This window comes from Allofournierella sp. CML151 (assembly GCF_027853465.1).
Taxonomy (GTDB): domain Bacteria; phylum Bacillota; class Clostridia; order Oscillospirales; family Ruminococcaceae; genus Allofournierella.
The window spans coordinates 1-52,040 of sequence record NZ_JAPNNW010000021.1 but is presented as its reverse complement, the minus strand read 5'-3'; the positions used below and the strand labels follow the sequence as shown (position 1 = coordinate 52,040).

The 52,040-nt window shown below is 61.6% G+C and carries 47 protein-coding genes and 1 tRNA gene; 24 read left to right on the top strand and 24 right to left on the bottom strand.

The window, feature by feature from the left end; translation table 11 throughout:
* Nucleotides 1-285: 285 nt before the first annotated feature.
* A tRNA-Arg gene (locus PH256_RS12945) sits at nucleotides 286-362 on the top strand.
* 177 nt (nucleotides 363-539) lie between these two features.
* Here PH256_RS12945 and PH256_RS12940 read toward each other — a convergent pair.
* The 3 genes from PH256_RS12940 to PH256_RS12930 all read right to left on the bottom strand — a co-directional run bounded on the left by PH256_RS12940 (nucleotide 540) and on the right by PH256_RS12930 (nucleotide 2,645).
* Nucleotides 540-1,076 carry an MBL fold metallo-hydrolase gene (locus PH256_RS12940; protein WP_270914505.1) on the bottom strand — a complete coding sequence of 179 codons (537 nt, stop codon included), beginning with the start codon at nucleotides 1,074-1,076 and terminating at the stop codon, nucleotides 540-542.
* A gap of 117 nt (nucleotides 1,077-1,193) precedes the next feature.
* Nucleotides 1,194-1,988 (bottom strand): hypothetical protein, encoded by a 795-nt coding sequence (locus PH256_RS12935; protein ID WP_270914504.1) that lies wholly within the window; start codon nucleotides 1,986-1,988, stop codon nucleotides 1,194-1,196.
* A 93-nt stretch (nucleotides 1,989-2,081) separates the two neighbouring features.
* Nucleotides 2,082-2,645 (bottom strand): sugar O-acetyltransferase, encoded by a 564-nt coding sequence (locus tag PH256_RS12930; RefSeq protein ID WP_442866664.1) that lies wholly within the window; start codon nucleotides 2,643-2,645, stop codon nucleotides 2,082-2,084.
* Between the two features lie 192 nt (nucleotides 2,646-2,837).
* Here PH256_RS12930 and PH256_RS12925 point away from each other — a divergent pair, with 192 nt between their 5' ends.
* From PH256_RS12925 to PH256_RS12900, 6 genes are all read left to right on the top strand, one after another.
* On the top strand, nucleotides 2,838-3,185 hold the full coding sequence (locus tag PH256_RS12925) for a NusG domain II-containing protein (protein ID WP_270914502.1): 348 nt from the start codon (nucleotides 2,838-2,840) through the stop codon (nucleotides 3,183-3,185).
* A 185-nt stretch (nucleotides 3,186-3,370) separates the two neighbouring features.
* The gene (locus PH256_RS12920) at nucleotides 3,371-5,140 is read left to right on the top strand and encodes a Na/Pi cotransporter family protein (RefSeq protein ID WP_087184927.1); all 1,770 of its coding nucleotides are present in this window, start codon (nucleotides 3,371-3,373) and stop codon (nucleotides 5,138-5,140) included.
* A 194-nt stretch (nucleotides 5,141-5,334) separates the two neighbouring features.
* Complete coding sequence (locus PH256_RS12915) at nucleotides 5,335-5,547, top strand: FeoA family protein (RefSeq protein ID WP_242956178.1); 213 nt, start codon at nucleotides 5,335-5,337, stop codon at nucleotides 5,545-5,547.
* A 556-nt stretch (nucleotides 5,548-6,103) separates the two neighbouring features.
* Nucleotides 6,104-6,334: a FeoA family protein gene (locus PH256_RS12910; RefSeq protein ID WP_087184926.1), complete on the top strand. Its 231-nt coding sequence runs from the start codon at nucleotides 6,104-6,106 to the stop codon at nucleotides 6,332-6,334.
* Nucleotides 6,335-6,424: 90 nt separating this feature from the next.
* Nucleotides 6,425-8,611, top strand: coding sequence for a ferrous iron transport protein B (gene feoB / locus PH256_RS12905; RefSeq protein WP_270914501.1), 2,187 nt, complete (start codon nucleotides 6,425-6,427; stop codon nucleotides 8,609-8,611).
* A gap of 154 nt (nucleotides 8,612-8,765) precedes the next feature.
* Nucleotides 8,766-9,155: a heavy-metal-associated domain-containing protein gene (locus PH256_RS12900; RefSeq protein ID WP_270914500.1), complete on the top strand. Its 390-nt coding sequence runs from the start codon at nucleotides 8,766-8,768 to the stop codon at nucleotides 9,153-9,155.
* A gap of 195 nt (nucleotides 9,156-9,350) precedes the next feature.
* Here the strand turns inward: PH256_RS12900 and PH256_RS12895 are convergent, their stop codons facing one another.
* The 5 genes from PH256_RS12895 to PH256_RS12875 all read right to left on the bottom strand — a co-directional run bounded on the left by PH256_RS12895 (nucleotide 9,351) and on the right by PH256_RS12875 (nucleotide 17,470).
* On the bottom strand, nucleotides 9,351-10,268 hold the full coding sequence (locus PH256_RS12895; RefSeq protein WP_270914499.1) for a SufB/SufD family protein: 918 nt from the start codon (nucleotides 10,266-10,268) through the stop codon (nucleotides 9,351-9,353).
* On the bottom strand, nucleotides 10,265-10,993 hold the full coding sequence (locus tag PH256_RS12890) for an ABC transporter ATP-binding protein (protein WP_087184922.1): 729 nt from the start codon (nucleotides 10,991-10,993) through the stop codon (nucleotides 10,265-10,267). The genes PH256_RS12895 and PH256_RS12890 overlap by 4 nt, the downstream gene beginning before the upstream one ends.
* A gap of 58 nt (nucleotides 10,994-11,051) precedes the next feature.
* On the bottom strand, nucleotides 11,052-12,107 hold the full coding sequence (locus PH256_RS12885) for a zinc dependent phospholipase C family protein (protein WP_270914498.1): 1,056 nt from the start codon (nucleotides 12,105-12,107) through the stop codon (nucleotides 11,052-11,054).
* Nucleotides 12,108-12,447: 340 nt separating this feature from the next.
* A complete protein-coding gene (mfd, locus tag PH256_RS12880) occupies nucleotides 12,448-15,921 on the bottom strand; it encodes a transcription-repair coupling factor (RefSeq protein WP_270914497.1) in 3,474 nt (1,157 codons plus the stop codon).
* 187 nt (nucleotides 15,922-16,108) lie between these two features.
* A complete protein-coding gene (locus PH256_RS12875; protein WP_270914496.1) occupies nucleotides 16,109-17,470 on the bottom strand; it encodes an MFS transporter in 1,362 nt (453 codons plus the stop codon).
* A gap of 232 nt (nucleotides 17,471-17,702) precedes the next feature.
* Between PH256_RS12875 and PH256_RS12870 the strand changes: the two genes are divergently transcribed.
* Genes PH256_RS12870 through PH256_RS12855 form a run of 4 tightly spaced genes read left to right on the top strand, consistent with a single transcriptional unit; the run spans nucleotide 17,703 to nucleotide 20,799 of the window.
* A complete protein-coding gene (locus PH256_RS12870; RefSeq protein ID WP_270914495.1) occupies nucleotides 17,703-18,578 on the top strand; it encodes a VanW family protein in 876 nt (291 codons plus the stop codon).
* Entirely contained in the window at nucleotides 18,575-20,074 is a 1,500-nt protein-coding gene (locus PH256_RS12865) for an AMP-binding protein (RefSeq protein ID WP_270914494.1), read from the top strand. The genes PH256_RS12870 and PH256_RS12865 overlap by 4 nt, the downstream gene beginning before the upstream one ends.
* 22 nt (nucleotides 20,075-20,096) lie before the next feature.
* Nucleotides 20,097-20,330: a hypothetical protein gene (locus PH256_RS12860; RefSeq protein ID WP_270914493.1), complete on the top strand. Its 234-nt coding sequence runs from the start codon at nucleotides 20,097-20,099 to the stop codon at nucleotides 20,328-20,330.
* A 43-nt stretch (nucleotides 20,331-20,373) separates the two neighbouring features.
* Entirely contained in the window at nucleotides 20,374-20,799 is a 426-nt protein-coding gene (locus PH256_RS12855; protein WP_087184917.1) for a GtrA family protein, read from the top strand.
* 81 nt (nucleotides 20,800-20,880) lie between these two features.
* Here the strand turns inward: PH256_RS12855 and PH256_RS12850 are convergent, their stop codons facing one another.
* The 5 genes from PH256_RS12850 to PH256_RS12830 all read right to left on the bottom strand — a co-directional run bounded on the left by PH256_RS12850 (nucleotide 20,881) and on the right by PH256_RS12830 (nucleotide 24,589).
* Nucleotides 20,881-21,846 (bottom strand): hypothetical protein, encoded by a 966-nt coding sequence (locus PH256_RS12850; protein ID WP_270914492.1) that lies wholly within the window; start codon nucleotides 21,844-21,846, stop codon nucleotides 20,881-20,883.
* Nucleotides 21,847-21,860: 14 nt separating this feature from the next.
* Entirely contained in the window at nucleotides 21,861-22,430 is a 570-nt protein-coding gene (locus PH256_RS12845; protein WP_270914491.1) for a hypothetical protein, read from the bottom strand.
* A gap of 31 nt (nucleotides 22,431-22,461) precedes the next feature.
* On the bottom strand, nucleotides 22,462-23,031 hold the full coding sequence (locus tag PH256_RS12840; RefSeq protein WP_270914490.1) for a hypothetical protein: 570 nt from the start codon (nucleotides 23,029-23,031) through the stop codon (nucleotides 22,462-22,464).
* Nucleotides 23,028-23,549: an RNA polymerase sigma factor gene (locus tag PH256_RS12835; protein WP_206406378.1), complete on the bottom strand. Its 522-nt coding sequence runs from the start codon at nucleotides 23,547-23,549 to the stop codon at nucleotides 23,028-23,030. Before PH256_RS12835 ends, PH256_RS12840 begins: the two co-directional genes overlap by 4 nt.
* A gap of 152 nt (nucleotides 23,550-23,701) precedes the next feature.
* Entirely contained in the window at nucleotides 23,702-24,589 is an 888-nt protein-coding gene (locus PH256_RS12830; RefSeq protein WP_270914489.1) for a DUF368 domain-containing protein, read from the bottom strand.
* A 310-nt stretch (nucleotides 24,590-24,899) separates the two neighbouring features.
* On the opposite strand from PH256_RS12830, the gene PH256_RS12825 reads away from it, so the two are divergent.
* The 5 genes from PH256_RS12825 to PH256_RS12805 all read left to right on the top strand — a co-directional run bounded on the left by PH256_RS12825 (nucleotide 24,900) and on the right by PH256_RS12805 (nucleotide 30,111).
* The gene (locus tag PH256_RS12825) at nucleotides 24,900-25,739 is read left to right on the top strand and encodes a cell division protein FtsQ (RefSeq protein WP_087181923.1); all 840 of its coding nucleotides are present in this window, start codon (nucleotides 24,900-24,902) and stop codon (nucleotides 25,737-25,739) included.
* 2 nt (nucleotides 25,740-25,741) lie between these two features.
* On the top strand, nucleotides 25,742-27,439 hold the full coding sequence (locus tag PH256_RS12820; RefSeq protein ID WP_270914488.1) for an ABC transporter ATP-binding protein: 1,698 nt from the start codon (nucleotides 25,742-25,744) through the stop codon (nucleotides 27,437-27,439).
* A gap of 3 nt (nucleotides 27,440-27,442) precedes the next feature.
* The gene (locus PH256_RS12815) at nucleotides 27,443-28,270 is read left to right on the top strand and encodes an energy-coupling factor transporter transmembrane component T family protein (protein ID WP_270914487.1); all 828 of its coding nucleotides are present in this window, start codon (nucleotides 27,443-27,445) and stop codon (nucleotides 28,268-28,270) included.
* A gap of 50 nt (nucleotides 28,271-28,320) precedes the next feature.
* Nucleotides 28,321-29,118, top strand: coding sequence for a PHP-associated domain-containing protein (locus tag PH256_RS12810; RefSeq protein WP_270914486.1), 798 nt, complete (start codon nucleotides 28,321-28,323; stop codon nucleotides 29,116-29,118).
* A 168-nt stretch (nucleotides 29,119-29,286) separates the two neighbouring features.
* Entirely contained in the window at nucleotides 29,287-30,111 is an 825-nt protein-coding gene (locus PH256_RS12805; protein ID WP_270914485.1) for a MurR/RpiR family transcriptional regulator, read from the top strand.
* Nucleotides 30,112-30,179: 68 nt separating this feature from the next.
* Here PH256_RS12805 and PH256_RS12800 read toward each other — a convergent pair whose 3' ends face one another.
* The 7 genes from PH256_RS12800 to PH256_RS12770 form a co-directional block, all read right to left on the bottom strand.
* On the bottom strand, nucleotides 30,180-30,935 hold the full coding sequence (locus PH256_RS12800; protein ID WP_087184908.1) for an exodeoxyribonuclease III: 756 nt from the start codon (nucleotides 30,933-30,935) through the stop codon (nucleotides 30,180-30,182).
* 72 nt (nucleotides 30,936-31,007) lie between these two features.
* Nucleotides 31,008-31,919 carry a CPBP family intramembrane glutamic endopeptidase gene (locus PH256_RS12795; RefSeq protein ID WP_158096444.1) on the bottom strand — a complete coding sequence of 304 codons (912 nt, stop codon included), beginning with the start codon at nucleotides 31,917-31,919 and terminating at the stop codon, nucleotides 31,008-31,010.
* Nucleotides 31,920-32,064: 145 nt separating this feature from the next.
* Nucleotides 32,065-32,745 (bottom strand): hypothetical protein, encoded by a 681-nt coding sequence (locus tag PH256_RS12790; protein WP_270914484.1) that lies wholly within the window; start codon nucleotides 32,743-32,745, stop codon nucleotides 32,065-32,067.
* A 19-nt stretch (nucleotides 32,746-32,764) separates the two neighbouring features.
* A complete protein-coding gene (locus tag PH256_RS12785; RefSeq protein WP_270914483.1) occupies nucleotides 32,765-33,412 on the bottom strand; it encodes a hypothetical protein in 648 nt (215 codons plus the stop codon).
* Nucleotides 33,405-34,301 (bottom strand): ATP-binding cassette domain-containing protein, encoded by an 897-nt coding sequence (locus tag PH256_RS12780; RefSeq protein WP_270914482.1) that lies wholly within the window; start codon nucleotides 34,299-34,301, stop codon nucleotides 33,405-33,407. Before PH256_RS12780 ends, PH256_RS12785 begins: the two co-directional genes overlap by 8 nt.
* A gap of 21 nt (nucleotides 34,302-34,322) precedes the next feature.
* Nucleotides 34,323-34,724 (bottom strand): GntR family transcriptional regulator, encoded by a 402-nt coding sequence (locus PH256_RS12775; RefSeq protein WP_270914481.1) that lies wholly within the window; start codon nucleotides 34,722-34,724, stop codon nucleotides 34,323-34,325.
* 151 nt (nucleotides 34,725-34,875) lie between these two features.
* Entirely contained in the window at nucleotides 34,876-35,049 is a 174-nt protein-coding gene (locus tag PH256_RS12770) for a hypothetical protein (RefSeq protein ID WP_270914480.1), read from the bottom strand.
* Between PH256_RS12770 and mutY the strand changes: the two genes are divergently transcribed.
* Together mutY and PH256_RS12760 are read left to right on the top strand one after the other, a co-directional pair.
* On the top strand, nucleotides 35,042-36,094 hold the full coding sequence (gene mutY, locus PH256_RS12765) for an A/G-specific adenine glycosylase (protein ID WP_270914479.1): 1,053 nt from the start codon (nucleotides 35,042-35,044) through the stop codon (nucleotides 36,092-36,094). The genes PH256_RS12770 and mutY overlap by 8 nt on opposite strands.
* Before the next feature lie 130 nt (nucleotides 36,095-36,224).
* The gene (locus PH256_RS12760) at nucleotides 36,225-36,437 is read left to right on the top strand and encodes a hypothetical protein (protein ID WP_087184901.1); all 213 of its coding nucleotides are present in this window, start codon (nucleotides 36,225-36,227) and stop codon (nucleotides 36,435-36,437) included.
* 67 nt (nucleotides 36,438-36,504) lie between these two features.
* Here the strand turns inward: PH256_RS12760 and PH256_RS12755 are convergent, their stop codons facing one another.
* Nucleotides 36,505-37,524 (bottom strand): alpha-hydroxy-acid oxidizing protein, encoded by a 1,020-nt coding sequence (locus PH256_RS12755; RefSeq protein WP_270914478.1) that lies wholly within the window; start codon nucleotides 37,522-37,524, stop codon nucleotides 36,505-36,507.
* Between the two features lie 162 nt (nucleotides 37,525-37,686).
* Here PH256_RS12755 and PH256_RS12750 point away from each other — a divergent pair, with 162 nt between their 5' ends.
* The 3 genes from PH256_RS12750 to PH256_RS12740 are packed head-to-tail and all read left to right on the top strand — an operon-like array spanning nucleotide 37,687 to nucleotide 41,113.
* Nucleotides 37,687-38,940, top strand: coding sequence for a murein hydrolase activator EnvC family protein (locus PH256_RS12750; RefSeq protein WP_270914477.1), 1,254 nt, complete (start codon nucleotides 37,687-37,689; stop codon nucleotides 38,938-38,940).
* Between the two features lie 47 nt (nucleotides 38,941-38,987).
* A complete protein-coding gene (locus tag PH256_RS12745) occupies nucleotides 38,988-40,532 on the top strand; it encodes a M23 family metallopeptidase (protein ID WP_270914476.1) in 1,545 nt (514 codons plus the stop codon).
* Nucleotides 40,533-40,564: 32 nt separating this feature from the next.
* Entirely contained in the window at nucleotides 40,565-41,113 is a 549-nt protein-coding gene (locus PH256_RS12740) for a biotin transporter BioY (RefSeq protein ID WP_270914475.1), read from the top strand.
* Between the two features lie 64 nt (nucleotides 41,114-41,177).
* Here the strand turns inward: PH256_RS12740 and PH256_RS12735 are convergent, their stop codons facing one another.
* The 3 genes from PH256_RS12735 to PH256_RS12725 form a co-directional block, all read right to left on the bottom strand.
* Nucleotides 41,178-43,205 carry an AAA family ATPase gene (locus PH256_RS12735; protein ID WP_270914474.1) on the bottom strand — a complete coding sequence of 676 codons (2,028 nt, stop codon included), beginning with the start codon at nucleotides 43,203-43,205 and terminating at the stop codon, nucleotides 41,178-41,180.
* Between the two features lie 109 nt (nucleotides 43,206-43,314).
* Nucleotides 43,315-44,325: a 3-dehydro-L-gulonate 2-dehydrogenase gene (gene yiaK, locus PH256_RS12730; RefSeq protein ID WP_270914473.1), complete on the bottom strand. Its 1,011-nt coding sequence runs from the start codon at nucleotides 44,323-44,325 to the stop codon at nucleotides 43,315-43,317.
* 191 nt (nucleotides 44,326-44,516) lie between these two features.
* Nucleotides 44,517-46,112 (bottom strand): peptide chain release factor 3, encoded by a 1,596-nt coding sequence (locus PH256_RS12725; protein ID WP_058963499.1) that lies wholly within the window; start codon nucleotides 46,110-46,112, stop codon nucleotides 44,517-44,519.
* Nucleotides 46,113-46,389: 277 nt separating this feature from the next.
* On the opposite strand from PH256_RS12725, the gene PH256_RS12720 reads away from it, so the two are divergent.
* The 3 genes from PH256_RS12720 to PH256_RS12710 all read left to right on the top strand — a co-directional run bounded on the left by PH256_RS12720 (nucleotide 46,390) and on the right by PH256_RS12710 (nucleotide 51,823).
* Complete coding sequence (locus PH256_RS12720) at nucleotides 46,390-47,106, top strand: LytR/AlgR family response regulator transcription factor (RefSeq protein ID WP_158096470.1); 717 nt, start codon at nucleotides 46,390-46,392, stop codon at nucleotides 47,104-47,106.
* Between the two features lie 2 nt (nucleotides 47,107-47,108).
* Entirely contained in the window at nucleotides 47,109-48,473 is a 1,365-nt protein-coding gene (locus PH256_RS12715; RefSeq protein WP_270914472.1) for an ATP-binding protein, read from the top strand.
* A 248-nt stretch (nucleotides 48,474-48,721) separates the two neighbouring features.
* Entirely contained in the window at nucleotides 48,722-51,823 is a 3,102-nt protein-coding gene (locus PH256_RS12710) for a beta-glucosidase (protein ID WP_270914471.1), read from the top strand.
* The last annotated feature ends 217 nt before the right edge of the window (nucleotides 51,824-52,040 follow it).

Below are 52,040 nucleotides of genomic sequence, written 5' to 3'. Positions count from 1 at the left end.
GAAATATTTTTTATTAGCTTTTCAGCGGCTCGCTGTCTCTCGCGACAGCTTGATTATAATACCACACCATGGAACACATGTCAACAACTTTTTTCAAATTTCTTTCTCTTTTTTCGCACAGGCTCATTTTCCCCGCATATAATTGTATTATAATATATAGAGCTCTTTTTCGACTTTCTCCATTCGGCCGAATTTCCCGCACTGAAAACTTTTTCATCTTTTTTGGTAAAAAGCCTTTTCAAAGCCTCGAAAATATGATAATATAATTTCTGCACCGATTGATGTGCGCTCGTGGCGCAGCTGGATAGCGCGTTAGACTCCGACTCTAAAGGCCGTGGGTTCGAATCCCGCCGGGCGCACCAAAAACCCCGAATGCGATCGCATTCGGGGTTTTTACTTATTCACTCTTCACTATTCACTATTCACTCACTTCCACTGCCTGCGCGCGCTTTCGGGAAGGAAATCGTGAAGAAGTACTGTTTCAATGTTCCAAAGGCTGCTGCATTTCTTTTGGAAATGCAGCAGCCTTTTTCTTTTTCCTAATTCCGCTCTGCCGGCAAATAGGTCTGCCCCGGCACACGCTGGGCATATAGCTTCTCCAATCGGCTGATTACTGTCTCCCGGCTCTGCGCGAAAGGCTTGCCATGACTGACCAGAAACCATTCCGCCCGCAGCCCTTTCAGCACCTGCAGCTGCTGCGCCAGCAGACTCACATTATATACTGCCTGCCCTGCCTTGACCGCCGGGTAAAGCGCATCTCCCAGAAAAGCATATTCTCCATACTCCATTCCAATGCAGCCTTTGGCATGAACTGAGGGCAACGGGAACAGATGAACTCCTTCCGGCAAAAACAGCTCCCGGGAAACTGCGATCCCTCCGCCGGCCTTTTTGCAGGTGAATGCTCCTCCATAAAAGGCTTCGTATTCCACCTGCTCCAGATTCCCCATGTGATCCGGATGAAAATGGGACAGCACCACCGTTTTCTTCCCCGGCAGCCCATTTATCGCATCAGCCGCGGCAGGCGACGCCCCCACATCATAAATCCAGAGCATTCCATCCGTCTGCACCAGGCCCACGTCCGCCGAGAGTGGTGCTTCCGCGGCGGGAAGGCGCGCAACCTGCCCGGTCAGCCATTCCCATTCCATATAACTTCCCTCTTTCCTTTCCGTATCAGGCAGTACGGCTTCTGGCGCTCAGGGCATTTCCACCCGTTCATAGGAAACATGCTCCTGCAAAAATACCCGCAGCTGCTCCATCGAACCTTCCTGCAAATCCTTTTTCTGCAACACAACCGCCCGCTGCCCACATACCGATACCAGAAGCGCCTCGGTTTCGGCCACAAAGAAAAACTCCGGGTATTCAAAGCACTGTGCGTCCACATCGGTTCCGTCACTCAACACCATTCCCTGCTCGTTGAACTCTACCCGGGCACGTTCCAGATTTGCCACAGTTCTGCGCTGACGCACCAGCTCCCGGGCCTGCCGGTCAAATCCGGATTCCCTCTGGCGCCGCCGTTTGCCGACCAGTGCCCAAACACCCGCTGCCAGGCAGAGGGCACCCGGAGCCAGCAGCGCCTTCAGCGAATCGAAGGCAAGCAGCGCCCCCAGACACAGAAGTATGCCCATGGCCAGATTCAATCCGCCCATCAGCGTTCGCTTTGTGCTTTTCATGGCCACGCAGCTCATCAAAAACCCCAGAACACTCAGCAGCAACGGCCCCGCCAGCGCCTTGGGCTCCATCGCCGAGGGAATCAGCAAGAACATGCTCACTGCCCACAGTATAATGCCCAGCACGCCTTCTCTTTTGCGGCGCTTTTGCAGCACCTCCGGATCTGATTTTGGCACCCGGTTCAGCCAGTCGCTGAGCTGCCATAAAACCGGCAGCTGTTTCCGGGATGCCAGATGAGCACACCGCTCCAGTACCCGGCTCAACTGCGGAGTCAGCGCGTCGTCGATGCTGGTGACTGTAAATACAAATCCGGATTCCATGGCAGTTCCTCCCCTGACCAGTTCCTTTCTTTGGGGTCAGTATAGCACGGCACCCTTTGGATTTCGTGAATGCTTTTTGAACTTTCCTTTTGGTCAGAACGCCATTTGTGCCGGATCAATGCGATCCGCCTCGGTGATGGGCCGAATCACCCGGCAGGGCACACCCGCAGCCACTACGCCCGCCGGGATGTCCCGGGTGACCACACTTCCAGCGCCGATCACCGAACCCTGACCGATGGTCACGCCGCCGCACACCACTGCGTTGGCTCCGATCCACACACCATCCTCCAGTGTAATGGGTTTGGAGGTACCGACGCCCTGCGCCCGCTGCTCCGGGTCCAGCGCGTGACCGGCGCAGGCCAGGCACACTCCCGGCGCCAGGAAGACGCCCGCCCCCAGATTCACCGGCGAGGTATCCAGAATCACGCAATTGCAGTTAATCACGGCCAGGCCATGGGCGTGAATATTGAATCCGTAATCACAGCGGAAGGAGGGCTCGATGAAGGTGAGCGGGTCGCAGGTGCCCAAAAGCTGCTTCAGCAGCTCCGCACGCCTTTGCCAGTCCGGCGGGGTCTGGTTGTACTCCCAGCACAGCTTCTGGGCGTTTTCCTTCCATTCATTGGGGATGTTCGGGTTGACCCCCACATATCCCTGCATACTTTTCAGATGCTCCATGATTTCGTCCATCGTTTTTTTCCTTTCCTCTTCGCCCGGGGCGTTTTTCTCTATCATATCACCGCTAAATCCCACGCTCCAGGCTTTTCGGCGGGAATATTTTTTGTTATACTAAATGTGTCTGCCCATCCGGGGCGGGCAATTCCCAAGACTGACGAGAGGAGCCTTACTCCCATGCGTTCCAAGAAAATCTGGATCAATGTGATTTTTGCCGTCGTACTGCTGGCCATCGCCGGGGTGCTGTTCTGGATGAACAGCGGCCGCGGAGCGGGCGGTGTGGCGGAACTCACCTACGGGGATGACAACACCGTGATGGAGATTCCCCTGAATAAGGATGCCCAATATGACATCGACACCGGCTATTACACCATCCATCTGACCGTGGAGGATGGCCGCATCGCCTTTGTGGACTCCCCCTGCCCGGACCACAAGTGTGAAGGCTTCGGCTGGCTGAGCCGGGAGGATGACTGGGCCGCCTGTCTGCCCGCCCGGGCCACTTTAATCGTGCTCAGCGAAAACTGAGCTTGTTCCCTGCCATCCCTTTTGCCTGCGGCAAAGGGGATCTTTTTTGCCCAAAATGCGATTTTCCACCCTGATTGTGTAAAATCCGGGTAGAATATTTCGCGCTTTTCCGGCCCGAAGCGGCAAAAAAATGGTATAATGGGCATTGGTATACACACATCACAATATTCAGGAGTCTGTGTTCTATGACCATTTTCAATGTGATCAATCTGGCCGGCGGCATCGCGCTCTTTCTGTATGGCATGTCCATCATGGGCGCCGGTCTGGAAAAACTGGCCGGCGGCAAGCTGGAAGGCGTTCTGCAGCGGCTCACCCGCTCGGTGCCCCGGGCAGTTCTTCTGGGTGCGGTAATCACCGGCCTGATTCAGTCCTCTGCCGGCACCACTGTTATCTGTGTCGGCCTGGTAAACTCCGGCATCTTTACCCTGCCTCAGGCCATCGGCGTGATCATGGGCGCCAACATCGGCACCACCGTCACCGGCCAGCTGATCCGGCTGTCGGATATTTCCGGCGGCGGCTGGCTGCTCACCATGCTCAAGCCCAGCACCTTCAGTCCGCTGGTAGCCTTTGCGGGTGCGATTCTGTTTGTGTTCTTCAAGTCGCCCAAAAAGCGCAACATCGGCCAGATCATGATGGGCTTCGGCATTTTGTTCACCGGTATGTTCACCATGGAGGCCGCGGTGGCTCCCCTGAAGGACAGCCCCTTCTTCGTGCAGTTGTTCTCCAGCCTGCAGAACCCCATTCTGGGCGTGCTGGCCGGTGCACTGGTCACAGTGGCCATTCAGTCCTCCTCGGCCAGCGTGGGCATCCTGCAGGCCCTGTCCACCACCGGCGCCATCACCTGGGGTAGTGCCATTCCCATTATTCTGGGTCAGAACATCGGCACCTGCTCCACCCCGCTGATTGCTTCCATCGGCGCCTCCACCGGTGCCAAGCGCAGCGCCATTGTGCACCTTTATTTCAACGTGATCGGCACCACCGTTTTCCTGGTTGCCATCTACGGGCTGAAAGCCGTGGGCCTGTTCCCCTTCTGGGACCAGGTGATGAGCAAAGGCGACATCGCCAATTTCCACACCCTGTTCAACGTACTGGTTACCCTGATGTTCATGCCCTTCACCCGGGCGTTGGCCTGGCTGGCGGAAAAGACGATTCCCGAACGGGCCGAGGATGCCCAGGACCTGTCGCTGCCGGTGCTGGACGAGCGCCTGTTCACCAGCCCCGCTGTTGCTCTGCAGCAGGCCCGGGCCGCGGTGGAAAAGATGGGCAGCCGCGCCTCCACCAACTTCTGCAAGGCCTTCGGCCAGCTGGAGCACTACAACGATGAGGTAACCCTGAACATCCAGACCCGTGAGGATCTGCTGGACAAGATGGAGGTTTCCATCTCCGACTATCTGGTGAAGATCGGCGACCGGGAACTGACCGAAAACGAAAACCGTCAGATCACCGAGCTGCTCAAGCTGATTGGTGAATACGAACGAATCGGCGATTATTCCATCAATATTCTGGAATGCGCCCAGCGGGTACAGGACCGGGAGCTGCACTTCTCCTCCGCCGCCAAGCAGGAGCTGGAGCTGCTGTACCGGGCCGTGAAGGAAATCCTGCAGCTGACCGCCGGGGCCTTCTCCGGCGCGGACCTGGCCAAGGCCCAGCAGGTGGAGCCGCTGGAGGAAACCGTGGACCAGATCTGCTTTGCCATGCGGGAGCGCCACATCCTGCGGCTGAAATCCGGCCGGTGTGAGCTGGAGGCCGGCATCGTGTTCCTGGACATCATCACCAACGCGGAACGCGTGTCCGACCACTGTTCCAACATTGCCGGCCGTCTGGTGGGCAACGAGCTGGATGTGGACGCCCACGCCCGCAAGCAGGCCCTGCACGCGGGAACCAACCCGGAATACAACCGCCTGCTGGAGGAATACCGGCAGAAATACCTGGAGCTTCTGCCCCAGATGGCCTGAGCCCTTTCACCCCCTGTCATTTCGCCCCATGCCGCGTGCATGGGGCTTTTTGTTTGCCCCGGCAAAAAATTTTGCGTCAATCTCTTGACAAAGCTGTTAGTCGGTGCTAACCTTGTATTGCAGTTAGAAATATCTAACTCAGTGAGAGCTTCTGCGCCCCTATCGGGTGCAATCCATAAAGGAAAGGATGCGTTATGATGCCCATCTCTATGGCGACGGCCGGTCAGTCCTATGTGGTCCGGCGGCTCAGCGGCAATTCCGAGGTACGCGCCCATCTGCGGGCGCTGGGTTTCCACGAGGGAGTCAGCGTTACGCTGATCAATCAGCTGCAGGGGGATGTGATCGTCCATGTGAAGGACGCCCGCATCGCCATCAACCAGGAGCAGGCCCTGCACATCTATGTGTAAACAGCGGCGGGCTCTGCCCGCCGGCTGTTCACGATACGCCGGCTGCTTTAGCCGGTGTGACATAAGAAAACAATGCCGGAAAAGAGCCGCTTTTGCGGGATTGCAGCGTCAAAGCCCCTTGACAACCACCAAGGGTGCCGGGGCGGCGCAAGCCGCGAAGAACCCAGTGGGTTCTTCGACCGGCCAGGGCGATCTGCGAAGCAAAGCGGGCGCACGATTGACGCGCCTGCAGCCCACTGCGGGGCTTTTCCTTGCACTCCCATCAAAATCGGGCCTTTTCCGGTGCTATGCAGTCCGGGTCCGCGAAGAGGCCAAGACCCCGGTGGGGTCTTGGACCGGCTGGGCGGTCTGCAAAGCAGAGCGGGCGCATCATTGACGCGCCCGCAGCCCGTGCCCCAGGATTTTGGATGCAGAAAGTGCGAAAAGGGGCGGTGCAAGCCTTGGTGGCTTGCCCGCGCCTTTGAACATTTTGTGCGCCAAAATCCTACGGCAGAACCATCGTTTTCTTATGTCACCCCGGCTTTGACGGCCGAAGCTTTGAGGAGGAGAATTGAGCATGACCTTACAGGACGCAAAAGTCGGCACCCGGGTGACCGTGCGCCGCATCAACGGCGAGGGCGCCTACAAGCGCCGCATCATGGACATGGGCATCACCAAGGGCAGCGAAATCCACATCCGCAAGGTGGCGCCTCTGGGCGACCCGGTGGAGATCACCGTGCGGGGCTACGAGCTTTCGCTGCGCAAGGCGGATGCTGCCTGCGTGGACGTGGACCCGGTGACCGCATAACGCGGCACGGTCATTTTTTCGCCCAATGGTTAGTTTGAACTAATTCAGGTTTGCTTAAGCGAACCGCAACTGGAGGAGGCAATCACAGCTATGGCAATCACCATCGCACTGGCCGGCAACCCGAACTGCGGCAAAACCACCATGTTCAACGCGTTGACCGGCGCGAACCAATATGTGGGCAACTGGCCCGGCGTTACCGTGGAGAAGAAAACCGGCAAGCTGAAGACCGGCAAAAAGGGCGAGATGGTCGACGTGACCGATCTGCCCGGCGTATACTCCCTGTCCCCCTATACTCTGGAAGAGGTGGTCACCCGGGATTACATCCTGAACGACCGCCCGGACGTAATCATTGATCTGGTGGATGCCACCAACATCGAGCGCAACCTTTACCTGACCGGCCAGCTGATCGAAACCGGCATCCCGGTGGTGGTAGCGCTGAACATGAGCGACCTGGTGAAGAAAAACGGCATCCGCATCGACGTGGCCGACCTTTCGCTGCGGCTGGGCTGCCCCATCGTGGAGACCAGCGCCCTGAAGGGCACCGGCCTGAAGGAAGTGGTGGCCGAGGCCGTGAAGCTGGCCAAGAGCCGCCAGGTCAAGCGCCCCGGGGCCATTTTCGAGAAGGCCATTGAGGAAAAGATCGGCGAAGTCTGCGCCAACCTGCCCGCCGGTGTGCCGGATCAGGAGCAGCGCTGGTACGCCATCAAGCTGCTGGAGCAGGACGCCAAGGTGCTGGAGCAGCTGCATCTGGACGCGGACAACGCCTACAAGCCCCTGTCCGACGCCATTGCCAAGGAATATGACGACGACGTGGAGGCAGTGATCACCGATCAGCGCTACCGCCACATTCAGGGTCTGGTCCATGCCACCGTGAAGAAGCCCTCCGGGCAGATGAGCCTGTCCGACCGGATTGACCGGGTGGTGACCAACCGGGTACTGGGCCTGCCCATCTTCCTGGTGATCATGTGGGCGGTGTACTTTGTTTCGGTGTCCACCGTGGGCACCTGGGTCACCGACTGGACCAACGACACCTTTGTGGGCGGTATCCAGGGCATGGTGGGTGACCTGCTGACCAGCGCTGGCGTGAGCAATGTGCTCATCAGTCTGGTGGTGGACGGCATCATCGGCGGCGTAGGCGCGGTTCTGGGCTTCGCGCCCCAGATGGCGATTCTGTTCCTCTTCCTCTCCATTCTGGAGGACTGCGGCTACATGGTGCGCATCGCCTTCGTGATGGACCGGATCTTCCGCCACTTCGGCCTTTCCGGCAAGAGCTTCATTCCCCTGATGATCTCCTCCGGCTGCGGCGTGCCCGGCATCATGGCCTCCAAGACCATCGAGCAGGACAACGACCGCCGCCTGACCATCATGACCACCACCTTCGTGCCCTGCGGCGCAAAGCTGCCGGTGATCGCTCTGCTCAGCGCGGTGATGGCGGGCCAGGCCACCGGCAGCAAGCTGCTGGCGGCAAACCTGGGCCCGGTGATGTATGTAATCGGCATCGGCGCGGTTCTGGTGTCGGCCATCATGCTCAAAAAGACCAAGCCCTTCTCCGGCAAGCCCGCCCCCTTCGTGATGGAGCTGCCCGCCTACCACATGCCCAGTGCCAAAACCGTTCTGATGCATGTGTGGGAGCGTCTGCGGGGCTACCTGATCAAGGCCGGCACCATTCTCTTCCTGGCCTGTGTGGTCATGTGGTTCCTCTCCAGCTTCGGCTTTGAGAACGGAGCCTTCGGCCTGGTGGAGGATACCTCCGCTTCCCTTCTGGCCGTGATCGGCAGCGCCATTGCTGTGCTCTTCGCGCCTCTGGGCTTCGGCCAGTGGCAGCCCGTGGCCTCCTCCATCTCCGGCTTCACCGCCAAGGAGGCCATCGTCTCCACCATGGGCGTACTGGCCAACGTATCCGAGGATCTGGTGGAGGATACCGGCGCGGTTGCCGCTGCTGTGGGCACCTGGTTCCCCTGCGCAGCCGCCGGCTTCTCCTTCCTGGTCTTCAACCTGCTGAACAGCCCCTGCCTGGCGGCCATTGCCACCATGGCCAAGGAGATGCAGGACCGCAAATGGTTCTGGTTCGCCATCCTGTATCAGAACATCTTCGCCTATGCGGTGGCGCTCATCGTTTATCAGCTGGGCGGTCTGGCCGCCGGTCAGGTGGCCGTGAATCCCTGGACCTTTATCGCCCTGGCAGTACTGGCGGTTATCCTGTTCCTGCTGTTCCGTCCGGACCCCTACAAGGCAAACCGGGTCTACGCCCGGCGTTCGGTGGAGGCCGCCGCGTAAGCCATGGGTGAACCATCTGTTTCCATGTTTTATGTGCTGGCCGCGTTTCTGGCGCTTTACTTTGCGGCCATGGGCCTGTTCCGCCTGGCGGACTGGCTGAAAAAACACTTCAAAAAATAAGCCGCACGCGCCGCGGCGGAAAGAAGGTGCTTTTATGAATCCTGCCGACTGGATCGTGCTTGCGATCGTTGCGGTGCTGCTGGTGCTGGCCATTCTTGCCACCAAAAAGCATTTTGGCGGCAAGGGAGGCTGCTGCGGCTGCTCCGGCGGCTGTGCCGGATGTTCCGGAAGCTGCAGCGCGGCCCCGGCCGGGCACTCCGGCCAGCCAGCCACCTCCAAGGCAAGCAAAACCTTCCCGGTGCGGGGCATGAAGTGCGACAACTGCCGCCGGGCCGTGGAGCAGGCGCTGATTGCTGTGCCCGGTGTGACCATGGTGAATGTGGACGCCAAAACCGGCCGCGCCACGGTCACCACCAACGGCACCGTGACCGATGCCCAGCTGGCTGGTGCGGTGACAGCCGCAGGCTACACTGCCGAGCTTTAATCTGATTTTCCCCCAAAGATTCTTCCAATCTTCTTTTTCAAACAGCAAAACCGCCCGGGAAAATTTTCCCGGGCGGTTTTGCATTCTGCGCCTGGCTTTTCCACAAGGAAGGGACTCCGTTGTGGAAAACTGTGTCCGTCTTTTGCGACGGCATAAAAACGCGCCGGAGAAAACTCCGGCGCATTGGAAAACAACTTATTTCAGGAAACCCTGGATGATCTTCTCCTCGGCTTCCTCGCTGGTCAGGCCCAGGGTGCGCAGCTTGAGCAGCTGCTCACCGGCGATCTTGCCGATGGCAGCCTCGTGGATCAGCTGAGCGTCCACATGGTTTGCCTCCAGACCGGGCTGCGCCAGCACCTTGCCGTTCTCGGCCAGGATGGCGTCGCACTCGGAGTGACCGGTGCAGGGGGCGTTGCCCTTGATGGTGGAGTAAAACTCCTGGCGGGAATTGCCCCGGGCCACGCTGCGGCTCACCAGATCACAGGCGCCGCCCTCGCCCTCCATGCGCACCACAAAATCGGTGCGGGCGTACTCGTCGCCGTCGGTCATGATGCGCTCACGCACCACCAGGCGAGCGTCCTTCTGCAGCACCGCGCGGGTCTTGCGGGTGGTGCTGGTCACGCCGCCCAGCTGCACGGTGTCCATCTCCAGGCTGGCGCCCTCGGCCAGTTCGATGTCGGTCACCGGGTCGATGCGCTTTTCGCCGGTGCCATTGCCAGTGGCAATGTGCTTTTCCAGATACAGCACCTTGGCGTTCTTCTCCAGGAAGAAGCGATGGATGCCGTTGTGGCGGGCCTGCTCCTCACCCTCGCTGTGCACACCGCAGCCGGCCTGCACGGTCACATCGGCGCCCTCGCCGATGTAGAAGTCGTTGTAGACCAGGTCATCCACACCGGCGTGGGTCACACAGGCGGGGATGTACACGGTCTCACCCGTGGTGCCGGGCTTGACCCGGATCACGATACCGGGCGCACCCTCTTTGTTTTCAATGGAGATATTCTCGGTGGACTGGCGGCCAGCGCACTGGCTGTCCTCCCGGATGTTGAAAGCGCTCTTTCCGTCGATGGGGTTGGCGGAGATCAGGCGCAGCAGTTCGTCGGTGATCTGGTTCATACGATCGCACTCTCCTTTTCCAGCGGGCAGCGCACCGCGTGTTCATTGGCCAGCAGCTGGGGCAGGATCTCCTGCCGGGGGCCGTGCTGGCGTACCTTGCCGTCGGCGATCACAACGATCTCGTCGGCGATGGACAGGATGCGCTCCTGATGGCTGATTACCAGCAGGGTGCCGGTGCTCTTGGCGCGCAGCTCCTCAAAGGTCTCCACCAGGCGGGCGAAGCTCCACAGGTCGATGCCGGCTTCCGGCTCGTCGAAGATGGACAGCTTGGCCTTGCGGGCCAGTACGCTGGCGATCTCGATGCGCTTGATCTCGCCGCCGGACAGGCTGGCGTTCAGCTCGCGGTCGATGTACTCGCTGGCACACAGGCCAACCTTGCCCATCAGCGCGCACAGCTCGCCCTCGTTCAGAGACTTACCGGCGGCCAGCTCCAGCATATCCCGCACGGTGAGCCCCTTGAAGCGCACCGGCTGCTGGAAGGCGTAAGCCAGGCCCTTCTTGGCACGCTGAGTCACGTCCATATCGGTGATGTCCTCGCCGTCAAAAATGATGCGGCCGCCGCTCAGGGTCTCCACACCGGCGATCAGCTTGGCCAGACTGGTCTTGCCGCCGCCGTTGGGGCCGGTGACCACCACCAGCTTGCCCTCGCCCAGCTCCAGGTCGATGTCCTTGATGATGCTCTCGCCGCCCGGAATGCTCCAGGCCAGATGCTCCAGTTTCAGCATAGCATTCTTCCTCACTTTATTTTCAAACCACAGGCCCGCAGCGGGCCGGTTCTTTTTATTAACCTACACTATTATGGTCCAGTTCATCAAAAATGTCAATATCCCGCCATTTTGCTTCCCCGGTCTCCTCCGGTTCCTGCTGTGGCGCATCCGGCTGCGGCAGCCCGGCTTCCTGTGCCGGTTCGCTGCTCTCTTCCTCAACACGCGGAGCGCTCACTTCGTCCTCCAGGCCGGAAAGGTAATTGCGGGAACCGATGATGCCCATCACCTTTTCCAGCCGCAGCTTGCCCTGCCAGTAACCCTGAGCGGCCATCATATAAGCCGCGCCGGTGCGCTCGGCCTGCTCCAGCAGCGCAGCCAGGTCGGCCTGCTGCTCCTCGCCGGTGAATGGATGCTCCCACACCTCCGGCAGCGGAGTCTCGTTTTTCCCGGTTCCCTTGAGGTGAGCGGGGGTGATGTGGCCGGTGATGAAGCCCCTGCCGCCGAACAGCGGCTCGACCAGCCAGAACAACGCGTATTTGACCCGCAGCGGGCTCACGAAATGCCGGCGCAGCAGCCGGGTGTGGGCAAAGCTGTCCTTCAAGGCGCGGCGGCTCACGGTCAGCCCCAGCGCCGCCCGGATGCCTGCCTGCAGCAGTCCGGCTGCACCATCCAGCGCCTCCTCGCTCAGGGCTGGGGTGTTGTCGTTCACCGGCACGCCGCGTTTTCCGGTATCCTTCTGGTGAAGGAAGCTGTCCAGCGCGATCTCGAAATAGCCGTGACCGCCCGGCATCCCGTAGGCCGCGCCCGGCTTGGTGATCATCACCACATAGGGGTGCAGCGCGCAGTCCGCCGCGTAGTGGCACAAAAAGCCCAATGCGTAGCTTTGCTGGGCCGGGGTTTTGGCCGTTTCCAGCAGCGCCTGCAGAAAAGCGCCGGTGTTTTCATTGTGCAGCCGGTCGCCGATCTTGGGCAGGTCCTCGCCCCGGCGCGCACTCTTGCGCCAGACCCGGTAGCAGAACAGCATGTCCGGCCCGTTGGCACCGCAGTCGAAGGCTGCGCGGTCGGCGGGCTCGATGTTCGCCAGACACGCCGCCGCCCGGGCAGTTCGGATGTGAGTATAGCCTTCCGGCATGGAATTCAATCTTCCTTTCAGCCCCCGGAGCCTGCAACGGTCAGAGGGCAGCAAAATCACTGAAAAAAGGGTATGCGAAAAAATCACGCATACCCTTTTATATTACACGATATTGGCTGATTTCTCAAGGCAATACTGCACAATTCCAGGTGGTGGAGCACGCCAGAAAATTTTTTGTGATATGAACCAAAAAGCACAGCCAATCCTTGGTGGATTGGCGAGCATTTTTAGGAAATAGCACGGAAAATTTTGGCGTGATACGCTGCCTGAGCCGTTAGGCGTGAATTATGCGGTGTTGCCTTCATTCTTTTTGCCCGTTGTGCGGCGTTTGCATGTAATTTTATGCTTTTTCCGCAGTCGAAGCACTTTCCTGCACCGGACCCAGAGCATTCAGCACCTGTTTCAGGATGTCCAGCGGCTTTTCACCGGAGGCCACCCGCACCGCCAGATAGGGCTTGGCGCTGCTGTTCACGGTGATGCGCCCGGGCAGGGCCGCCACCGCCAGCTTGATGCGCTGGGCGTTCAGCGTATCGGAATAAAGAATCAGTGCGTCCCGCTTCTGACCGATCTCATAGATGCCCGCCCGGGCGGCACTCACACGCACCAGCGAGATATCCACCAGGCCCGCCACGCTGGCGGGTACGTCGCCATACCGGTCGATCAGCTCGTCCAGCACGTCCTGGGCGTCCTCCTCGGTCTCGATGGCGGCAATCCGCTTGTAGGCCTCGATGCGGCCCGCCGCCTCGGCAATGTACCGCTCGGGAATGTAGGCGTCCACCGTAATGTCGATCAGGCATTCGCTCTTGTCCGGCTGCAGCTCCTCGCCCTTGGCCATGGCAATGGCGTTGTTCAGAATCTTCACATACAGGTCATAGCCCACCGCCTCCATGTGGCCGTGCTGGCTCTGGCCCAGCAGGCTGCCCGCGCCCCGGATCTGCAAGTCTCGCATGGCGATGCGGAAGCCGGAACCGAAACTGGTGAACTCCCGGATGGCGGAAAGCCGTTTGGCGGCCACGTCGGTGAGCACCCGGTCCCGCTGGAAGGTGAAGTAGGCGTAGGCCTTGCGGCCGGAGCGGCCCACCCGGCCCCGGATCTGATACAGCTGGGCCAGGCCCATCTTGTCCGCGTCCTCAATAATCAGGGTGTTGCAGTTGCGCACGTCCACGCCGGTCTCGATCAGAGTGGTGCAGACCAGCACGTCGATCTCGCCGTCCAGCAGCTGCTGCCATACCTTGGACAGCTGCTCCTCGGTCATCTTGCCGTGTGCGGTGGCAATGCGCGCCCCGGGCACCATCTGGCCCACCATCCCGGCGCAGGCGTCGATGCTGTCCACCCGGTTGTGCAGGTAGTAGACCTGCCCGCCCCGGGCCAGCTCCTTCTTGATGGCCTCAGCCACGATGTTGGCGTCGTATTCCATCACATAAGTCTCGATGGGCTGGCGCTCCACCGGCGGCTCCTCGATGGTGCTCATATCCCGGATACCGCTCATGGCCATGTTCAACGTGCGGGGAATGGGCGTGGCGGACAGGGTGAGCATATCCACCCCGATGAAGGCCTCCTTCAGCTTCTCCTTGTGCTTGACGCCGAAGCGCTGCTCCTCGTCGATGATCACCAGGCCCAAGTCCTTGAATTTCACGTCGTCGCTCAGCAGCCGGTGGGTGCCCACCACCACATCCACGGTGCCCTCCTTCAGCCCCCGCAGGGTGTTCTTCTGCTGGGTGGGGGTGCGGAACCGACTGAGCAGCCCGGCCTTCACCGGGAAGGCCTCCATCCGGGCCAGCAGACCGTTGTAGTGCTGCCAGGCCAGCAGGGTGGTGGGGGCCAGAATGGCGCACTGCTTGCCGCCCATGATGCACTTGAAGGCCGCCCGCAGGGCCACCTCGGTCTTGCCCACGCCCACATCGCCGCAGAGCAGCCGGTCCATGGGCCAGGGCTTTTCCATATCCTTCTTGATCTCGGCGGCAGCGGTGAGCTGGTCGCCGGTCTCGTCGTATTCAAAGCGGGTCTCAAAGTCCCGCTGCCAGTCGCTGTCCTCCGGGAAGGCGAAGCCCTTGGCCTGGCGGCGCTTGGCGTACAGCTCGATCAGCTCCTGGGCCATCTCGGCGGCGGCGGTCTTGACCCGGCGGCGGGTCTTGGCCCATTCGGTGCCGCCCAACTTCGCCAGCTTCACCTTGTCGGAATCGCCGGGGGCGGTGTAACGGCTGAGCAGGTCCAGCTGGGTAACCGGCACATACAGGGTATCGCCCTTGTCGTAGCTGATCTTCAGATAGTCCTTCACCACGCCCTGCACCTCCAGCCGCTGGATGCCGGTGTACATGCCGATGCCGTGGTTCTGGTGCACCACATAGTCGCCGGGCTTGATGTCGGTCAGGCTGGAAAGCGCGTCCTTGTTCTTCTTTTTCGCGGGCTTTTTGCCGGTGTCGGCGCTGCCCGCCTTGCGGCTGGTGAAGAGGGCGTATTTGGCAAAGGGAAACTCTGCGCCGCCGGTCAGATGCCCCGGGCGCACCACAATCACACCCGGGCCGGGCAGTACATCCTTGGCAGCGGTGGCGGCAAAGCCCTTGGCTGCCAGGTCCTTGGCCAGAGCCGCCGCGGCGCGGGAGGTACCCGCCAGCAGCTCCACCACATAGCCCTGCCTGGTCAGCGGCTCCAGGTCCTCGGCCAGTGAGGCCACCTCGCCGCTGAAGGGCGGATGGGCGTGGGCCGGGGCGTTCACGATGTCCTTCAGCTTTACCTCCGGCATAGTTCGGGCAAAGTTTTCGCAGCAGAGGCTGGGCATGCTGTCCACCGCATGCATCAGATCCGGCAGGTCCTGATACAGCACATCCAGTCCCGGGCAGAGCAGGCCCTCCTCAAACAGGCCCTTCATCTCCTCGGTGCGGCGGAACTGGGTGGCCTTGTGGGCCTCCCGGATGGCGCTGGGCTCCTCCAGCACCAGAATGGCGTTGTCGAAATAATCCAGCAAAGTGGCGGGTTTCGGGTACCGGATGCCCAGGTACTTGTCCAGCGCCTCGGGCACGAGGCCCGCGTCCAGCTGGGCAAGATCCGCCTCCATGGCTTTTTCCATAGCGCTGGCCCGGCGGCCCTTCTGGGCGGCAAGAGCGCTGCGCAGGGCGGCGGCGGTCTCGGCCGCGTCGCCGAACAGCACCTCACGGGCGGGCGAGATGTACACCTTCTCCAGCGCATCGTCCCGTCGCTGGCTGAGGATATCGAAACTGTTCAGGGTGTCGATCTCATCGCCCCAGAACTCCGCACGGGCAGGAGCCTTGGAATCCGGCGGAAACACGTCCACAATACCGCCCCGCACACTGAACTGGCCGGGGCCTTCCACCTGGCTGCGCCGGTGGTAGCCCGCCGCCAGCAGCCGGGCGGCCAGCTCCTTCACCGGGATGGTCATGCCCGGCTTTAAGGTCAGGGTGTTGGCGCAGAATTCAGCCTTGGGCACGGTGTATTGCAGCAGGGCCTCGGCGGGCACGCACACCGCCTGCAGGCGGCCGCCCACCAGATCGCCCAGCACCGCAAGGCGGCGGTACTCATATTCCCGGCCTGCACCCTCGATGGGCCGCAGAAGAAAATCCCGGGGCGGGAAAACCGCGGCGGGCATGCCCAGCGCCTCCAGGTCCTGGGCAAAGCGGGTGGCCTCGGCCTCACCGGGGGTCACCACCAGCAGGCTGCGGCCGCTGTCGGCCGCCAGCTCGCTCAGAATGCGGGCGTGGGCCACCGGGGGCATGCCGAACAACGCCGCCGCGCCGGGGGTCTGCAGCGCCGTTTGCAGGCGCTTGTATTCCGCTGTATGTTTGAAGATCTCGAACATGGGGTGTCCTTTCTGTTTTCTGCCGTTTTCGTGGCAGCACCATTTGCCCCGGCCCGTCTGGGGGCCGGGGGGCTGCGGGCAGCGCGCCCGCTTTTTCGATTCTATCTAGATTATAAAAGAAAACCGCCGCCGGGGCCAGTCGTTTTTTTGCCTCGGGGCGGTTTTCTTTTGTGTTTTCTTTCTGGTTTTACTTTTTCTCGTTCAGGTAACGGGGCAGCACGAAGAAATACAAGCCGCCGCCCACAAAGAAGATCAGCAGCAGGCTCAGGATACCCCAGGGCGCAGCCGCGGTATCCACCTGGGCCAGCACCTCGGCGCTGGCGGTGGCACGGGTCAGGCCCATCTTGTTCAGCGCCACATCCGAAGCGATGGCGCTGCTCCAGCCCACCAGGGCCGGGCCCATGATGGCGCTGAACTTGCCGAAGATATCATAGAAGCCAAAGAACTCGCCGCTGCGCTTTTTGTCCGGAATCATCTTGCCGAACATACTGCGGCTCAGCGCCTGGATGCCGCCCTGGCTGGTGGCCACCATGATGGCCATGACCCAGAACTGCCAGACCTCACGCAGGAAGAAGCCGAAGATGGTCACGCCCACATAGATGCAGATGCCCACGCCCACCATGGTGCGGGCGCCGAACTTCTCGCTGGCCTTGATGTACAGCAGGCAGAAGGGCAGGCCCAGCACCTGCACCAGCAGCAGCGCCAGCAGCATGCTGGTGGAATCCAGACCCAGGGTATCGCCGTAGCTGGTGGACATATGGATGATGGTATTCACGCCGTCGATGTAGAAGAAATAGGCGATCAGATACACGAACATGGCCTTGTGATGGAAGATTTCCTTCACGGTATTCCCCAGACCACGCAGCGCGTGGCCCACAGCGCCCCTGGTCTTTTCATTGTAGCTCTTCTGCTCCACATTTTTCAGCAGGGGGATACTGAACACCAGCCACCACACGGCGGTCAGACCGAAGGCGAAGGACAGGCAGAACAGCATCTTATCGCTGCCCAGCACCAGGTTCAGGATCAGAAACGCCAGCAGCGGAATGGTGGAACCGCCGATGTAGCCCATACCATAGCCCATGGTGGACACCTTGTCCATCCGCTCCTCGGTGGTCACATCGTTCAAAAAGCTGTCGTAATAAAGGTTCGCGCCCGCGAAGCCGATGGTAGACAGGATGTACAGCGCCAGCACCGCCATACCCACCTTTTCTGCCATGCCCGGCTCCATGAAGTCCATCATGGGGGTGATAGCCATCAGCGCACAGGACACAACGCCCACCAGCATGAAGCCCACAAACAGCTTTTTGCGCATGCCCTTGAAGTCGCCGAACACCCCCAGCACCGGGGCCAGCAGCGCCACAATGGCCATGGCCGCACTGGTGGCATAGCCCCAGGTGCTCATGCCGGAAGCAGAGTCCGCCATGTATCCCACAACCGTATTGTAGAAGATGGGCAGAATGGTAACCACGATCACCGAATGGGCACTGTTGGCCCAGTCGTACATCATCCAGCTCTTCTCCTCTTTCGTATATCCTTTGAGCAGTTTCATTCCTTCTCACCTTTCCACCGGGCCGAACCAGGCCGCGGCAACTGTTCAAATTTTTGAAATAATCCATGTTCAGTGTAGCACGGGCCGGGCCAAAGTACAACCAAAATCCATTTTACAAATACGTTTATTTTTTAACAGACTATCCCTCCCCCGTTTGACATTGCCGCCGGGATATTGTATCGTAAGCGTATGACCTGACCCAAACGCCGAAGCGCAAGGAGGGCACCGCGCCATGGCACGTCGAAAGCTGTTTTGTGAATACGGGCCGGTGTGCTACCAGCTCTCGCTGCGCAAGGAGTGGCTTGTGCGCCATGCGAAGGACCTGGCAGGCCGCCAACGGTTTGCGGCCACCCGTCAAACCGAGCCGCTGCCCGCTCTGGTGAAGGGCCACTGCTCGGTAATCCGCCGCCGGCTGGCCGGGGTAGACCCCCGGCTGCAGGAGGGCAAGGCCCGCAACCTGGAGCTGGCCGCCGCAAAGGTGAACAGGCTGATCATCGCCCCCGGCGAGACCTTTTCCTTCTGGCGCACGGTGGGCAACGCCACCCGCCGCAAGGGCTATCAGGAGGGGCTGACCATCTCCGGCGGCAGGCTGGGCCATGGCATCGGGGGCGGACTGTGCCAGCTGGCGAACCTGATCCACTGGCTGGTGCTGAACAGCCCCCTCACCGTCACCGAGCTGCACCACCATTCCGACGCGTTGTTCCCGGATGAGCGGCGCACCGTGCCCTTCGGCACCGGCACCTCGGTGTTTTACAACAATGTGGACTACCGTTTCCGCAACGATACCGGCCAGCCGGTGCAGCTGCTGGTCTGGCTGCGGGAGGACGAGCTCTGCGGCGAACTGCGAAGCCTTCAGCCCTTCCCCTGCCGCTACCGGCTGGTGGAGGAAAACAGCCACTATGCCCGCCTGGAGGATGGCTACTACCGGCTGAGCCAGGTGTACAAGCTCACCATCGACCGGGCAACCGGCACGGTGCTGCGCCGGGAGCTGATCCTGGACAACCGTTCCCGGGTGCTGTTTGACCCGGCGCTGATCCCGCCCGAGGAGCTGCGCGAAGAGGACGGCGGCCGCTGGAGTCGCCCCATGCAAAAGGAGAATCCCCTGTGAACGAACCTGTGAATTGGAACGATCTTGTAACCCGCTGCGCCAAAAGCCCCCATCTGCCCGCCTACGAAAGCGGAGGATGGGGGCTTAGCTACGGTCAGCTGCTCACCCGGGCCCGGGTGCTGGCCGCCGCACTGAATCAGCTTTGGCCGGGCGAAGGCCCCATCCTGCTCTATGGCCACAAGCAGCCCGCCCTGCCGGTGGGCATGCTGGCCTGCCTGCTGGCGGGCCGGGCCTACGTGCCCTGTGACGAGAGCTGGCCCGCCGCCCGAGTGGAGGCGGTGTTCCGCCAGGCGGGCGCGGCTGCCCTGCTGTTTGCGGACGAAGCCCCCGCCCCCTGGCCGGAGGAATTTCCCACCGCACCGCTCTGGCCCATGAGCGAGCCGGGCATCATCGAACCGCTGGCCGCGCCCCGGCCCTGCGGCCCGAAGCAGACCGCTTACATCCTGTTTTCCTCCGGCAGCACCGGCCAGCCCAAGGGTATCCCGGTGCCCCGCCGGGCGCTGGCGAATTTTGCCCGCTGGATTACCGCCCGGCCCGGTCTGGCCCTTGCCCCCGGCGAAACGGTGGTGGGTCAGGCGGCTTTTTCCTTCGACCTCTCGCTGGCGGACCTGACCCTTGCCTTCTGCGGGCAGGGTCGGCTGGTGAGCCTGACCCGCCAGGAGCTGGCTGACCCGGCTCTGCTGTTCCAGAGGCTTTCTGCCAGCGGCGCGGCGGTGTTGGTCTGCACCCCCACTTTTCTCGAACTGTGCCTGTGTGACAAGAACTTTTCTCCCGCGCTGATGCCAAAACTGCGGGCGGTGTTCTGCTGCGGTGAGGTGCTGCCGCGGACCGCGGCGGAAAAATTCCTGACCCGCTTCCCCGGTGCATCCCTGCTGAACGCCTACGGTCCCACCGAGGCCGCCTGTGCGGTGTGCGCTGTGAATGCCGCCGACGCTTTGCTCACCTTTAAGGAAGGCCCTCTTCCGGTGGGCCTTGCCGCGGAGGCGGCGGTGGAGATTGCTGTTCTCAGCCCGGAGGGCGCGGTGCTTGCTGAGGGAGAGCCCGGCGAACTGGCCCTGCGGGGCGAAAGTGTATTTTCCGGCTATCTGTCCGGCAGCGGAGACGCCCGGTTTTCCGGTAGGTGGTACCGCACCGGAGACAGTGGCTTTGTGAAGGATGGCCACATCTGGTGCACCGGGCGGCTGGACGATCAGCTGAAATACTGCGGCTGGCGCATCGAGCCGGGCGAGGTGGAGGCCGCGCTGCGCACGCTGCCCGGTGTGGAGCGGGCGGCGGTGCTGCCCCAGCGCACACCGGATGGCCGGGTGCGCCGCATCTGCGCCTTTTTGCAGGCAGAAGAAAGCGCCCGCCTGCCGGACGAGGAAGCCCGCCATCTGCTGGCCCTGCACCTGCCCGCCTACATGCTGCCCGGCCGCTTTGTCTGGCTGGACGAGCTGCCGGTGACCGAAAACGGCAAATGCGACCGGGCGCGCCTGACCCGGGAGTTCCTGCTTTGAGCGCCAAAAGGAGGCTTTTTTCATGCAGCTTTCCGACGATGTGATCCTGAACCTGATCGCCAGTGCCTGCGGCACGTCCCGGGCTCTGGAGGAGGGCGTGGATTTGATTGAGAGTGGGCTGATGGATTCCCTGGCCCGCATCACCCTGTTCGAGGGGCTGGAGGACCTGGGTGTGGAGCTGTCACCCACCCGCCTTTCCCCCGACGCGCTGCGCAGTGCCCGGTCCATTCTGGCCGCCGTGCACGAAGCGCTGTGACCCTGCGATTTCCCTGCTGATTTTTGATGGAGTGAATAAACCGATGCATTCTTCAATTTCCCAGGCGCCCGCCGAAAAACACGGCTGGCGCACCTTCGTGCCCTTTGCGGCCTCCTCGCTGGTTTCCTCCGGGGTGGACCTGGGGGCATTCTGGCTGCTGTGCTGCGCGCTGCGGCCCTATCTGCCCGAGGCGGTCTACATCACCGCCGCAACCATTGCGGCGCGGGTGCTCTCCAGCCTGATGAACTACCTGATCAATTACTTTTTTGTGTTCCAGAGCCGGGCCGCGCATCAGCGCAGTGCCACCCTCTATACCATTCTCACCATTCTCAAGACCCTGGCCAGCGCCTTTCTGGTGGCGCTGCTGGTCTCGCTGTTCCCCGGCCTGCCGGAGCTGGGCGCAAAAATCCCTGTGGACGTGGCACTGTTCGTCATCAACTATCTGATTCAGAACGCCTTCGTCTACTGATCATCAAAAAAGAAGCCCCGCCGGGCATGCGATTTTCACGCAGCCCGGGCGGGGCTTTTGTTATTTTCCGGTTCTCAGCGCTCAGCCGTTCTCAACAACGGTTGCTTCCTCCGTATTGATCTCCACCGATTCCTCAAGCGTGTTCTCCACGGAATCCTCCTCCGGCTGGGGCTCCTGCTGGTCGTTCTGCGCCTTTTGGGCCAGATACGCATCCAGCTCTTCCTTCTCCCACCAGCTGTACTCGTCATCCTCCCAGTAGCGCACCATGTGGGTTACCTGCCCGGCCAGCTCCTGGGCGCCGGAATTCATCTGGAACACGCCGCCGATCTGCAGTTCCCACTGGTCATCGCCGTTCTCCGAGCGGAAGTCCACCTCATCCACACCCAGCTCCCGCAGGGTGGGCAGCAGCTGGGCGCAGGCCTCGGCAAAGGCGTTTTCGTCCGCATAGGTTCCGGCCAGGGTCAGATTCAGCCGCACCATATCCTCAGTCTTCAGGTCCGCCAGGGTCATATCCTTGTCGAACTCCATCCGGTTCAGGTCCACATAGCTGTAGCCGTCCAGCACGCTGCCGGCGGGCAGTTTCTCATGCACCTGCTGCTCCAGCTCCTGTTCCAGCCGCCGCTCGGTGTATTCCCGCTCCGGCCCGTAGTACCGAAGCAAAATGGGCACCGTGGCCGCACACATGCTGGCGCAGATGAGCACAAAGCAGACGAACATGCTCAGCAGGTCGTATTTCAGCTGAGCATCGCCCTTGCGGGCGTTGGCCCACAGCACCTCCACGCCCAGGGCCACCAGCACCAGCGGGGCCAGCTTTGCCACCGTGAGCAGGGGAAAATCCTTCAGCACCAGGCTGGCGGCAATGCAGCCGCCGGTGAGGATCAGCGCGATGCCCAGGGTGAAAAAGCCCACCCGGCGCACCTTGGGCTGAGCGGGACGGGGCATTTTATCCCGACGGGGCTGCCGGGTATATTCCGGCACAGTGGCCTGTTCCCCGGTCTGTGAAGTCTCCTCCACAGGGGGTATGGGTTCAAAATTCGTATTGTTCATTGCCTGTTCCTCCCTTATTCGCCTTTGTACTCGGTAAAGTCCTCATCCAGCTCCTGGGGCAGCTCGCCGCCCTTTTTCGGGCTGGAGCCCCGGATCAGGCGAACGCCCGCATACACAAAGATTACCGATACCACCAGCGTGGGCAGGTTGTTGATGAGAGAACGCACCGCGTTCACCACCGGGTTGTCGTAGCCGAAGATATCGGCCAGATCCCACACCCAGGGGTAGATAAAGTTGGAGTACAGGCCCCAGACGCCCAGCAGCACCAGGCCCCAGCCCACCAGATTGTGGCGCTGCATGGCCAGCCGGGCCAAACCCTTCAGCTCATCCATATTGAACTGGTAGTCATCCGGCGGGCAGATGCCCATCTTCAGCTGGCTGCGCAGGTTCAGCGAATCGAAGAAGCTGTACATATACACCACGGCGGCAAATACCGCGATGGGGCCGAACAGCCCGGCGCCCAGAGCGATGAGCAGCACAAAGGCCGTCACCTGGGAAAGGCCGCGCTTCATGTATCCCTGATACATCTGCCCCGCGCCCGGGATGAAAGAAAAGCAAAAGGTCAAAAATCCATTTTTGATCATATTGTCACACGCTCCCATTCAGTCGTTTTGATCAGTTGTCATTCCGGTCAAGGAACTGGCTCAGCCATTGACCCAGGCCGCCATCCTTTTCCTGGTCCAGCTCTTCGTCCGGCTCCTCCAGCTGGCGGATATCCTTGGGCCGGTGCTCCGGGCCGAGACCATTGTCCGGCCGGGCAGGTTCGGTCTCGGTGGTCACACCGATGCGCTCCAGCAGCTGGCCCAGCGGGCCTGCCTCCTGCGCCTGGGCGGTCTGTTCCAGGGCGGGCGGCTGAATGGCCAGCGCCTCCATCGCTCCGCCGAACACCCCGCTGTACCACAGGCCCGCGGTGATGACCACCGCAGCGGCAGCGGCCGCGTACCGGTTCCAGACGCTCTTCACCGCCCGGCGGCGCAGCCTGCGCATCACCGGCAGGGTCACATCCTGCTCCGGCTCCTCCAGCACATCCCCGGTGAGCAGCGCGGTATACCGCGTCAGGCACTCGTCGCAAAAGCTCAGATGTTCCGCGGCTTCCAGCCGCTGCATCTCATCCAGCGTTCCGTCGATGAGGGCCTGCAGTCCCTCGTCGCTCAGATGGCCGGTTTGTAAAAACAGTTCCGTCATTGCGCCTGTCTCCTTTCTGTGATCTGCTGCTGCAGCAGGCGCTTGGCCCGATACAGCTGGGTGTGCACCGTTTTGGGCGGGCGGCGCAGGGCGCGGGCGATTTCATCCACACTGCGCTCCTGCAGGAAATACATCACCGATACCTGGTAATAGGGCTCCCGCAGGTCCTTTACCATCTGACGGATAGCCTCGGCCTCAGTCTCGCTCACGGTCAGGTCCTCCGGTCCGGGGGGCGCGGCGTTCACCGCCGCCGTTTCCGGCATGGCCTCGTCGCCGGGGGCGGTCACCCGCCGGTTCCAGGCGCTCTTCAGATGATCGCGGGCTTTGTTGGCCGCGATGCGGGCCAGCCAGGGCTTGTAGTGCTCGGGAGGGCAGTCGTCCATGTGGGAAAAGGCCGCCACGAAGGTATCCTGGGTAAGGTCTTCCGCCAGCTGGTGATCCCGTACCAGCTGATAGCACACGGTATAGACCAGCTTCTGATACTGCTCCACCAGTGCGCTGAACTGTGCATTGGTCACTCGGCTGAACGCCCCCTTCCCTTGCTTGTTTTCCCCTTCGCCGAATAAAACGAACCTGAAAGGAGGTTTTCTTCACAAATCCAAAGAATTTTTTCACGCTCACAAAAAAACGAGCAGGCGGCGTGCCGCTTGCTCGTTTTCTGTGGCAGGAATCAGGCCTCTTCCTTGCTGCCCATGAGCCAGGTGACCCAGGCGCCCAGCACGGCCAGCACCAGGCCAACCACCAGCTCCACCACCGAGAAGCCGCTCAGAGCGTCGGCGGAATAGAGGATGGCAAAGGGAGAGGAGACGATCAGACCGATGATGGCCGCGAAGGTCTGGCTGGGGAAGCGCTGGAACAGGTACTCGATGATCTTGGCGATCAGGAAGATACCCAGCACCACGCCCACGCCGAAGGGGATCAGCAGCATGCAGTTATGAACCACACCGCCCAGATCCAGATCCTTGAGCATGGTCACAGTGCCGGTGACCAGCGACAGGATGGTGCTGTAGTAACCCAGAACCATCAGCACCATGCTGCCGGACACACCGGGGATAACCATGGTGGCGCTGGCGATCAGGCCCAGCAGGAACAGAACCACAACGGTGCCCGGGTTCAGGGTCAGGGTCTTCACCGCACCCTCGGAGCCCTGCAGCAGGGGCAGGCCCACGCCGACGGCCAGCAGCACCAGAAAGCTGATGATCTCGCCCGCGCCGATGCGGTGGCTGGGCTTTTTGGCCACATTCCGCTGCAGGTTCATCCACAGGATGGGCAGGCCGCCCAGAATCAGGCCCACAAAGGTCAGGCAGGTGGCCAGCACATGGGCCTCCAGCAGGTACTCCAGCAAAAAGCCGAAGCCCACGATGCCGATGCCCATGCCGATGCCCAGAGGGATCAGCAGCTTCATGCTGTCCTTAAAATGCTTGAACAGGCCGGTCACCGCGCTGATCAGCTTGTCGTAGATGCCCATGGACACCGCCATGGTGCCGCCGGACACGCCGGGAATGACGTTTGCGATACCGATCACGATACCGCGCAGGATATCCAGTAAAGCTTTCATAATAAACCGCGTTTCCTTTCTTATGGATCAGGGTTTTCTCTCGTTCTCGTTCAGGCGCCTCGTTTTGGGCCTGACCTTTTTACTATACCGTATCCCGCCGCTGCATGCAAGCCGGAGCAGGGATTTTCTTCCATTTCCCGGCTGTTTTGACGGAAAAAGCCTGCAAATCCGGCCAAAAGGAAAATTAACTTGCATTTAACATTAACTTGCAGGAAAAACTTACATTTTCTCTGGTACACTGAACATGCACCCGGACCACGGGCAGCAAACTGCTTTGAGACTGAGAAGGAAAAACGGGAGGAATCCATCCATGAATGCATCGCAAAAGGCGGCTGCCACCCAGTCGCAGAAACTGATGATTTTTGTTCTGTCCATGTCGCTTTACGGCCTGGCTACCCTGTTCACCGAGCTGATCCCCAAATTTCAGGTGGGCCTTGTGGAGTTTTCGGTGGAATATTTTCTGTTCATCCCCCTCACCCTGGCCATGCTGTTCGACCCGCTGAGCGCGGCGCTGGGCGCTTCCACCGGTGAGCTGGTCTTCAGCGAGATCATGCTGGGCCAGTTCGGCGGTCTGGGCGAGCTGGAGAAGTTCATCACCGTGGCCATCGGCGTATACATCGCCGGCCGTCTGGTGAAGGACCCTCGCAACAAGCTGGCGGTGGGTGCCGCCGCTCTGTTCGGCACCGGCCTGCAGCTGTTCATGGGCGCTGTGGTGGACATCCTGAAGGTCCAGTTCGCCGTAGAGGATTTTGAGGCCGTGGCCGGTCTGCCCGAGAGCGTGTTCGCCACCGAGGGCTTTGCCTTCCTGAACGATTTCCTGTTCAGCGGCATCCTGTTCTGCATGCTGCCCACCCTGTATCTGGTTCCCCGCCTGTACGGCAAGATCGAACCTCTGCTGGGCATGGCTCCCCGCACCGCGGGCGCTGCCGGCGGCGTGGACCTGCGCATCGCCGGTGTGTGCGTGGCCGGCTTCGCGCTGGCAGTTGCCGCTGAGCTGGCTGCCACCGCTGGCATGGCCCTGATCGACTGGGAGGCCAGCTGGGCCGAGAGCGGCACCGCAATGGCCGCCGGTATGGTGGTCGCCGCCGCTCTGGCCGTGATCGTGCTGCTGGTAATGAAGAAAAACAGTGAAAGGAACGTGGCTGGCTGATCATGAACGCAGTGGAGATCCAACACCTGACCTACACCTACCCCGGGGCGGAGAAGCCCACCCTGAACAATCTTTCCCTCACTGTTGAGCAGGGCGATTTCCTGGCCATTGTAGGCAACAACGGCTGCGGCAAAAGCACCCTGTGCAAGGTGCTCAACGGCCTGATCCCCCATTTCATCACCGGCGAATTTGAAGGTCTGGTGACGGTGGACGGGCAGGACACCCTGAGCGCCGACGTGGGAGAGCTGGCCCGGAAGGTGGGCTACGTTTACCAGGATTTTGAAAACCAGATTGTCCGCCCCACCGTGTTGGACGACGCCTCCTATGCCTGCCTGAACTACGCCTGCCCTGATTATAAGGATCGGGGCAGGCGCGCTTTGGCCCAGTGCGGGCTGGAGGGGCGCGAGGAGGAGTACGTGTGGCAGCTGTCCGGCGGGCAGACCCATCTGCTGGCGCTGGCGGGGGCGGTGTCGCTGCAGCCGGGCATCCTGATTCTGGACGAGCCCATCGCCCAGCTGGACCCGATGCACGCCGACCGCATCTATGAGGTGCTGCGAGACCTGAACCAAAACCACGTCAAGACCATCATCGTGATCGAACATCACACCGAGTACATTGCCGACTACTGCAAGAATGTGCTGCTTTTGAAGGACGGCCAGGTGCAGTGGAAGCTGCCCACCGAAAAAGCTTTGCAGCGGGTGGATGAGCTGGAGGGCTGCAACATCTTCCCGCCCCAGGTGACCCAGGCGGGCCGCCTGCTGCAAAAGCGGGGCCTGCTGGCAGAGGACGCCTGCCTGCCCACCACCGTGGAAGCCGGAGCCGCCTGCTTTTCCGCCCTTCCCTTCCATCTGCCTGTCACCCGGCCTGCGCCCGCGGCAAGTGAGGCGGCGGAGGCGGTGAAATTCGAGAACATCCAGCTGCGCTACCGCTCGGTGAAGGGCGAGGCCCGCACGATTTTTGACGGGCTGAACCTGACGGTCCGCCAGGGCGAGCGGGTGGCGCTGATCGGCTCCAACGGGGCGGGCAAATCCACCCTGATGAAGCTGATGGTAGGCCTGCTGCGCCCCACCGAGGGACAGGTGAGCCTGCTGGGACAGCCGGTGGGCGACCGCCGGGCCGAGGAGCTGGGGCGGCTGATCTCGCTGGTCTACCAGAACCCGGAGGAAATGTTCATCAAAGACTCCATCCGCGCGGACATTGCCTATGCCATGCAGGTGCGGGGCGTGCCGGACTGGCAGACCCGCTGCGATGAGCTGCTGGCCCGGTTCCGGCTCACCGAGCTGGCGGACCGGGACGGCCGCCTGCTCTCCGGCGGTCAGATGCGCCGGGCGAGCCTGGCCATCGGCGTGGCGCTGAACCCGGCCATCCTGCTGCTGGACGAGCCCACCGCCAACCTGGACATCGCCACCCGCCGGGAGATCCTGGGCGTGCTGGAAGAGATGAAGGACGTGATCCACACCGCCATCATCGCCACCCACGACATGCAGCTGGTCTGCCAGTGGGCGGACCGGATCATTGTGCTCTGCCAGGGTCAGGTGATCGCCGACGGTCCCCGGGATGAGATTTTCGCCCGGCAGGACGTGATCGACCAGGTGGGCATCCGCCCGCCGGAGATCTTCACCATGGCCCGCCGCCTGGACCCCGCCGCCCGCTGCTACACCGTGAACGATTTTGTGAACGCCTTCAAGGAGGCCGAATAAACCATGCTGAACAAACTTTCGGAAAACATCCTGGACAAATTCTCCATGGATTTTCTGCGCAACCAGGTGCTGAAAAACGCCTACGGCAACGACGATACCCCCATTGCCGCCCTGGACCCCCGGGTGCTGCTGGTGTGGTATCTGTTCTTCGGTCTGGTGCCCTGGTTCGTGAACGATCTGCCCTTTCTTCTGGGCTGCTTCGTGCTGGTGACCATCACCACCCTGCTGGCGAAGGTGGCCGGGCTGGTGCTGTTTCTGTTCGGCCTGGGCGTTTTCTCCCAGACCGGCTATCTGTTCCTAGTCACCCTGCTGTTCGGAGGCGACGCCTCCGCGGTGGCTCCGCTGCTGGTGCTCACCCTGAAGGTGGCCACTATCTCGCTGGCCTCCATCACGGTGTTTTCCGGCCTGGACCCGGACCGGCTGAGCAACGGCCTTATGTGGTTCGGCTGCCCGGAGCGGCTGAGCTTTTCCATCTCCTACGCCTACCGGATGCTGCCCATGCTGATGGAGGAATTCCAGAATGTGCTGCTCTCCTTCCGGCTGCGGGGCAATCCCCCCGCCCACGAGAGCCTTTGGGGCAAGATCCGGTATCTTGCCTACCAGATCAAGGTGGTCATCTGGGCCTTCTATCCCCTGATGCTCAACACCGCCAAGCGCTCCCGCACCACGGTGGAGGCGCTGGAGCTGCGAGGCTACCGCTACGCCGCCGTGAACAAAGAGGTGAAAAAGATCAAGCTTTCCACCCTTCAAATCCGTTACGATGACTGGCTGTTCCTGGCCATTTCCGCCTTGTGGGTCTGTCTCACGGTGTTTGTTTCCACCCTGCTGTGAGCCTTCCGGCTCCGTCCGATCCGCCGTTTTGAAAAAAGGAAGTGTTTTTGTTGCTGTTTGATTTTCACACCCACGGCAAGCTGGCCAAAAAGCTGCCGTTTTCCACCGCCTACACCGACTGGCTGTTCGGTGAGGCCCGCCGGGCCGGGCTGGACGGCCTGTGCCTGACCGAGCATTTCAACACCCTGCAGTTCGAGGACCTGTACGGCTATCTGGCCTCGGTGAGCCGCCGCACCGGCGACTGCCTGGTGCTGGAAAACGGCCTGCGGGTATTCCCCGGCATGGAGACCGACGTGGCCGAGTGCGGCCACATCCTGAGCATCGGCCCTCTGGAGGCCATTCTGGAGCTGAACCGCCGCCTTGCTCCCCACAAGGAACGGGGGCACTTTCCGCCCCTGGCCCAGCTGCTGGACCTGTTTGAGGAATATCCGGTGCTGGTGGGCTGCGGCCATCCCTACCGGGCGCCGGGCCATGTGCCGGAGCAGCCCATCGAGCAGCTGCGCCGCTTTTCCTTCCTGGATATGAACGGCAAGGACATGGCCCTGGACCCGGAGCGCACCCGGGCACTGACCACCCGGCTGGGCAAGGAGCTGGGCATCCCGGTGGTGTCCGGCAGCGACACCCACCAGGCGGTGCAGTACGGCTGCATTGCCACCCGTTTCGAGCGGGAGTTCACCACCATCGACCAGCTGCGGCAGGAAATGAACGCCGGGCGCTATTCCATCGAGTTCAGCGAGCAGGCTCCCTTCCTGGTGCGCACTGCCGGACTGCTCAAGCGCTCGCTCAAGGAGATTCACGCGCTGGGCGGCGACTATGTGGAGGTGCTCACCAGCCAGGCCCCCGTATAAGATAAGCCCTCTTCCCCCGTACCGGGTTTCGTATGCCCGGCGCGGGGCTTTTTTACGCGTCTTTTTCTGGACAGGCCCCACCCGCCGGGGGTATAATGCAACCAGCGGCCTTTTTCCGGCCGCCCTTTCTGTGTACTTCATCTTTACAAGGAACGGGGATTCAATGCCATGGAACTGCGCCTTCCCATTCCGCCGGAACAGCTGACCCGGGCGGAACGCTCCATTCTGGATTTCATCAACACCAATACCGACGCCTTTCTGTTTCTGTCCATCGGGCAGCTAGCCGAGCATCTGGGCCTTTCCGAGGCCACCCTCTCCCGCTTTGCCCGCCACGCGGGCTGCCGGGATTTCAAGGCCTTGAAAACCCTGGTACTGGAGCAGGCCGCCGCGGGGCCGGCGGTGAAGCTGGCCGGTACCCTGCAGCGCTCCGGCCGCTTTTCGCCCCGGGACTGGCTGGCCAGCCAGCAGGCCTGCCTGGAAACCACCGCCGCCCAGCTGGACGAGGAGGAATTCGACCGGGCGGTAACTGCCCTGGCCGGGGCAAGGCGGATTTACATCCACGGCAAAAACGCCTCGGCCAGCCTGGCCCGGCTGCTTCATTTCCGGCTGCGCCGCCTGGGGCTGGATGCCCGGCTGCTGCCCGCCTCCGGCTCCGAGCTGCTGGAGGGGCTGGCCGGGGCCGGTGAGGGCGATGTGGCTGTGCTGTTCAGCTTTTCCAAGCTCAGCCGGGAGGGCCGCATCCTGCTGGAGCAGGGCCGGGCCGCGGGCTACACCACCCTGGCCTTTGTGAGCCGCACCTGCCTGCCGCCGGACCAGGCGGCGGACATCAGCCTGTTTGCCTACCGGGGGCCGGAAAAGGAGTATCACTCCATGGCTGCCCCCGCCGCCCTGGTGGACGGTCTGCTGGTGGCGCTGACCCAGGAGCTGGGCCCCCGCGGCGCGGCCGCGCTGGAACGGCTGCAGAAGCTGAAAAAGCAATATTACCCGGGATGACACAAAGCGCCCGGCGCAAAGCATCGTTTGCCTTGCGCCGGGCGCTGTTTTTGTTTGTATTCTGCGGCTTACAGGTCGATGATCAGGCCCACCGGGCAATGGTCGCTGCCCTCGATGTCCGCATAGATCACGCTGTCCTTCACCTTGTCCATCAGCCGGTCGGACACGATAAAGTAGTCGATGCGCCACCCCGCGTTGTTCTTGCGGGCGTTGAAGCGGTAGCTCCACCAGCTGTAGGCGCCGGTTTTGTCCGGGTAAAGGGCGCGGAAGCTGTCCGCAAAGCCGCTGGCAAGCAGACGGGTCATCTTCTCCCGCTCCTGGTCCGAGAAGCCCGCATTGCCCCGGTTGGTCTTGGGGTTCTTCAGGTCGATCTCGTTGTGGGCCACGTTCAGGTCGCCGCAGTAGATCACCGGCTTTTCCTTGTCCAGCTCCATCAGATAGGCGCGCAGGTCATCCTCCCACTGCATCCGGTAGTCGATGCGGGCCAGACCCTCCTGAGCGTTGGGAGTGTAGACGTTCACCAGGTAAAACTCCGGGTACTCCAGCGTGATGGCCCGGCCCTCGTGGCTGTGCTCCTCCGGCCCGATGCCGTAACGCACGCTCAGCGGCGGCTGCTTGCAGTAGCAGGCCGTGCCGGAATAGCCTTTTTTCTCGGCGCTGTAAAAATATTCGGTGTAGCCCTCCGGCTCAAATTCCGCCTGCCCGGGCTGGCACTTGGTCTCCTGCAAGCAGAAGATATCCGCATCCAGGGCGGCAAAGCTCTCGGCAAAGCCCTTTTTCAGCACCGCCCGCAGGCCGTTCACGTTCCAGCTGATGAATTTCATCGCAAGCCCTCCAAAACAGTAACTTTTCCTGATTATAACGGATTTTGCTGCTGCATGCAAGGGGCAGTGCCATCAGCCGAGTAAGCTGATCACACACATGACCAGAAACGCCACAATCCACAAAAGCATTCCCGGGTTGAGCAGCGCTGCCCGAACCGGATGCTCGGGCAGTCCGGTGGCGGGGCGAACGAACATGCGGCGGTGGAAGTCCCAGAACTGCACCAGGCCCCAGCCCACCAGTGCCAGGATTCCCAGGCCCAGCAGCGCATTGGCCACCGCGCCGTCGCCTGCGCTGGTGAGCACGCAGCTGCTGAAGAAATTGATGAACAGATGAATCAGCATGCCATACACCACACTGCCGGTGCGGCAGACCAGATACCCCAGCCAGCAACCCAGCACAAAGGCGTAGAGGAACTGATCCAGATTGCCGTGGAAACTGCCGAAGAAAAAGGCGGAAATCAGAATGTAGGGCAGCTGGCCGAACCGGATCAGCTTGCGGTACAGATAGCCCCGGAACACCAGCTCCTCGGCCACCGCAGGCACCAGACTGATCAGAATCAGCGATGCCCAGGGGGACATCGTCTCCACCATGCCGTTCAGGTTGTTATTGGGCTGCAGCCCCGCCAGCGCGCGAATCGCCGCCAGCAGCAAAAGCGACACCAGGTTGGCCACCATGCATCCGGCATAGCCCACCGCCGCGGTGCGGGCAAAAGTGACCGGGCGCAGCGCCCGCACCGGCCGCAGCGGGAACGGAGCGCTGTTTGGCAAAAAATGCCCGATGGCCAGCAGCACCGGCAGACCCAGGCCGTAAATGCCCACATCGTTTATAATCATCAGCAGATCGGTGGTCACCTCGTCCGTCGTCCACACCGCCGCCATGGTCATCAGGCTGCACCCGATCATGCTGACCGCCAGCATACAGGTAAAGCCCAAGCCCAGCAGACCCACTGCCACGGCGAAATCATTTTGTCTTTTCTGCGGCATTCTTACCGCCTCCTTTGTCGGGGGGGCCACTTTTTCCCTGTGCCCCGCTTGGAATATCCCCAGTGTACCACACCCGGCCCCTAAACACCAGAGCGGGATGCACCAAACCCCGGCACATCCCGCTCTTTTCACAAAATTCTGGAATTTACAGCTCCCGCACTGTCCAGTTCAGCAGCCGCCGCACCGACCAAACCGTCCAGCCCAGCAGTACCACCGTCAGCACTGCCATCAGCGCCCACAGGACGGTGGGATTGGCTTTGTACAGCTTGGTCAGATAATTGGGCGAAAAGCAGATCAGCATCCACAGCACCCACACGGCCCAGTAACCCTTGGGTCCGAAGGTGTTCACCGTGGCCGCCACACAGATGCTCAGCAGCACCGGAGCCAGCAAAATCAGCAGCCACTCCGCGGTGGGCAGCAGGGCCATGCCGTCCATGTCCAGCACAATCCCCCGGGGCGCATAGGCCAGCCGGTAGATCAGGTGGCTCAGCCCGTTCAGCCCAAAGAGCAGCACAGCGCTTGCCAGCGCGCCACCCAGATGCCAGACCACACAGCGCAGCACCTGCTGCCGCCGGGTCCCGCCCAGGGCAACGCCCAGCGTGAGCACCCGGTTCACCCGCTGAAACCCGGTGAACACACTCACAAAAGCCAGCAGAATCAGGCAGATCATGGCGGAGAGAATCACTGTGGTCGTTTCTTTGGTAATGGCCAGTGCCACTGCTGTGACGCCCTCGATCAGCAGCCAGAACACCAGCACCGCACCCAGCTGCCAGTCCAGCCCGCTGCCGTACATCAGCCACTGGCGGCGCAGCGTCTCTTTCTTCATTTCCCGTCCGCTCCTTTCCTCACAGCCAGTTCACTTGAGCAGTGCGGCACTGGCGATACAGCCCGAAGCTGGCCGCGCCGCCCATCACAAGGCTCACGCCGCAGATGCCCCACAGGATGGCATTCATGCCGAAAAACGAGAAGATCATGTGGGCGACCATAGCGGCGATGTATCCCAGATACAGCAGCATCACCAGTCCCCAGCCGAAGATCTTCCAGCTGGTTTTCTCCACCAGCGACAGCCAGCTTCCCATGGCCCCCATGGCCCACAGCAGCAAAAACAACGCCAGGCCGGAACCCCCTTCGGGCGATAGGGTAAGAAAACTCTTCGCATCCTCCGGCATAAAAGCCGCCGCACCCCAGTCCAGCATGGCCTGCATGGGCAGACATACAAGCGCCTGTACCACAATGGTCAGCTCCGTGGTTATCCAAAGGCTTTTGCGCACCGCTCCCATAGCAAGACCAATGTTCACCAGACTACGCACCGTTGAGGAACTGAATACCGTGGTGCTAATGAAAAATATCATCACACCGCCCCGGAGATAGGTGGCGAAGTAGGATTCCGGTCCAAAAATCGCCGTTCCCCCCAAGCAAACAATCACAAATGCGAAAATAATTCCCATTCCGGTGGCCGGATACCGCCAGAAGGCTTTGATGTTGTTAACCATCCTGCACCTCCCCGTGGCCGCACAGGGCCACAAACACCTTTTGCAGGTTCAGCGCGGTCACATCCACATCCCGGCCGCGCACCGCCTGCGCCAGCTTGTTTTCGCCGCAGCGCACCGTCACCGCCTTGTGGCGGCCCATCCGCTCGGTGCCAAGCACCGTCAGTCCCGCCGCAGCCGCGTCCACCTCGTCCTCCCGGCCGCTGATCAGGTGGAACTGGGCCACCAGCTCCTCGGTGGGGGCCTTTTCCAGAATGTGGCCCTCGTCCAGGATGATGACCTCCTCGAACACAGCGGCCGCCTCCTCAATAATGTGGGTGGACACCACAAAGGTGCGGCCGGTCTCGGCGTAGTCCTCCAGCAGCAGCTTGTAGAACAGCTCCCGGGCCACCACATCCAAGCCCGCCACCGGCTCGTCCAGCAGGGTGATGGGCGCCCGGCTGGCCAGTGCCACCACGATGGTGACCATGCTCAGCATGCCCTTGGACAGCTTGTTGATCCGCTTGTTCTCCTCCAGCCCAAACCGCTGGGCCAGCCGGTGGGCGTAAACGTCGTCCCAGTTTTTGTAATAGATGGAGGCGATGCGAAAATAGTCCTTCACCTTAAGCCCCGCGGCCACGCTGTTGGGTGCGCCGGAAAACTCCCGGGAAAAGCACAGCTGGCTCAGCGCCGCCGGATTTTCCCACACCGGCTCACCCCCGCAGGTGATTTGTCCCCCGTCCGCCGCCAGCTGGGCGGTGAGCAGGGCCAGCAGGGTGGTCTTACCCGCACCGTTTCGGCCGATCAGGCCATAAATGCGGCCCGGCTCGATGGTCAGGTCCAGGTTTTTCAGCACCTCTTTGGTTCCAAAGCTTTTGTTCAGGCCCACGGCCTTCAATGCCATCTGTTCCATACTCACGTTCCTCCCCGGCCCTTACTGGGCCTCGCTGTAAGCCCGGCGGATCATGCCGGCCAGTTCCTCCTCGCCCAGGCCAAGGCTTTTGGCCTCCTTTGCCAGGGCGGTTACATACTGCTGGTAAAAAGCGGCCCGGCGCTTTTGCTGCACCAGCGCCACTGCACCCTCGCTCACAAACATGCCGATGCCCCGCTTTTTATACAGCACACCCTCGTCCACCAGCAGGTTGATGCCCTTGGCCGCCGTGGCCGGGTTGATGCTGTATTGCCTCGCCAGCTCATTGGTGCTGGGCACCTGCTCGCCCTCCTGATAAATGCCGCGCAGGATGCTGTCCTCCAGCATTTTTGCAATCTGCAGATAGATGGAACTTTGATCGTTCAGCGTTCCATTCACAGCCTCGGCCTCCTTCCCGTCCTTCATGTTCATTGGTTCATTACTTATGTAACTAACTATACCACCTATGACAGAATCTGTCAAGGTCCGGCGATCACAAAAGGCTTTTGCCGCTGCCTCGGGCATGGTATACTAGGGCAATACCGCACAATTCACACCGAATGGTTCAGGCGGCGTATCACGCCAAAATTTTCTGTGATATTTTCCCAAAATGCTCGCCAATCCACAAAGGATTGGCTGCGCTTTTTGCTTCATCTAAAAAAAATTTTTCCGGCGTGCTCCACCACCTGGAATTGTGCGGTATTGCCCTATCGAAAGATAATCCCAAAGGAGACAGAACGCCCATGCCCACTCTTTCCCCCATCGCGCCGGATCTGCTGGCCTGGTTTTCCCAAAACGCCCGCACCCTTCCCTTCCGGCAGGACCCCACCCCCTACCACATCTGGGTCAGCGAAATCATGCTGCAGCAGACCCGGGTGGCCGCCGCGCTGGAATACTACGACCGCTGGATGAAGGCGCTGCCCACCATCCGGGATCTGGCCGAGTGCGACGAGGAGAAGCTGCACAAGCTGTGGGAGGGGCTGGGCTACTACAGCCGGGTGCGCAATCTGCAGAAGGCAGCCCGCATCGTGTGCCAGGAGTACGGCGGCCAGCTGCCCGCCGACCACAAAAAGCTGCTGGCGCTGCCCGGCATCGGAGACTACACCGCCGGAGCCATCGGGTCCATCGCCTTCCATCTGCCGGTGCCCGCGGTGGACGGCAACGTGCTGCGGGTGTTCAGCCGCCTGTATAACGATGACCGGGACATCGCGGACCCCAAAACAAAAAAAGCCTATACCCAGTGGGTGATGGAGCATCAGCCGCCGGAGGCCCCCGGCCCTTATAATGAGGCGCTGATGGAGCTTGGGGCACTGGTCTGCCTGCCCAACGGCGAGCCGCTGTGCGACGCCTGCCCGCTGGCCCACCTGTGCCGGGCCCGCCAGGCGGGCACCCAGAACACCTTGCCGGTGAAGAAGGCCGCCAAGGCCCGCCGCATTCAGCCGGTCACGGTGCTGCTGGTGAAAAGCGAACAGGGCTGGCTGCTCCAGCGCCGCCCGGACTCCGGCCTGCTGGCCGGGCTGTGGCAGCCCGCCCTCTTTGAAGAGGAGCTTTCCCGTCAGGAGGCCGCCGACCGGCTGGCAGCCCTGGGCATTTCCGTTCAGCTTAGCAGCCCCCTCAAGCCCGCCAAGCACATTTTCAGTCACATCGAGTGGCGCATGAACGGCTGGCAGGCCACCGCCGAAGCTGCCCCGCTTCCCGATGGCTATGTGTGGGCGGACCGGGAATCACTGGCGCAGCAATACACCCTGCCCGGAGCCTTCAAGGCCTACCGGCCGCTGCTGGAAACGGACGGCTGAACCCCCGTTTTTTCGTCCATGTTCACAAAATCATATTGTATTCCACCGCCCGGCGGGATATAATAAACCTATATACAACGAATTCCGGACCGGTGCATTTTGCCCGGCCATACTCAAGGAGGAATCGATTATGAAGCATTCTACCTTTGTTGCCGTTCTGCTGTTCCTGGCCGGTGCCGTAGGCGCACTGACCGCTGCCTGGCTGTACATCCGCCGCCGCGAGAAGGAGCTGGATGAATACGAGCAGCTGCTGTTCAGCGAGGACCTTGACGACGAGCCCCTCAGCGCCGAAGAGGACGTGGACGCCGCCGAGGAAGTTCAGGAGCCCGTGGACGAGGCCTGATCCATCAAGCAAGCACAAAAATGCCGCCGGGGGAATTCCCCGGCGGCATTTTTTCGTTTGTTTCGGCTTACTCCCGCCAGATCAGCTCGGGGCCGATCTCGGCCAGACTGTGCACACCGCACATGGCCATGGTATCCTGCAGTTCGGTCTTGAGCTTGTTGGTAAGCAGCGCCACACCCTCGGCCCCGCCGCCGTAAACGGCGGTCACATAGGGACGGGCCAGCAGAGCTGCGTCCGCACCCAGCGCCAGCGCCCGGAATACATCCAGACCGCTTCGGATGCCGCCGTCCACCAGAATCATCATCCGGCCCTTCACAGCCTTTGCAATGGCAGGCAGCACCTGGGCCGTGGGGGGCACGCCGTCCTGCACACGGCCGCCGTGGTTGGACACCACGATGCCCGCGGCCCCGGCCTCCAGCGCCTTCTCGGCGCCCTTCATGGTCATGATTCCTTTCAGAATGAAGGGCACGCCCGCGTATTCGATGATCTCCCGCAGCTCCTCCACGGTCTTGGGTCCGGCGGGCGGGTTCAGCCCCTTCAAAAAAGGCAGACCCGCGGCGTCAATGTCCATGGCGAACACCTTCGCACCCGCGGCCTTGGCCTCATCCAGCTTGGCAAACAGGGTATCCCGGTCCCAGGGCTTCACGGTGGGCACACCCCGGCCCCCGGCCGCACCAATGGCTGCCGAAGCCGCCCGGAATACCTCCGGGTCGGTGCCGTCGCCAGTGAAGGCCGCAATGCCTGTATCCGCACAGGCGGGTACCAGAATGCTGTTGTATTCATGGTCGGTGAATTTGTCGCCGTAATGCAGCTTTACCGCGCCCACCGGTGCGGCAAACACCGGCAGCTCGCAGGTCTGACCGAAGAAATCAAACCGGGTATCCACCGGTTTATTGTCGCAGATGGTGTCCATATTCACGCAGATCTTCTGCCAGGCCGCGTAGTTGGCGGCGGCCACGGTACCGGTGCCCTTCGCGCCGGGGCCGGGCATGGTGGCGCCGCAGGCCTTGCCGTTGCACACCGGGCACACCTTGCAGTAAGGGCCGCTGCAGGTGCGGGCAGCGGCAAGCATTTCCTGATAGGTCATGGTTTCATTCCTCCCTTTGCTGCTTTTGATTCTAGTCCCGGCGCACCCGCCGTGTCAAGCCATCGATTTTTTGCTGTGCATCGGCGGCAAATATGGTATAATGATACATATTATGGGGATTTCTGCCCCATTTTAACGACTGCCTGAAAAGGAGGCCGCTGGATGAAACGATTTTTCCTGTGGCTGCTCATGGTCGCCCTGTTCACCGGGGCTATCGTTGGAGGCAGCCTTGCCTTTTTGTATTACCACATCACCGAAGACGACCTGCCGGAAAAGGCCATCACCCTGGCGGGTCAGACCCTGGATGAGCCGGTGGGCTACCATTGGACGGTGCCCATCCTGGGCGGTATGGTCTGGCGGGAGCTGGACCTGAGCCCCGGCTCGGCCATTCAGACCCTGGAGGCGCCCATCACCACCGGCAGCGCCGAGCTGGTGCTGGCCGAGGGCATGACCGAAAGCTCTACCACCCTGCTGCTGCAGACCAAGGAGGGCGAAACCCTGTTTGAGGGCAGCGCCGCCCAGTGGAAGGACTACACCTTCCCCCAGGACGGCGTTTACCTGCTCACCATCCGGGCCGGCTGCGAGGACACCGGCCAGCGCCCGGGCAAGGCCTACGGCTGGTACCAGTATCAGTGCCGCTTCACCGTGAGCGCCGCGGCCAGCGTCACCCTTTCCAGCGAATCGGTGCGTCAGGGCGACACCGCGGCCATTTACGTGAGCGGTCTGCTGGGCCAGCAATCCGACCCGCCGGTGGCCGACACCGATCTGGGCCAGGTCTGGTTTGCCCCGGTAAGCGGCGGCTGGATCGGTTATCTGGGCATCCCCTACAACGCCACCGGCGGTGACCACACCATCACGGTGGAGGTGGGCAGCGAAACCCTGACCGCCACCCTCACGGTGGGGGCCAGCCAGTACACCACCACGACCCTGAGCGGCGGCGACGCCACCGCCGAAGCCAATGCCCAGTTCCGGGACAAGATCTACGGCTTCTACACCCAGGGCACCAATGAAAAGCTGTGGACCGGCCGGTTCTCGCCCCCGGTTCAGGGCAACATATTCCAGCCCTACGGCGCATATCTTATCGCAGACGACGGCTCCCGCGCAGGACAAGCCGCCAACCTTACCTACGTAACCACCCCCGGCAGCGAGGTGATCGCCCCCGCCACCGGCAAGGTGCTTCTGGCAGAAAACCTGCTGCTCACCGGCAACACCCTGGTGATCGACCACGGCTGCGGTGTGAAGAGCTATCTGTATCACCTGCAGGACCTGAACGTCGCTGTGGGTTCGATCGTGACGCAGGACCAGGTGCTGGGCCACGCACAGAACACCCTGATCTGGGAGGTCCGGGTGGGCAACAAGAGCGTGGACCCGGCCAAGCTGACCCAAACCACAGGCGGGCTGTTTTTCCAGCCCTGAACCCGCCGCGCCCCGCGCGGCCAAACCTTTGATGTGAGGTGGAACCATTGAACAAAGACGAAAAGCAGCCGGAGAACAGCGGCGTTCAGCCCGGTCAGGCGCCGGAGGAAACGCAGCCGGAAAACGGCGCACAAACCGCTGAAGAAGCCGCACCTGCCTCCGAACAGGAGGGCGGTGAAGAAGCTCCCGGCGAGGAACCGACGGAGGACGAGGAAACCCTTGACCCGGAAGACGGCGAGTATTTTGACGAAGAAGAATACGACTGGGAGGAAGACGAGCCCCTCAGCTTTGGTGCGCGCCTGTTCAGCGCCTCCACCTCGCTTTTGCGATGGATCGTGCTGGTGGCGGTGCTGCTGGCGTTGATTCTGGGCGGCACCTTCTTCAGCATGTACCGGAGTGTTAGCCTGAGCAGCCTGCCCCAATATGAGGTGAGCTGGGCGGGCCAGACGCTGGAGAGCGCCGGTTATGACTGGTCGGTACCGGTCATGGGCTTTTTGCATCGGGATTTCTCCAAAAAAGCGGGCAGCAGCTGGCAGGATCTGGAGCTGGTGAGCGAGAGCCACCCGGAGCTGGCACTGCCGGAGTACACCACCGCCGAGCTGACCATTCAAAACGAGGCGGGCGAAGCCCTGTTCGAGGGGGACGCGGCTGCCTACAACGACTTCCATTTCAGTGAAAACGGCGCCTATTCCGTCATCCTCACAGTGAACTCCCCGGAATCCACCGGCGCACAGGGCTCCTATACCTACCAGTTCAACTTCCAGCTGGAAGCCCAGCCCCGGCTGGTGCTCTCGGATACCGGCGTTGCCCAGGGCAGCGTGATCGGCGTTCGCCTGGAGGGTGTGCTGGGTGACATGGTTCCCGCCCTGACCACCGAGCTGGCCGAAATCCCCTTCACCCAGTACCAGGGTGAGTGGGTGGCCTTCGTGCCGGTGGACTACAACCAGATGGCGGGCGAATATACCATCAGCGCCACCGTGAACGGCCAGACCGTTACCGAAACGGTGCAGGTGTACGGGCGGCAGCGCCGTGAGCTGGACACCTACACCATCGACGGCACCTCTGCCATCCCCTATGTGGGCGCGCTGCCCAAGAACATGGACTTCCTGTGGGAGATCAACGACCCGGATATCTACTGGGACGGCTCCTTCATTCAGCCGGTGGAGGGCAAGATTCTGCGGGACTACGCAGTGCTGGAATACACTGACCGGCTGGACCCCACCGACCCGCTGAACGCGGCCATCCCGCTGGATCAGATCGCCGCCTATAACGCCAACATCGCCCCCCGGCGCAGCATCAACGTGACCATGGCCACCACCACCGGCAGCCCTGTGGTTGCCCCTGCCGCCGGCCGGGTGGTTTACGCCCAGACCAACGGCAGCCTGGGCCGTGTGGTGGTAATCGAGCACGGCTGCGGCGTGAAGAGCCTGTTCTACCTGCTGGGCCGCCGGGACGTTGATGAAGGCGACTTTGTAACCCAGGGCCAGCAGATCGGCACCACCCAGGGCCATGTGATCTGCGAAATGCGGGTAGGCGACATCCCCGTGAATCCCTGGGACGCCTGGCGCGGAGCAGGCGGACTGTTCTTCTGATTCTCCCATTCTGACCAAGGAGCTTATACCCTATGACCAAAACGCAAGCCCTTACCCGTACCGCCATGGGTGCAGTAATCATTGCTCTGTGTTCCTGGATCAGCATCCCGGCAGCCGTTCCCTTCACCCTGCAAACCTTCGGCATCTTTCTGGTGCTGGCGGCTCTTGGCAGCCGTCAGGGCAGTGTGGCGGTTGCCGTTTACATCCTGCTGGGCTTGATCGGTCTGCCGGTGTTTGCCGGCTTTTCCGGCGGACCGGGCGCACTGCTGGGCCCCACCGGCGGTTATATTGTTGGCTTTGCCTTTATCGGTCCCGCCTGCATGCTGGCGGATCGGCTGCCTGTGCCGGCACTGGTCCGCTCTGTTCTGGGCAATCTGGCCGGCCTGATGATCTGCTACGGCTTCGGCACCTTCTGGTTCATCCGGGTGTCGGCTGCAAGCGGCAGCGTTTACAGTCTGCCCGCGGTGCTGGCCATGTGCGTGGTGCCCTTCATTCTGCCGGATTGCATCAAGCTGGCTCTGGCGCTGACCGTCGGCCGCCGCCTGGCGCGGGCGCTCCGGCTCACAGGTGCTGCCTGCTGATCGGTTTTTAAACACAAAAAGAGGAAGGCCTGCTGCAAACGCAGCAGGCCTTCCCTTTTGTTTTTTATTCGGCTTCCTCCAGCGCAAAATCCCCCAGCGTCAGCTCGTCCAGCGCAGCCTGGGGCTCCGCGGCCAGACGGCGGCTCTGGTTCAGAATCGCCCGCTCCAGCAGGTTGCGGGCCATGCGGCCGTTGCCGTTCTCAGCGGCGTTTTCCGCCTGGGCTCGGGTGAAGTATTCGGTCAGCGGTTCCTGGCAGTCTTCAGCCAGCCGGTAGCCCCGTCCCTTCGCGCTCAGCTCCAGAATCCGCCACAGCTCCTCGCCGGTGTAATCCGGGAACTCAATCTTGTTGGGGAAACGGGAGGCAAGGCCGCTGTTGGCGGTCAAAAACTGCTCCATCTCTTTGGAATAGCCTGCCAGGATCACCACCAGGTCGTCCCGGTGGTCCTCCATGCCCTTCACCAGCGTGTCGATGGCCTCCAGCCCAAAGCTGTCGTCCTTGCCCCGGTAGAGGGAGTAGGCCTCGTCGATGAACAGCACGCCGCCCAGCGCCGAGCGGATCACCTGATTGGTGAGCGGCGCGGTGTGGCCCACATAGCGGCCTACCAAATCTGCCCGGCTCACCTCCACCAGCTGGCCGCCCCGCAACGCGCCGATGGCTTTGAGATATTTGCCCACCAGCCGTGCGATGGTGGTCTTACCGGTGCCCGGATTTCCCGCGAAGATCATGTGCATGGAAACCGACCCGGTCTTCATGCCCGCCTGAGCCCGGCGCTGGTTGGCCTGCACGCTGTCCTTCAGGCGCAGCACGTAGTCCTTCACCTCGGCAAGGCCCACGATGTTTTCCAGCTCCCGGTCCACCTCGTCCAGCATGCCGGTGTACTCCTGCCGCAGCAGCCTCAGCAGGTCCTCCGACTGGCCGCTGTTCACCGAAACCAGCGCCCGGCCCTCCGGTGCGGTGAGCGCAGCCGCCGCGCCCGCCGCCGGTTCCTGTTCCAGCTTATACTCCGCCAGCGCCTTAAAGCACCGGTCATAAAATTCCCCGATGGGCGCCGCCCCCCGGCCGGGGCTTGCCTGTCGCCGGGCCAGCGCTCTGAAATTCTCGTCTGCCGTGACGGTCAGCTTCAGCTGCCGGGCCGCGTGCACGGTCAGCTGCTCCAGCCCCCGCCCGGCGATGGCCTCCAGCTCCTCCTCGGTGAAGGGCTGGGTGGCGCACACGTCGCTCAGCGCGTTCACCAGGCCCGCGCCCATCCGGTCCGCCAGCTTTTCCGGGCCCTTTTCGCTCAGGAACACCAGATACTTGCCCCGGGGCGTCAGCTCGCTCACCGCGTCCGGCACCAGGGCGGTGCCCACGTCCACCAGCATCCCCTTCTGCACCGCGTAGCGGCTGTTCAGCGGGGCCTTGCCGGTCTGGGCCAGCGTCGCCAGGGTATTCAGAAAGCCCGGGTGGCACCGCTCGTAATCACAGAACACCAACACCTGCCCCGGCCCGTTCAGTGCGCTGTACAGGTCCTGCAAAAACAGTTTTTCCTGTCCGGGACCCGGGTAGAGTCCCAGATCCATCCAGGCAATCTGCGGCCCGCTCAGCAGCTTGCGGGCCGCCATTTCCCGGGCAATGGCTTCCAGCGCCGTGTGCTTACCGGTGCCCGCCGGGCCGTGAACTAGCAGCACACCACGCGCGGCTTCACCCGTGGTGCCCAGCACGAAGGGCCGCTTGAAGGCCCGCACCAGCTGTTTGAGGAATTCCGGCTGGCCCAGCACGGTTTTTGCCAACGTCTCTTCCAGCCCGTCAAAGGCGTCCGTCTGCACCGGAGCGGGCACCGTGCGCCGGGCCGCCTGGGTCTCGGCCTCGGTGAGCAGACCATCCCGCTGCATGGTGTGCTCCAGCTCGCCGCCCAGCCGGGCGATCTCCTGGGCCTGGCGGGCCAGTGCCTCATCCAGTGCCTTCTGGTTCTGCTGCAGCGTTTTCTGCGCGTCCTGCGCCGGCTTCTGGCTCTGGGCCGGCTTTGCCGTACCCGCCCGCAGCCGCCCGCCGGGGCCGAACACTCCGTTCATCAGGTCTTCCCAATCGGTGGAACCCATGCGCATCTCCATCCCTTCCTGGTTGATTCTCTTGTATTGTAACACAGTTTCCCCCGCTTGTTCACCGGTCTATGCAGAAAACAGGTCCGGCGGCGCAAAATGCGCCGCCGGACCTGCTGTTTTATCGAGGCAGAAGTGCCTGAATGCTCCGCCATACCTCTTCGTTCACCGGCACGCCCTGCCGGAGGTTCTCTTCCCGGGTCTGCCAGGTGCGCTCGCCGGGATACCGCACCCGGCCGCCCGGCTCCATGGGCTGTGCGTTCCGCAGATCCTCCAGCACCGGCTCCAGAATCCGGTCGATCTCTTCCGGCGTGGTGAAGGCCGGGTCCAAAGCCAGAAACACCTGGCTCAGACCGATTTCATCGGCATATTTGCGGCCGATATCGCTCACGGTATTCCCGCCGGAAAGCACCGCCCCGATCATATCCAGCACCATGGACAGGCCGCTGCCCTTCCAATAGCCGATGGGCAGTACCCGCCGGGTGCGGGCAATGGCCTCCGGATCGTCGGTCAGATTTCCCTCCTCATCCCAGCCGCCGGGCACCGGCAGCCGCTCCCCGTTCATCCGGGCCAGATCGATGCGCCCGTAGGAAAACTGGCTCATGGAGCAGTCCATCACGATGTGCCGCCCGTCGCTGCGGGGCACGCTGAGCACAAAGGGATTGTTGCCCACCAGCGGCTGGAAGGACCCCCAGGCGGGAGTGTTGGGCCGGGTGTTGGTCCAGCAGATGCCGATCAGCCCCGCGTCCGCTGCCTGCCAGCCGTAGGCGCCGCCCCGCATCCAGTGGTTGGTATTGCCCATGGCCACACAGCCCACGCCGTTCTGCTTTGCCAGCGCGCAGGCCCGTTCCATGGCGAGCCGGGCATTCACATTGCCCAGCCCCATGTGGCCGTCCCAGCGTTCCACACTGCCCATTCCAGCCACACATTCCGACCGGGCGCTGCCGTCGATCAGCCCCCGGTCCAGATAATCGATTACCCGGGGAAACCGGTTCACCCCGTGGCTGTAAACCCCGTCCACGCTGGACCGGGTAAAATTCTCTGCGGCGATGCGGGCCGTTTCGGTCTCCACACCCCGGCTGAGCAGGATGGTCTCGAAGGTTTCTTGCAGGAATTGTACCGGAATTCTCATGGCTGTTCTTCCCTTTCCCCAATGGATTTGTCTCCAGTATAACCGGAAGGCTCTCTGCCGCCCATATACGCAGTTCACAAAATCGGATGATTCTTTTCGTCAGAACGCACGGTCTTTCGCCCGAGTTGCACCCGGATTTCAAGGCAGACAAAAAGGGCTTCCGGCCAGTGGCCGGAAGCCCTTTTGAAACATCACACGTTGCCGAACTCGCTGAGCTCCAGGCCCTCGTTGTGCTGCTGGGCCCAGTTGATGGCCCAGGGGGTGGTAAAGAGCAGCAGCTTGTTGCCCTTCAGATCCTCGATGCGCTTGGTGTCGCTGGTCAGGTCCAGATCCTTCGGGTCCAGGTCCTCGTTCTCGATCCAGCGGATGTGCTCGAAGGGAAGCTTCTGCATGCGGATGTCCACGTTGTACTCGTTCTTCAGCCGGTACTCCAGCACCTCGAACTGCAGCACGCCCACAACGCCCACGATGACCTCCTCCATGCCGCCGTTCAGCTCGCGGAAGATCTGGATGGCGCCCTCCTGGGCCACCTGCTCCATACCCTTCACGAACTGCTTGCGCTTCATGGTGTCCACCTGGGTGATCCGGGCAAAATGCTCGGGCGCGAAGGTGGGGATGCCCGCATACTGGATCTTCTCCTTGCCGGTGCACAGGGTGTCGCCGATGGAGAAGATGCCCGGGTCGAACAGGCCGATGATGTCACCGGCGTAGGCCTCATCCACGGTGGCCCGGTCCTGAGCCATCAGCTGGGTGGACTGGGCCAGCTTGATCTTCTTGCCGCCCTGTACGTGGGTGACCTCCATACCGCGCTCGAACTTGCCCGAGCAGATGCGCATAAAGGCAATGCGGTCCCGGTGGGCCTTGTTCATGTTGGCCTGAATCTTGAAGATGAAGCCGGAGAAGGTGTTCTGGGCGGGCTCGATCAGCTCGTCGCCGCTCTTGCGGGGCAGCGGGCTGGGAGACAGGCGCAGGAACTCCTTCAGGAAGGGCTCCACACCGAAGTTGGTCAGCGCGGAACCGAAGAACACCGGGCTCAGGCGGCCGGTCTGCACGGCCTCCATGTCGAAGTCGTAGCTGGCGCCGTCCAGCAGTTCGATGTCCTCGGCCAGCTTCTCATGCAGAGGGGCGGTGATCAGCTCGTCCAGGCTGGGATCGCCCAGCTCGGCCTCGATCTTGTCCAGAATCTTCACGCCGTTGGCCTTGCCGTCGCTCTGGAAGGCCAGGATGTGGCGGCTCTCCCGGTCGAACACGCCCTTGAACTCCTTGCCGCAGCCGATGGGCCAGTTCATGGGATAGGTCTGGATGCCCAGGATGTTCTCGATCTCCTCCATCAGGTCAAAGGGGTCCCGTGCCTCACGGTCCATCTTGTTGATGAAGGTGAAGATGGGAATGTGGCGCAGGGTACATACCTTGAACAGCTTGATGGTCTGGGCCTCAACGCCCTTGGCGGCGTCGATGACCATGACCGCCGCGTCGGCGGCCATCAGGGTGCGGTAGGTATCCTCAGAGAAGTCCTGGTGACCGGGGGTATCCAGGATATTGACGCATTTGCCGTCGTATTCAAACTGCAGCACCGAGCTGGTGACCGAGATACCACGCTGCTTCTCGATCTCCATCCAGTCGCTGACCGCGTGGCGGGCGCTCTGCTTGCCCTTAACGCTGCCTGCCTGCTGGATTGCGCCGCCGTACAACAGCAGCTTTTCGGTGAGGGTGGTCTTACCGGCGTCCGGGTGGCTGATGATCGCAAAGGTGCGCCGGCGCTGGATCTCTTGCCGTAAATCGGCCATAGATGCTTATCCTCCTTATATTCTGGGGCGGCGCACACACGCCGCGCGAGGTTTGGTCCTTAAAAACACAACACTCTATATATTATTACATCCAAAAGGGCTTTTTCAAGAGGGCCGGGCCAAATTTCGCCCGCCGGGCAAAAAACCGGCGATTTGTCCCGTTTTATGCGCCTCTCGACGGTTTTTTCCCGCTATGATATACTGAGAACAACGGGTCCGCCATGCGGACAGGCGGCCCGGAAAACAAGCCTGATTTTTGCGGCAAGGGGTTGACCATTTGAGAAACATCGCCATTGTGGAAGACGAGGACCTGGCGGCGCAGGCCCTCATTGACCACATCAAGCAATACGAGGCCCAGACCGGGCAAAGCTTCCAGATTTTTCGCTTTGCCAACGGAGCGGATTTTCTGCAGGACTACCGCGCGGTTTATGCGGTGGTGTTCCTGGATGTGCAGATGCCCAGAATGAACGGTCTGGAAACGGCGCTGCAGCTTCGCCGGTGCGACAAGAACGTCTCCATCATATTCATCACCAACCTGGTGCAGTATGCTCTGAAGGGCTACGAGGTGGATGCGGTGAGCTACCTGATCAAGCCGGTGAGCTACTACGATTTTTCCATGAAATTCAAAAAAGCGCTGGACATCTATCTGCTCAACGAGGACCGCAGCTTTACCGTGAACACCCCCGGCGGGCTGTGCCGGATCTCCACCGACAAGCTGATGTATGTGGAGATCATGAATCACCGGCTGTTTTACCATCTGATCGACGATGTGATCGAGATGACGGGCGTGCTCTCCGGCGTGGAGCAGCAGCTGAGCCGGTTCGGTTTTCTGCGCTGCAACAAGTGCTATCTGGTGAATCCGAAATTCATTGTAAAAGTAAAGGGCAGCACGGTGCAGGTGGGCGACAATCTGCTGCAGATCAGCCGCCCACGCCGGGCGGCATTTCTGGCGGAGCTTGCCAACTGGTATGCGGGTTCTGCGGGAGGTGAATGAGCATGGAAAACTTTCTGTTCACCTACTGTTACATCATGCTGGAGTTTCTGTTCGGGTTGTATCTGTTTTACGGCATGACCCTGTGGAACCTGCACCGGGCGGGCCGGTTCTGGCTGCGGCTGATTCTCGGCTTTGCGGGAGTGCTGGCTTTAACCGGCGCGGCCTCCTGGGTTTATCTATTCTGGGGGCAGAGCGCTCTGGGCCGCAGTGCCATCTATATCGTTCTCTTTGCAGCCGCCATCGCACACGTCCGGCTGTGCTTCGATGAGCCCTTTCTCACCATTTTGTTCTGCTGCAGTGTGGCCTATGCCGCCCAGAACCTGTGCTACAAGCTGTATCTCACGGTGGTCTGCGGCGCAGAACTGCTCCGGTTCAGCGGCGGCGGCTTCCCCTTCGACGTTTACAGCGGACTGTTCCATCACGGCTTTTATGTGGCGGCGGCATTGGTGCTTTACCGGCTGTTTCTCCGCCGGGTGGCACGGCTTGCCGCGAGCTGCCGGCTGGACCGGCAGATGCTTTCCCTTTCGGTGGTGGTGCTGCTGATCACCGCAATCCTCTGCTCGGTGGAGGATGTATACTTCGCCCGGCTGAGCATCGGCTGGGAAAACCAGTTTGAACACACCGCCCTCTTTGTGCTCCGCCAGTCGGGCAATCTGTTCTCGGTCACCTGCTGTGCCATCGTTCTGCTTCTGGCCTGGCGCACCATCGAGCAGCGGGAGCTTGCCCAGGAGGTGGAATACCTTCAGCACACCATCCGCCAGAGCCAGCGTCAATACGAGATCTCCCGCGACACCATCGAGCGGATCAACATCAAATGCCACGACATCAAATATCAGATTGCCTCTCTGGCGGCGCAGGGCCGCCCCCTCGGGCCGGATGCGGTGTGCGACCTGGAAAAGGCCATCTCCATCTACGACACCCGCATCGAGACCCATAACCAGCTGCTGGATGTGCTGCTCACCGAAAAGAGCCTTTACTGCGAACAGAACGGCATCCAGCTCTCCTGTATGGTGGACGGGGAAAAGCTGGCTTTTCTGGAAAGCAGCGATTTGTACTGCCTGTTCGGCAACGTGATCGACAACGCCCTGGAGGCGGTGACCGCCGTACCCCAGCGGGAACGGCGCATCATCAATCTGGTAGTCAAGGCCCGGGGCAGCATGCTGCTCATCCAGCAGGACAACTACTTTGACGGCACGCTCACCTTCCAGAACGGTCTGCCTTTGACCACCAAGGCGGATACCTCCTGCCATGGCTTCGGCCTGCGGAGCATCCAGATGATCGTGCACAAATACGATGGCGAGCTGACGGCTCATGTGGACGGGGACGTATTCCACCTGAACATCCTGTTCAGCCTGGCCGACCGCTGAGCCCCGCCTTCAAACGGCCAAATGTGCAATACACGAAAAAAAGCTGCAGTTTAGGGAACACCCATTGCCAGGGGTGTTCCCTTTTGTTATAGTTTGGGCCGAAGAGCCGGCCCCGGCGGTTTCTCCTTGCGTTTTCTCCGACCTTTTTCCCTGGCACGGGGCCGGTTTTCCGGAGAAAGGAGCAAGGCGGGCAGGCGCGCTTTTTGCCCGGCGCGGCTGCAAAGCAGATACTTGTAAGGAGGATTTTCATGGCAAAGGACAAGAAGAAAAAACTGAGCGCGAAGGCGTTCACCGCGATCCTCACGCCGCTGCTGGCCATCCTGCTGGCGTTCTCGATCGCGCTTTCCGTCATCACCACCTCGATGTATGATCTGGTGCTGCGCGACATCTTCGGCGAGACGGATTTCTCCAGCAGCAGCGCTGTGGACGGCGTGGATGCCGCCTACTACACCCGCGACATCACCGACTCCGAAGCCCTGCAGGCCGCAGAGCAGGAATTCACCCGCAAAGCCGGTGCGGAAGGCTTTGTACTGCTCTACAACAACACCGAGAACGGCAAGGGTCTGCCCGTGGCCGCCGGCTCCAAGCTGAGCCTGTTCTCTGCCTCCTCGGTGGACCTGCTGGCCGGCGGCACCGGTTCCGGCGTGAGCACCATCTCCAGCGACATGCGCACCGCTCTGCTGGAGCAGGGCTTTGATGTGAACGAGTCCCTGTGGAAGTTCTACACCGACAACCACAGCACCTACACCCGCGGCGGCGGCGCCATCATGTACGGCGGCGCTGAGGACTGGTCCATCAACGAGGCTCCCATCTCCGCCATTCCCGACGAGGCCAAGCAGGAGGCCGAAGGCACCATCCCCGTCTTCTTCATCGCCCGCACCGGCGGCGAGGGCCGCGACCTGGGCCGCTACATGGGCGACTGGACCGACATTGAAGAGGATAAGGACAAGCACTACCTGGAGCCGGACAGCGTGGAGCTGGGCGTGATCCAGTACCTGAACGACAACTTCAACAACGTGATTCTGGTGGTCAACACCAACAACGCCTTTGAGCTGGGCTGGGTGAAGGATTACCCCAACATCTCCGCGGTGCTGTGGGCCCCCGGCGCAGGCGGCGACACCTGCCGTTCCATTGCGGACGTACTGAGCGGCAGCGTGAACCCCTCCGGCCATCTGGTGGACACCTTCGCTTACGACCTGTTCTCCTCCCCCGCCATGCAGAACATGGGCGACATGATGATGGTCAATAACGGCAGCGATGTGGAGGCCGCCGTGTTCTACGACGAAGGCATCTACGTGGGCTACAAGTACTACGAGACCCGCTACTTCGACAAGACCCTGGACCAGGGCAACGCGGGTGACTATGACTACGCCACCACCGTACAGTATCCCTTCGGCTACGGCCTGTCCTACACCACCTTCCAGTGGTCCGACTTCACCATGAGCGAGATGGACGCCAACGGCGATATTCAGGTGAACGTGACCGTGACCAACACCGGCTCGGTGGCCGGCCGCGATGTGGTGCAGCTGTATCTGAACAGCCCTTACACCGAATACGACAAAACCAACCACATTGAGAAGGCTTCCTCCTCTCTGGTGGGCTTTGAGAAGACCGGCGAGCTGGCTCCCGGCCAGTCCGAGACCGTTACCATCACGGTGAACAAAAAGGACTTCATTTCCTATGACGACGTGCAGGCCAAGACCTACATTCTGGAGGCCGGCGACTACCTGCTGACTGCCGCCTCCAACGCCCATGCGGCCAACAACAACTTCCTGGCCTATGCGGGTGTGGAGAGCGACGGCCTGTTCGGCACCCCCGATGCAAGCTTTGTGGGCTGCTGGACCTACAACTACACCGACAACGGCGGCGTGGACAACGTGACCTATGCCACCTCTGCCGCCGGTGCCGAGATCACCAACCAGTTCGACCATGCCAGCTACGATGAGCTGACCCCCCGCGACCAGTACCTGTCCCGTCAGGACTGGGCAGGCACCTTCCCCACCACCCACGGTACTCAGGACAGCCAGCGCAAGAGCGAGTTCAGCGAAAAGAACGGCTACACCTGGGAGGTGGAGGTCTCCGATGAGATCAAAGAAGCCATCCAGGCCAAGGGCGCCGAGGCGTCCCTAAACCCCATGACCGAGGAAGAGGCCGCCGCACTGGACGGCACCTACGGCAATGACGGCGATCTGGAGCTGATTGACTTCCGCGGCCGCGACTTCGACGAAGTGGAGGCCGAAGGCGGCTGGGATGCCCTGATTGACCAGATGGATGCCACCGAGCTGGAAACCATCGTGCGCAACGGCGGTTACCAGACTCTGGCCTCCTCCAACGTGGGCAAGCCCCGTGCCATTGACTACGACGGCCCCTCCGGCCTGAACGAGGGCGGCATCACCCACGAGCCCTATTCCATCACCTATCCCTGCGCCACCAACCTGGCCGCCAGCTGGGACCGCAACAACTCCTACCTGCACGGCTACTATGTGGGCGAGGACGCTCTGGCCGCCGACGGCAACTGGGGCACCCATACCTACATCGGCCTGATCAGCGGCTGGTACGCACCCGCCATGAACATCCACCGCACCCCCTTCGCCGGCCGTAACTTTGAGTACTATTCCGAGGACGGCTTCATGTCCGGCGAGCTGGCTCTGCAGGCCGCCAGCGCCTGTGCGGAAAAGGGCGTATACGCCTACATCAAGCACTTCGCACTGAACGACCAGGAGGATCACCGCAGCCATGTGGCCACCTTCTCCAACGAGCAGGCCATCCGCGAGATCTACCTCAAGCCTTTCCAGACCTGCATCGAAGAGCGGCCCACCACCGAGATCATGGTGCAGCAGTACGACGAGGCCACCGACAGCTTCACCCAGACCACTGCCGAAATCCCGGCGGTAATGACCGTGATGTCCGCCTTCAACCGGGTGGGCTGCACCTGGTCCGGCGGTGACTACAATCTGCTCACCGGCGTTCTGCGCAACGAATGGGGCTTTGACGGCACCGTAATCACCGACTACGACAACGGCGGCGTGATGGATACCGAGCAGTGCATCCGCGCCGGCGGCGACCTGAAGCTCACCGGCTACGAGGTGGACGCTCCGCTGGACATCACCAACCCCGCTTCCCGCTACTTTGCCCGTCAGGCGCTCAAGCACATCCTGTATACCACCGTGAACTCCAACGCCATGAACGGCATCGTGCACGGCACCGCAGTGGGCGAGCTGCCCTTTGCCAACTACTACTTCATCCTGATCGGTGAAGGCATCATTGCCACCGGCCTGATCGCCTGGGGCGTGGTGGCCATCGTCCGCCGCTGGAAGAAGGAAAAGAAAGGCGCTCAGACAAACGCATAACCCTTTTTTCGCACAACCGCATTGAGAAAATCGTTTCCTCGTCTCAATGAAAAAGGAGCCTTCCCGGCGGGAAGGCTCCTTTCAGCCTGTCGAAAAAGGTCACCGAAAGGCGGCCTTTTTCTCGTATTGAGGAAAAGAAAGCGGTATAATAGTGTGGGGGGGATAAAAATGTTGGTAAAGAACGCAGAAAATCGAGGACAGCTGGAATTTGTAAGTT

What these genes read in the sequence shown, in the direction of transcription:
- PH256_RS12795 (WP_158096444.1), bottom strand. Translation starts at nt 31,919, where the DNA reads ATGCCGCAGAAAAGACAAAATGATTTCGCCGTGGCAGTGGGTCTGCTG.
- PH256_RS12820 (WP_270914488.1), top strand. Translation starts at nt 25,742, where the DNA reads ATGAACGCAGTGGAGATCCAACACCTGACCTACACCTACCCCGGGGCG.
- PH256_RS12935 (WP_270914504.1), bottom strand. Translation starts at nt 1,988, where the DNA reads ATGGAATCCGGATTTGTATTTACAGTCACCAGCATCGACGACGCGCTG.
- PH256_RS12740 (WP_270914475.1), top strand. Translation starts at nt 40,565, where the DNA reads ATGACCAAAACGCAAGCCCTTACCCGTACCGCCATGGGTGCAGTAATC.
- PH256_RS12885 (WP_270914498.1), bottom strand. Translation starts at nt 12,107, where the DNA reads ATGCCGGAAGGCTATACTCACATCCGAACTGCCCGGGCGGCGGCGTGT.
- feoB (WP_270914501.1), top strand. Translation starts at nt 6,425, where the DNA reads ATGGCAATCACCATCGCACTGGCCGGCAACCCGAACTGCGGCAAAACC.
- PH256_RS12840 (WP_270914490.1), bottom strand. Translation starts at nt 23,031, where the DNA reads ATGACGGAACTGTTTTTACAAACCGGCCATCTGAGCGACGAGGGACTG.
- mfd (WP_270914497.1), bottom strand. Translation starts at nt 15,921, where the DNA reads ATGTTCGAGATCTTCAAACATACAGCGGAATACAAGCGCCTGCAAACG.
- PH256_RS12895 (WP_270914499.1), bottom strand. Translation starts at nt 10,268, where the DNA reads ATGAACCAGATCACCGACGAACTGCTGCGCCTGATCTCCGCCAACCCC.
- PH256_RS12750 (WP_270914477.1), top strand. Translation starts at nt 37,687, where the DNA reads ATGAAACGATTTTTCCTGTGGCTGCTCATGGTCGCCCTGTTCACCGGG.
- PH256_RS12760 (WP_087184901.1), top strand. Translation starts at nt 36,225, where the DNA reads ATGAAGCATTCTACCTTTGTTGCCGTTCTGCTGTTCCTGGCCGGTGCC.
- PH256_RS12845 (WP_270914491.1), bottom strand. Translation starts at nt 22,430, where the DNA reads ATGATCAAAAATGGATTTTTGACCTTTTGCTTTTCTTTCATCCCGGGC.
- PH256_RS12890 (WP_087184922.1), bottom strand. Translation starts at nt 10,993, where the DNA reads ATGCTGAAACTGGAGCATCTGGCCTGGAGCATTCCGGGCGGCGAGAGC.
- PH256_RS12805 (WP_270914485.1), top strand. Translation starts at nt 29,287, where the DNA reads ATGGAACTGCGCCTTCCCATTCCGCCGGAACAGCTGACCCGGGCGGAA.
- PH256_RS12815 (WP_270914487.1), top strand. Translation starts at nt 27,443, where the DNA reads ATGCTGAACAAACTTTCGGAAAACATCCTGGACAAATTCTCCATGGAT.
- PH256_RS12830 (WP_270914489.1), bottom strand. Translation starts at nt 24,589, where the DNA reads ATGAAAGCTTTACTGGATATCCTGCGCGGTATCGTGATCGGTATCGCA.
- PH256_RS12925 (WP_270914502.1), top strand. Translation starts at nt 2,838, where the DNA reads ATGCGTTCCAAGAAAATCTGGATCAATGTGATTTTTGCCGTCGTACTG.
- PH256_RS12785 (WP_270914483.1), bottom strand. Translation starts at nt 33,412, where the DNA reads ATGGTTAACAACATCAAAGCCTTCTGGCGGTATCCGGCCACCGGAATG.
- PH256_RS12910 (WP_087184926.1), top strand. Translation starts at nt 6,104, where the DNA reads ATGACCTTACAGGACGCAAAAGTCGGCACCCGGGTGACCGTGCGCCGC.
- PH256_RS12825 (WP_087181923.1), top strand. Translation starts at nt 24,900, where the DNA reads ATGAATGCATCGCAAAAGGCGGCTGCCACCCAGTCGCAGAAACTGATG.
- PH256_RS12860 (WP_270914493.1), top strand. Translation starts at nt 20,097, where the DNA reads ATGCAGCTTTCCGACGATGTGATCCTGAACCTGATCGCCAGTGCCTGC.
- PH256_RS12915 (WP_242956178.1), top strand. Translation starts at nt 5,335, where the DNA reads ATGATGCCCATCTCTATGGCGACGGCCGGTCAGTCCTATGTGGTCCGG.
- PH256_RS12800 (WP_087184908.1), bottom strand. Translation starts at nt 30,935, where the DNA reads ATGAAATTCATCAGCTGGAACGTGAACGGCCTGCGGGCGGTGCTGAAA.
- PH256_RS12780 (WP_270914482.1), bottom strand. Translation starts at nt 34,301, where the DNA reads ATGGAACAGATGGCATTGAAGGCCGTGGGCCTGAACAAAAGCTTTGGA.
- PH256_RS12790 (WP_270914484.1), bottom strand. Translation starts at nt 32,745, where the DNA reads ATGAAGAAAGAGACGCTGCGCCGCCAGTGGCTGATGTACGGCAGCGGG.
- PH256_RS12775 (WP_270914481.1), bottom strand. Translation starts at nt 34,724, where the DNA reads ATGAAGGACGGGAAGGAGGCCGAGGCTGTGAATGGAACGCTGAACGAT.
- PH256_RS12855 (WP_087184917.1), top strand. Translation starts at nt 20,374, where the DNA reads ATGCATTCTTCAATTTCCCAGGCGCCCGCCGAAAAACACGGCTGGCGC.
- PH256_RS12725 (WP_058963499.1), bottom strand. Translation starts at nt 46,112, where the DNA reads ATGGCCGATTTACGGCAAGAGATCCAGCGCCGGCGCACCTTTGCGATC.
- PH256_RS12920 (WP_087184927.1), top strand. Translation starts at nt 3,371, where the DNA reads ATGACCATTTTCAATGTGATCAATCTGGCCGGCGGCATCGCGCTCTTT.
- PH256_RS12875 (WP_270914496.1), bottom strand. Translation starts at nt 17,470, where the DNA reads ATGAAACTGCTCAAAGGATATACGAAAGAGGAGAAGAGCTGGATGATG.
- PH256_RS12715 (WP_270914472.1), top strand. Translation starts at nt 47,109, where the DNA reads ATGGAAAACTTTCTGTTCACCTACTGTTACATCATGCTGGAGTTTCTG.
- PH256_RS12755 (WP_270914478.1), bottom strand. Translation starts at nt 37,524, where the DNA reads ATGACCTATCAGGAAATGCTTGCCGCTGCCCGCACCTGCAGCGGCCCT.
- PH256_RS12870 (WP_270914495.1), top strand. Translation starts at nt 17,703, where the DNA reads ATGGCACGTCGAAAGCTGTTTTGTGAATACGGGCCGGTGTGCTACCAG.
- PH256_RS12930 (WP_442866664.1), bottom strand. Translation starts at nt 2,645, where the DNA reads ATGCAGGGATATGTGGGGGTCAACCCGAACATCCCCAATGAATGGAAG.
- PH256_RS12735 (WP_270914474.1), bottom strand. Translation starts at nt 43,205, where the DNA reads ATGGAGATGCGCATGGGTTCCACCGATTGGGAAGACCTGATGAACGGA.
- PH256_RS12710 (WP_270914471.1), top strand. Translation starts at nt 48,722, where the DNA reads ATGGCAAAGGACAAGAAGAAAAAACTGAGCGCGAAGGCGTTCACCGCG.
- yiaK (WP_270914473.1), bottom strand. Translation starts at nt 44,325, where the DNA reads ATGAGAATTCCGGTACAATTCCTGCAAGAAACCTTCGAGACCATCCTG.
- mutY (WP_270914479.1), top strand. Translation starts at nt 35,042, where the DNA reads ATGCCCACTCTTTCCCCCATCGCGCCGGATCTGCTGGCCTGGTTTTCC.
- PH256_RS12850 (WP_270914492.1), bottom strand. Translation starts at nt 21,846, where the DNA reads ATGAACAATACGAATTTTGAACCCATACCCCCTGTGGAGGAGACTTCA.
- PH256_RS12900 (WP_270914500.1), top strand. Translation starts at nt 8,766, where the DNA reads ATGAATCCTGCCGACTGGATCGTGCTTGCGATCGTTGCGGTGCTGCTG.